Here is a 57,671-nt window from a genome sequence, read left to right as displayed (position 1 = left end):
GAGATTCGTCTCTGGCTTGTCGAATTCATTGCCGAACGCGTTGTAATGGAATTGCAGCACGTCCGGACGCGTAACCGGAGCGACGCGCATGAGATCCTTGTAGCTGTAGCCGGATTGGCCAATGACGCGTACCTTGCCCTCCTGCTGCAGCTGGCGCATCATGTCCGCCGCTTCTTCTAAATAAAGGTCATCCGGACCGAAGTTTGTATTATGGAAGTAGTGCAGATCCAAGTAATCCGTGCCCAGATTCATCAGCGACTGCTCCAGCTGGTGACGGATATGGATCGGCTGCATCGCATTCGGCGATGTGCCCCGGAACCAGCCGACCTTGGAGGCGATCACGACTTGATCGCGCGGAACTTCCTTCAGAAACCTGCCGATTACCCGCTCCGAGTGGCCGTCGCCATATACGTCTGCCGTATCCAGATGGTTAATCCCCAGTTCAAAAGCACGCCGCAGACCGGCGATCGATTCCTCGTCATTATTGCCGGACCAGCCGACCGGATTGCCATCCCGCCAGGACGGACCGCCGATTGCCCAACAGCCCAAGCTTATTTCGCTAACCTTCAATCCAGAACGGCCAAGTACGCGATACTCCATCCCTATCACCCTTTCGAATCTATCTAGATCGAATCATACGTGAAAGCGCTAGCTTTGAGAAGTACGCACTTTGACTGTAGCTGGTAAACTTGAGGTTAGTGAGGCGATTGCTCAGATGGCGATTCCACGATTCCGACAAATCGTTATTGCCAGCAGGCCTGCCTTTCGAGATAATAGCTTCTAGTAATATTTGTAATTTAATAGAGAGGGGTACACATCATGAAGTGGTTCATCTGCATTTGTCTCTTGCTAATGCTCGCAGCCCCGGCTTCCGCAGCCGCAGCTGATAAACAGCAGCAAGGACTCACGCTCACGATCGACGGAACAGCCATTAGCGCAAGTCCCATTATCCAAAATAACAACGTCTATCTTCCGCTTCGGGCCGCAATGGAGCACTTTGGAGCAACGGTGAGCTTCTCCGGCCAGCACATCGTTATTCACCGTTCCGGCATCGAGCTTAGCATGGAGCTGGGCCAATCGGTTGTTACCATAAACGGAGAGCGTGTGACGGTTACTACTCCTCCGATACTCGTTAAAGGGATCACTTTCGTACCGATTCGATTCATCGCCAATGCTTTTGGCTACGATGTGCTGTATCAGCCCTCAGCCCATCAAGTGCTGCTTCGTACACCAGGTGAACAAGCTGTCTTATACGGGTATGCGGTAGATTTGGACGGTGCCGCGGTTAAGGACGGGTATGTGAAACTGGTGAATACCGACTCCGGCGAGACGTTGGAAGCAACGCTGCGGAACGCCTTTTACCGCATTAGCGTAGCATTAGGCAGCTATAAATTCGTCAGCTACCTCCCTAGTGCGGGAGACCTGGAACAGAAGGTCGCCCAAGTAGAGCCATTGCAGGTGAAAGCAGGGCAGACCGTATTTACGAAGCTATCTCCTTCGCAGAGCGGATTGAAGGTTACACTCCATGATCCTAATGGAGTGCCGATCGCGAGGGCCAGTGCTACTTTCTACACTTCGCACGGCTCGGTGTCCGTAACTATTCGAGGCGGGATCGGCTATCTTGATTTCTACGAGCAAGGCTCGTATATCTTCAACTACCTGACCATAGAGTCAGGTGTTTACGATAACTATGATATTTATCATCCGTTCACGATTAGCGAGGACGGGACGGTCTCTTCGCTCGATCTTATCGCGCATCGGCCTAACGTGACAGGTCAAGTCGCAAGCGAGTCCAAAGAAATCTACGGCAATTTCAGCGGGTGTTCGATTGGCGAGAATGGCGAGCAGGAGAGCTGCTTTGTAGAGGGCGCCCCAGGCGGAGCTTATTCGTTCTACTTGCCGGATGGACAGTACCAGTGGTCTTCCTATTATGACTCCACCACTCGGCAGCAATTTATCATTGACCGGAATTTCACGATCAGCAGCGACCAATTGCAGACTGATTTGACTTGGACGAAGCCTGTAGTCAATATTCATGGCACGGCGAGCAGCAATGAAGGCGGTCCTCTCACCGGCGGTTACATTAATTTCTACGGAAACAACCAAGAGTACTCGGCTTGGGTCTTAGATGGAAAGTTTGATTGCTACTTGCCCGATGGGACTTACAGTGTGCGTTATGATCAATTTTTCGATACCGGCTTCAGTGTGAAATATTCACAATCCGTTACAGTGATGGACGGGAAGCTGAGCATTGCGCCCGACTTCCAGTTCTATCTCTCGTAGTCGATGCAAAAGAGCCAATCTACCGATGGTAGGTTGGCTCCTTCTTTGCTACAATTTCTATTTCCACCAAGGCTGCGTCTCCGTCTGCACAGGCGCGCCGGTGCGAAGCGACTCGTTCATCATCAGACTGATGTAATGGTCCTGCGACGCTTCCGCCAAGCTGTAGAAGCTCGGTCCGCCAGCCGCATATTCGTCCATCTTCGCGAGGCAGGTTGCAATGGCAATCTCATCGTCACTGAGCCTTCCCGGCACGAACGGATTGCGGTATACCCACTCCTCGCCCGCCAAAATCCCTTTATGGTAATAGCCCTCCAGATTGCCGTCTTCTCCGGCATTCAACCGGCGCAGCTCCAGCTCAACCGGCGTTAGATAGTCTTTCAAATACCGAACTTCCCGGTTGTTGATCTCGCCGAGTTCGCCCCGCACCAATACGCGTGGGGAACGAATCCACGAGAAATACTGATCGCCTGTAAAATCATACATCGCCAGCTTCCCTTCAAAATCGAGCGAAGCGATCATTTGCTCCGATTGTGTCTGCTCATCGCGATCCGGATCGCCATTTCTGCCCGGCCCTTTCACGATTGGCGATGCGAATCGGTACGCCTGAATCCGCACGTTCTCGGACGTGACGCTGAGCAGCTTGCGCAGCAGGCTGATGCCGTGATAGCCGTGCGCGACCGAGACTTGCGCCTGCATCACTGTGCCAAGCTTGCCCGACCCGGCAATGGCGATACGCGCCGCATGGATCGGCTGGAACGCGTATTGCTCCGCCACCTGAATGCGGGCGCTGCCAAGCTTCTCGTTCAGCTGGATCAGCGCGTCCAAGTCCGGTGCCGGAGGCGTCTCCGATAGCACCGGCATTTCATAGCTGACCAGCTCCTCCATCACGCCCGGGTTCGCAGCCCACGGTACGCTCGTCACGACAAAAGCCGGCTTGCCTTCCTCGACCAGCGAGGCGACGCTTCGATAAACCGGCACCTGCCACTCCTCGGTCAGCTTCCTCGCCTTCTCCTCATTCCGCACGACAACGCCGCTTACTTCGAAGCGCTCCGGCAATGCTTTTGCAATACGCAGATAGAAATCCGTCCGCCAGCCGCTCCCTACAATACCAAACCGAATTCGACTCATCGCTTTCCCCTCCTTATACGAGCTTCCTGCCGTCACGTCCGCCGCCGCTGCCGCTGTACGCCACGCCTGGATTCCAATCTGGAAGGTTTCAGCTCCTTTATCTATGAGAAGCCGAAACCTTGCAATTACAATTTAAATATCTTCACAGAGCTGTGCAGCTGATTCGCCAGATGAGCCAGCGATTGCGAGGTGGCCGCCGTCTGTTCCGCGGATGCCGCAGATCACCCCGTCCGATACCAGCCGAATGCTCTTATCGGTATTGGTTTGCATGATGCGAACGATTTGGGATATTTCTTTGGAAGCTTGACTGCTGCGTTCCGCGAGCTTGCGTACTTCTTCGGCAACTACGGCGAAGCCGCGGCCTTGTTCCCCTGCTCTTGCCGCTTCGATCGCAGCATTCAATGCAAGCAAATTCGTCTGCTCGGACAATCCTTCAATGACATCAATAATCTCGCCTATTCGCTGCGAGTCCGACTCCAGCAAGCTCATCTGATAACTAATTTGATCCATGCCCAGAATAGAATCGCTGACGATCTCCCCGCCATGCGTTCGCGAGTTCCACGGACTCCTTGACCAGCGCCGAAGCTTCGCCGGCTTTATTGGCTACCGACTGGATCGAAACGGTAAGCGATTGGAACAGATCGGCCATTCTTTGCGAAGACTCCGCTTGATAGCTGTTTCCTTGCGCAATCTCGTCCGTCGCAAGCGATATTTGCTCGACCGACCCGGCGACATTCTCCGTTGTATGTATGACGTCCCCAATAAGGGAGCGCAAATTATCGATCATTCCGTTGAGGGATTCCGACAGCTGACTGACTTCATCCTGATTACGCGTAGCCAGCTTCTGGACGGTGAAGTCTCCCGCTGCCGCCCTGCGCATGGAAGCTGAGATAAGAAGCAGCGGCTTGAGCACATACGAACCGATCAAATAAGCAATCAGAATTATAAATAAACAAGATACCAGAATAATGACGATTGAATTGCGAATGGCTGCATTTTGCTGCTGCAGCACTTCTTTGGCCGGAGCAGCGATAATCAGGTGCCAGCCGATGTCTCCTACACTCGTATAAGCAGCTTGAGTCGAAGTCCCGTCCGCAAGTGCGTATTCGGCATTGCCTGTCGCACCTTGGTTGATCTGGTTCTTCAGCATATTCGCGGAACGGATATAAGAATCCATATTTTTCCCGATTAGCTTCTTGTCTCGGTGAATGAGAATGGTACCGTCCCGGCCAACCAAGAAGCCGTAGCCGCTCTCCCCGTAATGGATATTCTCAATAAGGCCAATGATTTGGGAGGGATCGAGAACAGCTTGAATTTCACCTGCAATATCCCCATCTGTCTTCAAAATCGGTATATCGATAATGATAATCGGCTTTCCGGTATTCTCCTGCGTGATGATATCGGAAACGGCGGTCTTCTTGGACGCCTTCACTTGTTTAATGTTGTTGAAAGCGGAGCCGTCCATCGTAACTCCGTCTGTTTGCTGGATGAAACCATCCGGGTTTACGAAAGAAAAGAGTTCAATATCGTCGAAGCTTGATTTCAACTCCTTCAATACCGGCAGAATCTGCCCGGCTTGGCTTTGCTGGAATTCAGGATGCGCTTGAATCGTATTGTCAACCAGACTGATCTTCTGATTTATAAATTGCTGAATGGCGTTGCTGTGCGCTTGAACGAGCTGCAATTGATTATGATCCCGTTCCGTCCGAAGGGTCTGCATGGATCGCTCGGTTAAGGGTTATCAATTATAGATTATCTCTATAATTATATGAAATGAGGTCTATCAACGTATAATACATAAAGAGTTATATAACATATACTAAAATCTATCAATTCAACAAAAAAAACAGGCCGAAGTTCGCTTCGCCTGCTTCACTATTTCTTGAATCGCTTTCGCTACGCACTATCCTCAATCGGGAACGAAATCTCGAACAAACTCCCCTTATTCACTTCGCTCTCCACATGGATCGTCCCGTTCATCGCCCGAATGATGCTGAATGCGACCATCGTGCCGAGACCTGTTCCCTTCTCCTTCGTGGAGTAATAAGGCGTGCCGAGCCGGCCAATCTGATCCTCGGTCATGCCGCAGCCCGTATCCTGTATGCGGATGACGACGGCTCCCTTTCTCATAACCACGGTGAGATCGACTTTCCCATTGGACGAGGCTTCGATACAGTTCTTGACGAGATTGATGAGACTTTGGCGGAACTGCTGGCTGTCGCCGAGAATCGGCTGATTGGAGTCAACATCAATCGTAAGCGCCACTTGCTGCATGTTGGCATATGGCGTCAATACACTCACTACCTGCTGCAGCTCCGTGGACAGATCGAGCGGCGTCATTTTGGCAATTTGCGGCTTGGCAAAGGTGAGATAATCGCTAATGATATTAATCGCCGTAGTCAGCTCATGCAGCGCAACATCGGTCAAGTTCGCACGCTTATCCGCCGGAAGCTCCTTCTCCTTGAACAATTGCAATAAACCTTTCACTGTCGTGAGCGGGTTACGAATTTCGTGCGATACACTAGCTGCAATCTGGCTAATGACCCTCATCTTCTCGATCTCTTGCAGCTCCATCCGAATTCGAATGTGATTGCAAAACAGCTCGACGAGATAGACGGTTACCCAGATGGCGGAGAATTCAATAACTTTGAATATCGTAAGACGCAGCGTATCTCTCAGTTCGATATAGTGCAGACTAACCCACGTCACTTGCAGCGAGACTGGAAATAATACAGCAGATCCGATAAGTGCGACAAATAGTTTTTTGCGGTTATTCAATCGGACTTTCTTCATAATGAGGATCAGACTGAGGTAAGTAATAGCAGCCGATAAAACCGAAAAATATGTACCATCATTGATGCCGATCATGCAGCGGTAGGCAGCCAGAATAGCAAGAAGCGCGCCTCCAACCCAAGGACCGCCGTACAATACACCGAGCACTAGCGGAATAAGTCTGAAATCCAGCCGGTATCGTGATTCATAATCATAAGGAAAGGTCATGCACAGGACCAAGGTTATCCCTAAGAATAGAAGTAGTACGAGCTTCTGCATCTTGCCAGCTTTCTCGCCATACTTCGTCCAGAATACGAAATAAAGAATGGATGGAATGCAAATAAACATAAAGTTGCCCATGATGCTCTGCAAAATTTGCGCCAATTGAGTTCTCCACCCTCGCGGAAATGATTACCCAACTATTCGCCCCATCCAGCCATTTCTCCTCTTGTTAACACTTTCCATTTTTGACCTTACCAAGGATGTAAGGACGAGTGCTCTTCACCCGCCGCATATTGACGGTGAATTCGGCAATCGGACCAGCCTCTTGTCATCCGGCATTCCATGACTTTCGTTCGAGCGCGGCTAGCTAAGAAGGCTGCCCGCTCCACTTGATAGAGATCATAGATCGGCTCAGACTCGTTAATCGACTGATAGACTTGAGGCTTCCTCTCATTAGCTAGCTGAACATACGAGAGCTTCTCTACCGCCTTCTTCGAGCGGATATTTTGCTTGCGGACCTTCAAGTAGACCGTCTCGATTCCGTTTTCAAGAAAGAGCTCGCTGAAGAAATCCTCTTTCGCCCGCCCATTATACCCTTGGCCGAAATAAGGTGCACCAATCCAGGTTGCCAGAAAGCCTGTTCGGTCCGTAATGTTATAGAGCTGAATCGTGCCGATGGGCGCAGCCTGCTCGTTCACGATCGTTCTAGAAATACATGTCCCTTGCGATTCTTCTTCCACGATGAGCTGTTTGGTAGTGAAAAGATACTGTTCGTAGGATTGGCTTTTGTGACGGACGAATGGAAAAACCGCTGGATCCACCATCAAATCATACAGTGAACGGCAGTCGTGCAAATCATGCTTCTTTAAGATGTGAACTACCACCCTACTCATCGTTTTCGCTTATTTCAGACCAACCACCCCATTATATAAAAGCTGATTTCGGATTATATGAACGCAATATATGCTTTGTGTAAACGGTCATAGCAAAAAAAGCCCACGTAGTGCGTGGACTTCAATCTCGTGCATTATTGAGCGCTGAGCGTTAATCGTTGATCGTTAATGTCCCTGACTCTCTACGATTTGCAGCAGGGACTGAATTTCTCCGGCAAGCTTCGCCGGTGCAAGCTTGTCCGCTGTCGCGTCTGCCCGGATTTGCTCGATCGTCTGGACCGCCTTCGCGCTTTCCACAGTGTAGACTTTGACCTTCCCGCCCATAAACTCTTGAATCTTGTCCGCAGCCAGCGTCAGGTTATCATGGCTTGACGTATCCGTTCCCGACATTCCGCCGAGGCCATGGCCAGGAGTGGAGCCTTTGCCTGAGATCCCTTCATTCGGGCTAAGCAGCTTCCGCTGCACATCGTCGTACTGCGAAGCATTCGGGGTCCGCTTGTCCGTCGCAAGCACAACCGTATCATCGAAAACAAACACGCGCACGTCGGAGATGCCGACGCCGCTCAGCCGCGATTCCAGATGCGCAGAGAATCCCGTGGAATGCAGTCCTGAGCTGCCGATCATGCTGTACACCGTCGTGCCCATTCCGTTCGTCGTGCTGCCTTGACGGTTCGTCGTCATCGTTTTTACGCCGTGAGCAGACGGGATCACATAAGGATCTCTTGCCGCCGCCTCGTGGAGTTTATGCGCCGCATTTGCACTCTGCTGTTTCACTTCCGTTTTTGCAGTCGCACAGCCGCCTAGAAGAAGCAGCGCGCCTGCTGCTGACACGATCATTAATTTCGATTTCACTGAAAAAACCTCCCTGCGTAAGGCTCGTTGTTGTCGTTAGCATATCCTTGCCCTCGAAATGAATATTCATGCTCGCTTGGAAAATAATAACCGTACGTTCAGGAAAACCATTTTCAGGAGGGACAACTGTTGACTCAAACCGATCAAGATCACCTGTCCGAACAGTCACAAGACCCTATGTCCACTGAGCAATCCGTTTCCGAGGAGTCGATCGACAGCAATTCGCGCCGTAAATTTCTGAAGACGACCGGCTATACGCTAGGCACCTTGGTTGTCGGCGGCGCTCTAGCCTCGCTCATCGGCTGCGGCAATAAAACGAATAACAACGAAAGCAGCAACAACACGAACACTGGAAAGCCGGCGACGAACGCAGGCGGTACCACGGAGGAAGCACGCAACTATAACCGTGCTTTGATGTTCTTCACGCAAGAGCAGTTCCGAATCGTCGAAAGCGCGGCAGAGCGCATCTTTCCGGAGGATGAGAACGGCCCTGGCGCCAAAACGCTTGGCGTTGCGTTCTTCATCGATCATCAGCTGGCCGGCGATTACGGCTTCAATGCGCGCGATTATATGAGCCCGCCTTTCTATTCCGGGGAGAAGGAGCAGGGCTACCAAGGCCGGCTGAAGCGGCGCGAAATCTACGAGATCGGCCTTCGCGAGATGGACAACTACAGCAACAGCAAGTACCAGAAGAGCTTCCCTTCCCTTGCGCCGGAAGAAATGGATGCTGTGCTTAAGGACTTCGAGTCCGACACGGCGAAGCTGACCACAATTTCAGCAAGCGGCTTCTTCAAAACGCTTCGCTCCAATACGCTCGAAGGCGCATACAGCGATCCGCTATACGGCGGCAATATCAATATGGGCGGCTGGCGGATGCGCAGCTACCCGGGCAACCAGATGGGCTATGCTGCATCGATCGATAAAGGATTTACGAAGCTTGAGCCAAGCAGCCTGCAGGATCACTTGGCCGCACATTAGCTTAGCAAAGGAAAGGAGTCAGCTATGGCAAAAACATTACCGAAAACAGATGTCGTGATCGCCGGCGTCGGCTGGTCAGGCGGCATTATCGCAGCCGAGCTCACGAAGGCCGGGCTTAACGTCGTTGGCCTTGAGCGCGGGAAGGAACGGAAAACCGAGGATTATTTCATGGTTCATGATGAACTGCGCTATGCGCTCCGTTATGAGCTGTTCCAAGACTTATCGAAGGAAACGATCACGTTCCGCAGCAATGAGAAGGTCCGCGCCCTGCCGATGCGCTCTTACGGCTCATTCTTGATTGGCACTGGGCTTGGCGGCTCTGGCGTCCACTGGAACGGGCATACGTACCGCTTCTTGCCGTATGATTTTCAAATTCGCAGCAAAACGATTGAACGATATGGCAAAAACAAGCTTCCAGCCGGCATGTCCATTCAGGACTGGGGCATTACGTATGATGAGATGGAGCCGTATTACGACAAGTTCGAGAAGACGGCTGGCATCTCCGGATCTCCGAACCCGCTCGGCGGCAAAAGAACCAATCCGTATCCGACGCCTCCGATGAAGCAATCTCCTTCGCTGCAGAAGTTCACGGATGTGACGACGAAGCTCAAGCTCCATCCTTATCCTCTGCCATCCGCCAACTTGTCGGAAAATTATACGAATCCGGATGGCATCGCCCGCGTCGCCTGTCAATATTGCGGCTACTGCGAGCGCTTCGGCTGCGAGTATGGCGCGAAGGCCGATCCCGTCGTCACGGTCATCCCTGTCGCGAACAAAACCGGCAAGTTCGAGATTCGCAGCCATTCCGATGTGAGACGGGTCATACATAAGAACGGCAAAGCGACCGGCGTCATGTATATCGACGTAACGACAGGCGAAGAAATTATTCAGCCTGCCGATATTGTCGTCGTTGCGAGCTATGTGTTCAACAATACGCGGCTGCTCCTTCTCTCCGGGCTCGGCAAGGCGTACGACCCTTCCACCGGCAGAGGCGCCATTGGTAAAAACTATGCGTATCAAGTTGTCAAAGGCGGCGCGGCGGGCTTCTTCGAGAAGGAGCAGTTTAATACCTACGCTGGTGCTGGCGCGCTTGGCGTTTCGCTCGATGACTATAATGGCGACAACTTTGACCATAGCGGCCTGAACTTTATCCACGGCGGCGTTATTACGCTGGCTCAAGCGGGAGCAAGGCCGATTCAGAACAACCCCGTTCCTTCGGGCACTGCGACGTGGGGCAAGGAGTTTAAGGCGAATTCCATCAAATATGCGAACCAGACGCTCAGCATCGGCACGCAAGGCTCTTCGATGTCTTACCAGCATCATTACTTGGACCTTGATCCGACCTACAAGGATGCGTTCGGCGACCCGCTGATCCGGATTACGTTCGACTTCGAGGAACAGGACCGGGAGCTGGCGAAATTTCTAGCGCTCAAATGCTCGGATATTATGAAGGAAATGGGCGCAGACAAAATCGACTACCTGAAGGAGCTAGGCCCGTACGAGATCATGACGTACCAGTCGACTCACAATACAGGCGGTGTCATTATGGGGGCCGATGCCGGAAGCTCGGCGGTCAACAACTACTGCCAAATGTGGGACGCGGAGAATGTATTCGTCGTCGGCGCAAGCTCCTTCCCTCAGAACGCCGGCTACAACCCGACCAACACCGTCGGCGCGCTCGCTTACCGGACGGCTGAAGGGATATTGAACTACCGGAAGAAAGGCGGCTTGCTTGTTTGAGTGAGTTTTCACTTGGGCGAAAAAGGGCTCTATCCTTTATTGGATAGGGCCCTTAATTGCTTCTACAGTATAAGCCTAATCTCACCTAGCACTATCACCAGAAACACCTACTTACACCAAATCTACTCTTGTTCCAGTTGCTCCCCCAACCTAGTTACATTTCCCTTCAACTTCCCGCTTACCTTCACCCTTTCCCTACTCTCCTCCCCCACTTTCCTGCAAACCCTCAACTTACCCGCTCGGAAACCCTTTCCTAAACCGCAATCTGTGATCCTACTTCACCCGTTCCCAAGATAGCTCCCGCTCCACCAACTACTTTTCAATTTCCAGTACTTATGATATCTTTGAATCAAATTCATACGGTTGTGAAGCACACACCGCTCTTTTCGGACACGACGTGTTCCGGATGGGGCGGTTTTTATTTAGTTAGCGAGGGGAGTAGTGTGAATGAACTTTCAGATGGCATATCAGCAATGGTTCGGAGAGCAACTTAGCAGCGCTCAAGGGGATAGGCGACATCGGCTCACGGAGGGGCATGGTCATGCAGAGAAAATGTTTTTACAGCAGGTGTGGTATCCCGCTTTTCGAAGCTTCGACCAGCTTCAAGCAGAGTATGAGGCAGCAGACTTCAAGGACGGTTCGCGCTTCCTGGACTTCGCATGACGGTTGGCAAATCCTCCGCTTCGCCTACGACGACGTCAGCGATCGGCCGCGGATGTGCGAACAAATGCTGCAGCAATTCATGGGCTGCTGGCTCGGCGGCAGCCGGTCGTCGAACGGCAGCATCGACGATATCATCGAAGCCGAGATTCTCCGCCATGCATTACGACTAGACCGCCCGCTTCGCCCTCGTGATGTGATGGAGCTGCTGCAGCTCTCAAAAAAAGTTACTTATCAGGTACTTCATCGGATGACCATTAAGAAAAAGTTGCTCCCTGCTGGGGAAGGCGTTCATAAAATCCGCGGGTACAACGTTAACCGGTGAACTACTTATCGAGATTAGCTCTCGCCTCACTGAAACTTGATGGTTGCTTAGATCCCGGCGCTGAGAGATCCTTTTCGGCTCTCTCGGCATGCTTTTGGCGTGTATTCGACGCCGAGAGAGCCTTTCGGGAACTCTTGGCTCCCGAATCAGCATTGTTACTTTAATTCAGGCGCTGAGAGATCCTTTTCGGCTCTCTCAGCATGCTTTCGGCGCGTTTTCGACGCCGAGAGAGCCTTTCGGGAACTCTCGGCTCCCGAAACAGCATTGCTACTTTAATTCAGGCGCTGAGAGATCCTTTTCGGCTCTCTCGGCATGCTTTTGGCGTGTATTCGACGCCGAGAGAGCCTTTCGGGAACTCTCGGCTCCCGAAACAGCATTGTTACTTTAATTCAGGCGCTGAGAGATCCTTTTCGGCTCTCTCGGCATGCTTTCGGCGCGTTTTCGACGCCGAGAGAGCCTTTCGGGAACTCTCGGCTCCCGAAACAGCATTGTTACTTTAATTCAGGCGCTGAGAGATCCTTTTCGGCTCTCTCGGCATGCTTTTGGCGTGTATTCGACGCCGAGAGAGCCTTTCGGGAACTCTCGGCTCCCGAAACAGCATTGTTACTTTAATTTATCTCCTCCGAGATAGGCTTTCCCCGCTTTCAGACACCATTCGGGGTTGTATTGTGCACAGAAAAAAAAGCAGCAACCCTAAGGCTGCTGCTCCACCTATCCACTCAACCTCACACCTTGTCTACTCAACCACCGCCGCCTATCCTACAGCAGCTTCTGACCATCCTTACTCTCCAGCTCAATCGGAGCCGGATTCGGTGCCGGAGCCGGCGCTTGCATCGTCTGCGTATCTTCCTCCACAATTCCGCGGGTCGAGCTGCGGAATTCGCGCAGTGTGTCGCCGAAGGCGCGGCCCAGCATCGGCAGCTTGGCCGGTCCGAACACAATGAGCGCGATGAGCAAAATAATGATTAACCCTGAAACACCGATGTTGTTGAACATATGCATTCTCCTTTTGCAATCGTGATTTTATGCGGGACCTGGGTCTGGGCTTCGGTATGGATATCCCGACGCGGCTTGCCGCCGTGCGAAACGGTTCGACAGAAACGCGCTAATCTCGAACAGCAAGAGCAGCGGCACTGTCACGGACAGATGCGAGACAAAATCCGGCGGCGAAATGCAGGCGCCGACTACAGCCAAGCCGACGTATGCGTATTTGCGCGATGTCTTCAGCCGCTCCGGTGTCAGCAAGCCAAGCCTTGTCAGGAACAGCATGACCAGCGGCATCTCGAACGCGACGCCCAGCGGGAAGACGACGCTGAACAGAAAGACAAAGTACTTGTCAATGCCGTATGTTTCCGTCGCCCCGATCGTGTGATTCATCTGCATCATGAAGCGGAGCATCATCGGGAACACGAGGAAGTAGCTGAACGATACGCCTCCGAGGAACAAGAAGAACGAGAACGGCACGTAAGCAAGCGTTCCTTTTGCCTCCTTGGATGTGAGGCCTGGTCTTACGAACGCCCAGGTCTGATAGAGAAGCACCGGCAGCGAGAACAGAATCGCCAGCAAGAAAGCGCACCGTAAGTAGATGAACAAGCCGTCCGTGAACGAGAACACGTTCCACTCTACCGATGCAGCTGCCGAGCTCGATTTAATGTACTTCAAAATGCGGGGCGACAAATAAAGGCCGCCGCACATGGACACTAGGAAGCAGGCAGATACAATAAGCAATCTTCGCCTCAGCTCCGTCAAGTGCCTCACGACATCTTCGTTGATGTCCAGCTGCGCTCACCTCGATTCCGGCTGCACGCCTGTTATATTTTTCAAGTCACATGGTTAGATTGTCCATCTCGTGTGAGGTTATTCGTTCGATTGGCTCGGACTATGCCCGCATATGGCGTGAGGATTGGGGGAAACGTATGAAAATAAGACCAAGAATGAGGTGGATATACGAAGATGAAAGTGAAATCCAAATGGTTGATGGTATCTGCTGCGGGACTTACGCTGGCACTATCGATAAGCGCTTGCGGCGGTAATAACAACAATTCGAGCAATACTGGTACTACGAACGGCGGGAATACATCCACGAATACGCCGAGTACGAACACAGGAACCAATAATAATCCAGCGGCGGGTACAGTCGATGCGTCTGCTGCAGAAACCGTGTACAAAGCGAATTGCGTCAGCTGCCATGCGACTGACTTATCCGGCGGCGTTGGACCGAATTTGCAGAAAATCGGCGGCACGAAATCACTAGATGAAATTTCAACACAAATCCAAAACGGCGGCGGAGGCATGCCAGCATTCAAAGGCCAGCTCACCGATGCCGAAATCTCCAATCTTTCTGGCTGGCTGAAGTCGAAGACTTAATTTTATTGGCACCACTGTTACATCAAAGAAATGCCCCGCAAAGTCGACGAAACGTTGACCTTACGGGGCTTTTTCACGTTAATCCGACGTCATCCGCGCCCGATACTCCCGAGGCGAAGCTTCCGTATACTGCTTAAACTGCTTATTGAATGCGCTGAGCGAGCCGAAGCCGCTGCTTTCCGCGATATCGATTATCGGACTCGAAGTCGTTCTGAGCAAATCCATCGCATGCTGCACCCGCAGCCGATTCAGGAATTCATTCGGCGAAAGCCCTGTCAGCGCTCGAAATTCATGAAAAAACTTCGTCTTCCCCGAATGGCTCCGATCCAGCAGCACCGTCCCGTCAACAGGCTCCGTATAATGCTGCAGCAAATAGCCGATGGCATCCATAATATCTAAACGAATTGCCGGTCGTTGTTGATCAACGCCGCTCGGTGCGTAGCTTGCCGCAAAGTCAGATACCTGCAGCAAAATATCAATTAAATGCATGTACTGCCGCGTCATCCAGTTGCTCGCCTGCTGTTCCTGTGCCAGAGCCGCTTCCTCGGCAGCTTTGCAGATGGCCCCCGCATATGGAGAATCCCCCGGAATATAAGGCGGAACCTCTTCATTCGTGTAAAAGGGAAGCAGCAGCCGGTTCCAATCCGGCATCCCCTTAAGCGCAGAAGGCATGAACAAGACAAGGATGCTCTCATACGGCGGCTCATTCGGCTCGGCGAAGCTCCAGTGCGGCTCGAACGGCCTGCATAAGAATACGTCTCCCGGCTTGCCTTTATACGTGCGGTCACCGAAACGATACTCGAGATGATGCTTAAGCAGCACGCCGATCTCCAGGCAGTCATGCACATGAAGGACATGCTCCTCCGCAGACCCCCAGACTCGGCAAAATGCATACGATCTCGTTAATTTCAGCTCATCGACAATCATCTTCTCACCACCTGAACACGTTCATTATACCAAGTTCGAAATAAGCGGACAAAATGACAAGTATTCCCCCTGTTCCGGCGAGAATCAAGAGGTTCGCTGTGCTAGGATGTGGGTGAATATAAGGAGGCGTTTATCCCGATGAGAATCTATTTAATTGGCGCCGGCGTCATTTCCCGGACACATGCTGAAACAGCTGCGAAACTCGGCGAAGAGATCGAGCTTCGCGTGGCTGATCCTAATCCAGCCGCAATGGCTGAATTTCTGGAGCAATTCCCTGGCGTTCCGTCTTATACAAATGCAAGCGACATGTTGAACGCAGAGCCTCCGCAAGACGATGATATTGTCATTGTGGGGACGCCGCCTTTTGCACATTTGGAACCAACTCTGCTCGGTTTGCAATCCGGCCGTCACGTGCTTTGCGAGAAGCCGCTTGCGATGAATAACGAAGAAGCGGAGCTTATGCTCGAGGCTGCCCGTAAAGCCGGCAAGCTCCTCGGCTGCTGCAGCGTACGCTTCAAAGGCATGCACCACAACGAAACCGTAAAACAAATCATTCGTTCCGGCCAGCTTGGCGACATCTATCATGTGACGTGGGTCAACAAGTGGGCGCGCAGCCGGTCCGGCATCGAATATCAAGCGAACAGCCGATGGTTCCTGGACAGCGCAAGAAGCGGCGGCGGCGTCATGATGGACTGGGGTCCTTACGATATCGCGATGATGCATGACATGCTGCAGCCCGAAACGGTTGAGGTAGCAGGCGCTTGGCTCGGCAAGCCAGAGACGGCGGTCGATCCGGCGGACACGAAGTTTGACGTGGAAACTCATGTCGGTGCAATGATGACCTTCCGTGGCGGAATTAGTGGCCCGAGACCGGTTTCCGTTCATTACGAGCGGGCATCGTGTACGCACGGAGACGAATACGTCAAAGTCGAAATCGAAGGCACGCGCGGCTCGGTCAAGTGGACACCTTTTGACTCGAGGCAGCCAGTTTATATTCGTTTTGACCGTGATGGACAAGTGGTCGAGGAAGAAGTGCCGCTCCCTCCTCGCAGTCCGTACACGATCATGGACCATCCGCTCGTCCATTTCCATCGGAAGGTTCGCGGTCTCTCGTCGCTTGCGAATGTCGGCGACCGCGCAGTTGACCATTTCCGCCATCTGCAATCCGTCTACGGGAGTGCGAGCACAGGTCAGAGCCAGCTCACGAGCATCCATCCTGCCGATGAGGAGGGGCAGGCATGAGCCATCCGATCAAAGGATTTTCCACTGCGCTGTACGGTTGGATGGAACGCTTCAAACGCGAAGGCATCGAGTACGACTGGCATAAGCTGTACCGCGCATGCGCCGAAGCCGGAGCGGAAGCTGTGGAGACGGACGCTGCGCCAGAGAAGCTAGCCATCGCCCGGTCATATGGACTGCAGGTTTCCGCTTCCTACATCGGGATACAGCTTCACCATGATTTTGCCAAGCTTGATGTCGACCGGAGCGTGCTCCCTTGGGCGGAGAGACTTGCCGCTGCGGGCGGCGACGTGTTATTGCTTAACGCTGACCGCACGCAAGGCTCGCACGAAGGCGGCGCGGACAAAACGGAGGACGACTTCAAGCGCCAAGGTGAAAATATGACTCGAATCGCGGAGTTGATCCGATCCAGGTTCGGTCTGCGTACAGCGATGCACAACCATGCGGCCGACAGTTGGCATGCCGACGGCGACCTGCGTTCTGTGCTCGAATATGCCGATGCCTCGCTTGGCCTCTGCGTAGATACCGGCTGGGCGATCGCTGCCGGACAAGACCCGATCGCCTGGGTACGCGACTTCCCGGAGCGGATCTATGCGTACCACTTCCGGAATGGGCACGGCTCCACGCCAACGGAGGATTTGCTCGAAGGTGATGTGAATTTCCCAGCTCTCCTCGCAGCTATCCATGCTTCCGGTTACTCCGGATGGCTGGGTCTCGAGCTGTGGCACCCAGACAGCATGACTCCGGAACGCTCGATGAGTGAGGACTTTCGGCGCTCGATCGAGTACGTTCGTAGTTTGTTGTAGATCAAGGCGGATTTCTCGACAGCGATGCTCTCGTAATAACAAAGAGGATGATCCCAAGTTGGATCATCCTTTTTTTACTTTTATCGGTGGTGTGAAATGCCCTCGTAATATTCCGATATCGGACCCAGGAGCGCCATGAAGCTCTCCTTATAAAATCGCTTGTACGCCGCATGTCGAACCGGATCAGGTACATATTTTCTCCTAGCACACCGGCCGACACATTGTATCGCTTCTTCATACGAACCATAGATGCCGGAGCCTACGGCTGCGGACAGGGCTGCGCCTAGCAGCGTTGCTTCACCTGTTTCCGGTACAGTCAATTCCACGCCAGACACATCAGCCTTGATTTGCAGCCATATGTTGTTCTTCGCGCCTCCGCCAACGACATTCATCCGCTCGATCACGCATCCGGTGATCGATTCCGCCCGCTCGCGCATGAGCTCCAGCTGACAGGCATTCCCCTCGAGCACCGCTTTGAGCAGCTCGCCTTTGCCATGCTTCGCCGTCAAGCCGATGAATGCGGCTTTGGCCAGCGGGTTCGAGAACGGCGCGCCGCTGCCGGTGAGATACGGGAAGTAGACGATCCCCGTAGGTCCTGCCGCTGCCTGTTCCAGCAACTGCAGCATATCGGCGTAGCTTAAGCAATCATCGCCGATCATATTGCGCAGCCATTCGACGGAACCGCCCGACGACGAGTGGCCTCCCATCCAGAACATTCTGCCTGGAAGAGCGTGCCGCCCGAACGATAGTCCAGACTCGTAGTCTGCCTGCCGCAGATCCCGTTCCGGGAAGGCGCCGACCAGCGTCTCTGCGGTGCCCATCGAATTATATACATCGTCCCCACCGGAGGAGCAGGCAAGCGAAGCTGCGACATGATCATGTCCGGCCAGACAGACAACGCTGTCTCTGCTGAGCCCTAACCCCGCCGCTGCCTCTGGCAATACCGTGCCAATAGCGCCGCCTGGGGGCACAACGCGGGGGAACAGCTCTGGCTCAAGGCCAAAATGGCGAATAAGAGGAACAGCCCACTCTCGGCGGTCGATTCGATAGGCGAACGTCCGGGCCGCGAGCGTCTCATCTTCAGCCGCGCTGCCAGTCAGTCGATAAGCGATATACGCCGATACCGACAGCCACTTGAGCTCGCCTCCGTCGAACGCTTCCGGCGCATGCTCCTTCAGCCAGAGCAGCTTCGGCAATCCATGCTTGAACGAGGGATGCAAGCCGGTCCGATTGAATTGCTCCTTCGCATCAATCTCCCGCAGAATCCGTTCTGCCTGCGGAATCGAGCATGCTTCGAACCACGGAATAATCGGCGTGCGCGGCTTCCCGCTCTGCAGATCCAACAGCAGCCCGCTCTCTGCCATGCTCGTAATGCCGATGGCCCGCACAGCTGCGGACTCAGCATCCCCGGCGCCAGCTGCGGTCACTTCGCGGATCATCCCTGCAGCTGCAGCCCACAGCTCCTCAGGATCATACACGACAATCCCGGCAGGACCAGTTGTCTTCGTATTCGGCCGCTCCGCTTGAGCGACGGGAGTGCCGTCCGCCCGGAACAGGCCAGCTTTCAAATTCGTCGTGCCAATATCGATGGCGAGCAGCATATCTTCCCTTCCCCGTTTATAGGATTTCACGCAAAATCGTTTCGCTGTCCGTCTCCACATCAAGCCGGAGATCGATGGAACGCGGCTGCGGCAGCGTTCGCGAGTCGGCAAGCCATGCTGTCCACTGTGCCGGGTCCAAGCCATAAGTCATTCCGCTCAAGCGGCGAAGCAGCAGCAACGCCTGCCGGGCAAGCAGCGAGCGCACATCGGACAAATAACCGATCAACACCTCGTAGCCTTCCGGACTGCCGCATGCAGCAAGCGCACGGGCTGCCGCCAATTCGAGCATCGCACGCCGTTCCCGGAAATAATCCGGCTGGTAGCTGTGCAGACACTGTTGATCGCGCAGCAGCGGAATCCGGCGAATCGCCTCCATGACCGGCACTGCCGCCGGATCACCTAGACGCTCCGCGCCTTGGCAGACCGCATCGATGTAATAGTAAAGCCCCTGCCACGTATCTTTAAAATCATCCTCTTCCGGATGCAGCAGCTCCGTGATACGGTTCCACACAGCGATGCTCCGCTTGTCCTTGGTCTGGGCAAGCGAGTACAGTAAGAAAGCCGCGTCCGGCATTGCGCCATGATCCGGCGGCAGCTGAACGTACATAATGTCAGCTGTTCTCACCGGCAGCTTCTCGCCAGAAAGATGCTCCATAATCAGATCGACAAGCACCGGTACTGCTTCGTCCGAGCCGATCATCGCCAGCGCTTGCGCCAAGTGGATGCGCCGCAGCCCTTCTGCCTGTTCAAGCGCGCGAACCAGAAACGGAACGATGCGTGGTCCAACGGAGCAGATCTCGACAAACGGAATCGGAGCCGCGTAGATTTCATTCATCCGCATGTTCGAATACTCGTATAGCGGCTGCTCTGCTTCAATCGATGCAACGAGCCGTTCAAGATCGGCATCGCTGTACGCTCGCGGCTTCAGCTTCCGCTCGGCGGTTCCGATCGGGATCAGCCCTTCATCGGCAAGCCTCTGCTGCAGCGACGCAATATCGATCGACCGCAGCACCGAACCGGTACGAACCGCCTGCACTGCAGCCAGCGCTGCAGCGGCGCCGAGATTTTCAAGATCCGCCTGCATCCGAATGGCTGGCAGCGCATCATGGGTAGCGGATACAGCCTTACCCGCAACGAGAATTCCGTCCAGCCCCTCAGGCAGCAGCATGCGGTATGGAATCTCGATTTCAAGATTCGGCGGAATGAGGCCGATGTTGACCCAATCCGCCCCGCTGACGCCTTTCACATCGTGATTGCTGAAATGCACATTGATCGTGTCCGGCCACTTGCGGTGCAGCAGCTGATCGGACAGCTTCATGACGACGTCGCCTTTGACATGCCGGCTTTCGCGGGTGGCGATATAAGTACCATGATCGTGACATTCCGATCCACGCCGGCGCCCAGCGAGAATCGCCCTCGTATAATCAAGCACGTTCGAAATATCTACCATGCTCGTAAAATTGTTCTGGATTTTGTCCGGCGCCGTATATTGGGCCAGCGAGTACCACATAACGGTGTGGTCTCTTTCCGACCCGTATACATAATCCGCACCTGCAAAAGCTGCAAGGTCACCGTCTCCCGTTGCATCGATAACGGCTCCTGCAGTCAGGGCGACCGGTCCCCATCGCGTGGCGACGACTGCACCTTTCACCTGTTTGCCCTGCATCAGCACGCCGAACGTGATTGCGTTCAAGAACAGCTGCACGCCGCTGCGGGATGCTTCTTCGAGAAGCGCATGCATCTTCGCCTCGATGTTCCACTTGTGGCCTTTATAGCGAAGCTCGCTCTGCTGCGCCAGAACGGCGTCCTGGATACGCGCGGCAAAGCCCGCCTTGCGGCCGAACCAGTAGCTGTCCACGCCGCCGAATGTCCCCGTCCCGCCTAAACCGGGATTGAGATCAATCAGTGCGGTGCGGACGCCTTCGCCGGCTGCCGTGAAGGAAGCGCAAGCGCCGCTCGAGCCGCCTCCAGCGACGAGTACGTCAACGGCGCCGAATATCGGCACATCTGCAGCGGCAGCTTCAACAGCAGGGAAGCCGGTCATCTCTCCGGCAAGCGTTGGGATGCGCACAGTCACAGCACCTTCGGGACGTTGTCCTAACTCCAGCTGACCTTCTTGCTGCCCGCGATCTACGGCACTTCTGCCATCGCCCGCAGAAGCTGCATCTTTTGCCTCTTCTGCCTCAGCCAGCTCACCTACCAGCATACGTCCTAACTGCTCACCAGCTGCAGCCGCGCCGATCGGGTCAAGCAGCTCCGCGCAGCCGTGTTTATAAACGGCGCGATACAGTGACCATACGCCATTCGTTCCCGTCTTGGCAGCATCAAGCCAATCCCCTGAGAACGCGCTGCCGCCATCAAGCGGAAACGGTCCGTACAGCTCATGCGATGATGTACTTAGCACAGCCTTGCGGAAAGCAAACTCCTGCTGCATCAAATGAACAGCCAGTCGCATTCCCGCCTTGCGTGCCTCTACCTCGCGCTCTCGGTTAACTTCAAGCGTATTCGCGCTTGTCAGCTTCAGCGCGAACTCAAGAAGCCAGTGCCCCGCGCCGCGATAGCCTTGGCGCAGCCGAACGCTGCCGCCTTCCAGTCCAATGTCTGCTGGAACCGGAAGCATAGCCTGCCCCGCAAATAGATCACCGTCAACGCCGACAAACTCCAGCGTCCGATAATACAACGCTTCTTCGCCAGGCGCATAACTGGCGACATCCTCACCGCTCAGCAAAGCTGCGAGCGCCGTTTCAGTCGTATCCATCAGCAGCGGACTCTTGATCAGCTGCCGGCCTGATTTGTTCGCAATTACGACCCCGACCGTTCTTCCGTCCCGCTTCTCGATGCCAACAGGAAGAGAGGCGTACAGCAGCTGTACGCCTCCTTCCTGTAGTACATCCTCAAGCGTCCGTTTTAGCCGGTCGGGATAAAGAGCAGCACTGCTCTCTCCTTCTGCCTGTTGACCTTCTACCTGCTGCCCGTCGAGCACCTTCCCTATAATCGCGGGAAGCTTCCCTTTCACGGGCACCGTAATCCAAGGCCGCAGCGAAGCAGTCACGCTTCCGCCCAGATACGTGCGCGGCTCAACGAGCCACACACGTCTGCCCGCGTTAGCAAGCTCAAGCGCGCATGCGATGCCTGCGAGCGAGCCGCCGATGACGACAGCATCGGCCTCACCAAGCACCGATACTGCCGCGCGGTCAATAGTCAGCTTCTTCATCCGTACCGCTCCTCCCCTATAAAGTCGGCTGCCAACTTGAGCTATTTGAATCCATTCTTAAGCCGTTACGATTTCGATTCGGACCGCACGTCTCGCCATTCCGCCGTCGATTTCATAAACGTTGTCATTCACGCGTTTGACTTCTGCCTCTACACCATCAACAGTTGCACGGACAGGCTGCTGTTTCGCGGCAAAGGCAAAACGTCCGCCTTCACGCAACGTCACGACCGTCGACCCGCCAGCAGAAACACTGCTCACAATCGATGCAGGCGAGATATATTTATCCGCCAGACCGATCGGCGCAACGCCGCCAGTTACAGGCACGATTACATAGAGATCATAGCCGCCTTCTTCAAGAACGAAGGCTTCGCGCTGCTCCGCACCCATGAACGAGCATGCGCCCGTGAAGTGCTCGTATACCGCGAACTCTTCGCCTGCAAGCCCCGGAACATCAGACGGACCAATCGAACCGGAAACAGCTCCGCTTCCCGTATGAATATGGAACGCAGCAACGATACCTGCGCCGCCAGCCGTATTCCACAGCTTCATTGGTACTTGCTGCTCAGCTGGATCGACAAGCAGGCAATCCGGTGTCGGGTTTGCTGTATCATCGCAGCGAATGATCGTGCCGTCCGAATAAATGAGCGGCCACACATTGTCTGCATTCGTATTGCCTGGAGCGTCACTGATATAGATCGGACCGCCGCTGATCGAACGCAGCACAGCGTTCTGCTTATCATCGTGGTTGCTCGTCCAGTACATATCCCAGTCGCCCCAATAGAACACGCCATGGTAGTAGGAGTTATAGCCGTTCTGCAGTGCATGCTCCGGGAAGCCGCGTTTCTCTTGAGGGACGAAGTCGTCACTGTTACGGGAAACCGACGATACCGGACGATGCCATACATTTTCGCCCGCCATCCCCATGCAGTTGATAATGGTCTTGTTGAAATGCAACGCAACGGATGCTTCCAGCGCTTCATGAGCCGCAGCAGCCGCTTCGCCGATCGACTTGCGTTCCTTCAAGTAGTTCAGCACCGCTGCTTGGCTGTCCACTTTGACAAAATCAACGCCTTGACGGCGCAAGTAGCCATGCCATGCATTCCAGAAGCCGAAGCCGCGGCCCGCTTCCGGATAAGGGATCAAGTTGCCGCGCGGCACTTGATACAGCGACCCACGGTTCTGCTTCGCAATCTCGCTCTCCTCATGAATGCCGCCCCAATAGCCGGCAATCGTATGCCATACGCCGACATGCTTAATGCCGTATTGCTCCTTGAGCGCGGATACGGCCCGCTTCAGACCGCCTGGGAACTTATTAGGCTCTGCGTCGAATTGGACTAGCTTGCCGTCCTTTGTTTCCGACCAGCCGTCATCGATCATGACCCAGCCAACTGGCAAGCCGAGCGACTGCAGCTCCTCAGCCTTCGTTAGCAGGCCAGCCTCGTCGACCTTATGGTAGAACGCATCCCAGCTGCACCAGCCGAGCGTGTCGAGCATCTCCGGATACTTCTTGCTGCTGCGCGCAAGTGTCGGATAATCAAGCTCTTTCAGCGCCGCATCAACATTCAGCTTCACGAGCTTGTATGGATCTTGTCCAGCCGACAGCACGAAAGCGAGCGTCTGGAAGCGCGTATGTCCGCTCTCATAAGACGATAGACGAAGCGCGAAGCCGCCTTCCGTACCCGCAGCGTCAGTCCGATATACGGCACCGACGACCGGAAGCAGGTTGTAGAAGCCGCTTTCTGTTTTCCAAACGATCGACTGTGTCCGTTCTGGAAGCTGAGCCGTATTCGTATTGAAATAGGGACGTGTCCACCAATCCTTGTGCTGGTAGTTCGCCATCAGCCCTTCAATCGTTTCCTGCGGACGCACCATCACGATCACGCCATGCTCCGCTGCAAAAGTACGCTGCTTGCTGAACCCATTATCGTTCACCGTTTCCGCCTCGACAGCCGCAAGCACGACTCCGTTCTCATCCGTCGTTACGCGCACTGCTGCCCGAACCGTCTCCGCTTCATTCGCGAAACGATAAACGACTGCCGAACGCTGCCCATCCGTTTCTTGCTCCACGCCAGTCGGCGCAAGCGCCTCCGGCTCCTTTTGCCCATCCAGCTTTACTGCTACCTGCAGCGGGCCGAAGACCGCTTGCTCATCGAACTTCATCATTGCTCCCCAGCTCCTATTGCCTAATCTTGTATATATAATCAATTCCTGACCTTTGATCGACCTTTGATCCTATTCCAGCGCATGCAGCGCAACCGACAAGCTAGCCGCATCGCCGACAGACTCGCCGAGCCCAGACGGCACGATTTCACAAGCTGTGAGTGACAGCGAAAGCGCCTCTTGGCGAAGCTCCTCCATGACGATCGGGCGAAGCAGCTGCTCCTGTCTGGCATAGATACTGCCGATGACAATGCGCTCGGGATTCAGCACATCGACGAGCAGCGACAGCCCTCTTCCCAATTTGCGGCCGACGATCTGAACCACTTCAAGCGCCAGCGCATCGCCTGCATTTGCCGCATCGAACACGCTTTTAGCCGAAATCGCATCTAGCTCGGATGCATCGCTGCAAATCGCAGTTGTGCCGCCCTCTTGCTGATGCTTCTCCGCCATTGCACGCCCAAGCCTTGCAATCCCGCCGCCGCTGCAGAACCCTTCGAACGAGCCTGCTTTGCCATAGCCGACCGGGCCTTCATGCTCAAGCCGCATGTGGCCAACTTCACCCGCCATATCGGAAATGCCTGCATACAATCTGCCATCCAAAATAAGTCCAGCGCCCATGCCCGTTCCAAACGTTAGAAACACCATGTTCGAGACGCCGCGTCCAGCACCCCAGCGCCATTCGGCCAGCGCGCAAGCATTGGCGTCATTTTGCAGCGCCACAGGAACGCTGAAGCGCTCGCGAAGCGGCGATACAACATCAATGCCATCCCAGCCGGGCAAGTTCGGCGGCGAAAGCACGAGTCCTTTGCGGCTGTCGAGCGGTCCGCCGCAGCTGATGCCGATCGCTTGCAGCGGGCCTGCGCCTTCTTGTCCAGCCTGAGCCACAAGCTCGTCCATCGCTGCGATGAATTGGCGAATGGTCTCCTCCGGCGTCGCCGGAGTCGGGAAGCTGCGCTTCCCGATGATATTGATTTGACCTTCGGTGGCATTTCCGAGAACGGCAGCGCACTTCGTGCCGCCGATATCAAACCCTCCAAGGAGCATGCTCATGCAAAAAAAGCCTCCTCGAGCATCATGCACAGCACATGATAGATCGGAAGATGCCTCTCCTGAATGTCCGGCGTGCTGTCATACGGCACGCGAACCGTAATGTCGCACAGCTCCTTCAGGCGGCCGCCGCCCTTGCCAGTGAACGCGATCGTCGTCAGTCCGAGCGACTTCGCGACTTGAACCGCGCGCACGACATTCGCGGAATTGCCGGACGTGCTGAATACAACCAGCATATCCTCTTGTCTTCCGTAGCCATAGACCTGCTGCGCAAAAACCATATCCGCTGCAACATCGTTAATAAACGCCGTCGCCAGCGCGGTATGGCTGACGAGGGAAATCGCCGGCAGCGCACCTTGCAGATGGTCGGCGATATAGCCCCCTTCCTCATCGCCATGAATGAGCATTTTCTCGCGCTCCGCTGCCGGAAGCTTACGCTTCGACATGAAGCCCTTCATGAGCTCGCCAACGACATGCTCGCAGTCCGCAGCACTGCCGCCGTTACCTGCGAGCAGCATTTTGCCACCTTTATCGAAAGAAGCCTTCATTGCATCAAATGCAGCCTGAATCTGCTCTCTGCACGGCTCCAGATCCGGATATTTATGAAAAAGACCGCTAAATACTGCGCTCATGCTATCACTCTCCCCTTACATCTAAAGTTTCTAAAGTTCCTTGAGATGTTCAATCGCTTTGACGAAGAACGGCTCGCTGCCGAAGCTGCCGGACTTAAGCACCAGCAAATACGGTGTCCCGCCAATTGCTAGACAGGACGGCAAGCCAGGTTCAATCTCTCGCAGCAGCCGAAGACCGCCTACGCCGAGTGCTTCGCAAACAGCTGCCGATGTCTCGCCGCCGGCAATGAGCAGCTTGCGCTGACCGGTCCCTTCCACGATTCTTGCAATGACCGAGGACAGCGCCTCGGATACGAGGCGCGATACATCGGTATTGCCGCTGCCTAGAGCTGCTGCTCTCCGCTTCGTTTCCGCAACTTTCTCCGGTTCGTTGGAGGCATGCACGAGGCAGTCGCGTCCCGCGGTGAGCACCGAGCACGCCTGCTCAATAAGCGAGGCAACATGCGATTCCTTCTCCTCGGCTTCGAGCAGCAGCAGCGAATCCAGTTCGAACGCTTCAATACCGCTTTCTTTAGCAAAAGCAATCTGTGCCGCTGTCTGCGGCATCAAGCTGCCCGCGGCGCAAAGCACACCGGATCGGCCACCGTCGCCATGAGTCTCAGCGTTACTTGCGACCACGCCGGCCTCGGATTTCGAAGCAAGCAGTACCGCCGACTCCTCCGACAGTGCAGAGCTGCCGCACAAAATCGGCTCATCCTGCACCGCTTCAGCAATGATCCGAAGCGAATCCTGATCGCGAACATCGACGATCAAGTAGGAGCAGATCGAACGCTGCCGTTCGATCTCCGCACGCACTGCAGCTGCTCCACGTTCGACGATCTCGATCGGCAGCAAGCCGACACTGCGCTCCGTCTGCTTTTGCAGAATAGAAACCAAGTTCGATTCCGTCATCGGATGAACAGGATCGCGCCGGAACTCCGACTCCTCCAGCAGCTGACCGCGTACATAATGTACGCCGCCGAGCGTCGTACGGCCGTTCTTCGGAAAGCCAAGCACGACGACAGCGAAGGAAGCACCCAGCTCATCCAGCATCGCATCAAACTCCGAACCGATGTTGCCTCGGAAGACAGAGCAGGTTTTGTTGATGAACTTCACGCAGCCCGCCTCGCGAAGCGTCTCAGTGGCTAGTTTTACTTTGCGGTACGCCTCTTCAGGCTGGTCTAGCCGGGAGTTCGTATCGATAATAAGCACATCGGGACGATCAGCCGCGACTGCTTCGGGATTCCACGCATCCAGCGTATAGACATCCGTCCGCAAGCCGGCTTTGGCATACATAATGCCGATGTCGTTCGCGCCCGTAATATCATCCGCAACGATACCGTTCATAGCTCCCACTTCCTTCTCGGCCGGTAACCGGAGCGCTCCAGGAAATCACGCTCAGTAGATGTATTCAATTTGTTCAGCGTAATGCCTGCACTTCTCGCTTGAACGATCATTCGGCAAGCCATTTCTAACGTTTGCATCGACATGCGCGCTTCTTTGATATTCACGTCATAGACCAGTACGCCGTGATTCTCTAGAAGAAGCACATTCGCGAGCTTCGCCTTCTCTCGCACCGCCTCGCCTAAGTCCGGCGTTCCGGGATGATAATAGCCCACTCGTTCAATGCGTTCCAAGTAATACATCGTTTCAACGAACAGCCCCGAAGGAATTTCCTCGGACGCGCATGCAAACATCGTACTGTAAAATGGCGATGCATGAAGCACCGCGCCAATCTCCGGCCGCGATGCGTATACCGCCGCATGCATCGGCACTTCCTTCGAAGGCTTCTTGCCATTAGCGCCCGCCACCGCCGCTTGTCCTCCGGAAACAAGGGAGCACTCGGCGAAGTCATCTTCGCCAAGCTCTCCCAAGAAAGTTCCGGTCGCCGTGATCAGGAAGCGGCCTTCTTCCTTCAGCCGCGCACTGATATTGCCTGCATTTCCCCACGCAAGGCCGTTGTCCATCATATACTTGCCAGCCGCGCGGAGCTCGGAAACCGTCTCCTCCAGCTTCGTCATCTACTCCAGCTCCCATTCGAGCATGCTTGTCTCTGTTACAGGAAGGTCGGCATTCGCCGGCACGCGGAACGTCTTGATATCCGACGGCTTGAAGTCCGCGCGGATAACGCGGTTCCACTTCGGCAGACGAATCTCAGCCGATGTCGCGCATTTATTCGTTTCGTAGACGCGGACGATCAGATCGTCGTTATCTTCGGCTTTCTTGACTGCGCTCACGATGATGTTGTCCTTGTCGACGGAAACATACGAATCGGATTGCGGCAGCTTGCCTTCATGGAATGTCTCGATAACCGCCACCGGCTTGCAGTTCAGCTCCGATGCACGGCGCACTGTGCCTGCTTGTTCCCAAGTTCCTTCATGCGGCAGCAGCGAATAATTGAACTGCTGAATGCCTTGGTCGATGAACGAGTACTCGCCTTGCGGATCCGGCTCATATGGCACGTGGTGCGCATAGATCGGGCTGCGCAGCACGGTCAGCGCGATTTCCTTCGTATGCATGCTGTAGCTGTACTTCGCATCGTTCATGACGCTGAGACCGTACATCTCGTTTGTTTCTTGCACCATACCCGAGTAGTCCACCCAGTTCTGGCCCGGTTCTTCCTCGCCATTATGCTCGCGCTCGATCGAGCCGTAAGGAATTTCGTACGTTTGCTTGCTGAAGATGACGTTAACCGGGAAGAAGAGCTTCAGCATCTTGAACTTCTCGCGCCAGTCCACAGTCACATGTACGTCGATTTGCTTGCTATCTGGATACATCGCAAAATCCTGTACCAGCTTCGAGCTGCCGTATTCACTTACAACGCGAATGACCGATTTAACCGGGCCATGCTCGATGCGGTGAACCTTCGTCGCTGCGAACGTTTCCGATGGTCCGTTGAAATGAAGCACATCGTGACTCCATGTATCGGATTTGTCCTCGATTACCACTGGACGCGCGCCGTTCTTCAGCACTTCAAAGTTCAGCTTCTTATCTTTCAGGCTCTTAATGAAGCCTGTTGTTTTATCAAATTCAAGGCGGATGAGGCTGTTCTCCATCACGAGATCGCTCGCCATGATCGGCTCGCCGACCGGCTTGATCGAAGCGGACTCCTTAACAAGCTTGTACATCCGATAGCCGAGCGGCGGCAAATCCGCCATGAAGCTGAGGCGGTAACGGCCGCGTGCCGATGCGTGCGACTTCACCGTCTGGAACGGCACTGGATTGCCGGCTTCGTCGAGCAGCACGCTCGTGTCTTTCATGCCGCCGATTTCCAGCTCCACATTGACTTTGCTCTGCCAAGCATGCGGGTTGAACACGACGATCGGATGCATGGATTCATCCTGTTCGATGCCGATGTTCCACGACAGCGATTGAACCGCGTAGTTGAGCGAACGATCTGCGATTGCCATCGCTTCGCCGAACAGGTAGCGCGCGTCTTCATAAGCCGATTCCAGGCTTGTCCCTGCGAGAATGTCATGGAACTGGTTGAACAGTACGTTCTTCCATGCACGGCCGAGCTCCGCCGGATACGGCTGACCCGTAATCCACGCTGCGAGCGCAGAGAATTTCTCCGCCGCGATCAGACGGTTCTCCGCTTGGCGGTTCCATTGCTTGATGCCGGAATGCGCCGCATAGCAGCCGCTTGCATGGTGCTGAAGATCGTCATGGACGACCGGGAACTGGATGCCGGATTTGACCATATCGTCGAAATAACGGTCAGGCGTGGAGAACTCCAGCTGCGGCAGATCCGTCTCGCTGTTCATTCTGCGGATACTCGAGATGTTCTCCTTCGTTGGTCCGCCGCCGTGGTTGCCGACGCCGTAGAACATCATCAGCTCGTTCAGCGGTTCCTTGAACTCGCCGAGGGTGCGGCGCACGTGGTTCTCCAGGTCTTTGCCCCAGGACAAATATTCGAACATAATGCGGAATGTCAGCACTTTGGAGCCGTCATCGGACTGCCACCAGAACGTCCGGCCTGGCAGGCCCTTCTCGTTCGGCATCGGGCGCATCATGACATAGTAATCCATGCCGCTCTTCTTGAGGATTTGCGGCAGCATGCCGTTATGTCCGAAGCTGTCTACGTTGTAGCCGACTTTTGCCGTTACGCCGAATTTTTCTTTGAAATAGTGCTGGCCATACAGACCTTGGCGAACGAACGATTCGCCGCTCGGAATGTTGCAGTCCGGCTGAATCCACCAGCCGCCGACGATGTTCCAGCGGCCTTCAGCCACGCGCGCCTGAATTTCCTTGAACATGCCAGGATCGTTATTCTCGACCCATTCGTACATCGCTGCCGAGCTGGATGTGAAGATGAAATCTTCGGATTCCTTCATCCGGTCGAGTGCGGAACGGAATGTCGCTTTCGCTTCTTGGAATCCTTCCTGCCATTGCCACAGCCACACCGGGTCCAGATGGGCATTACCGATCATATACAGCTTCTTATCTTTCATAGATGTATGTTCAGCTCCTAATATCGTTGTTGTTGAGGTTGGTTGTTTCCTAACTCGTTACGAATAACTGGATATTTCCAGTTATTCCATATAATCGACTGACCATTCTAGCCAGTGACTCGGATGAAGCTGAGTCATGAAGTGCCTACAGTACGAAACGCGACGCTTCGCCTGCGCTGCATACGAAGCTTTCCATTTTATCGATTACAGTGCGAGTGACGGCTGCGCGTCCGAGCGCAAGTCGCTCTGGCGAGAGCGCCTGGCATTCCGCGTTGCTCATCCGTTCTTCGCGGCCAAGAGCAGCCAGCAGCGCCAGTTCAAGGTCTGTCGCGATGTTCACTTTGCTTACGCCGCCTTCAGGCAGGCGGAACGCTTGCTGCATCATCTCGGACGGTACGCCCGAACCGCCGTGCAGAACGAGATGAACGGGAGTCAGCGCGCGAATTGCGGACAGACGCGCGTAATCGATCTTCGGTTGTTTTACATTATAGACGCCATGTGCCGTTCCGCAGGAGACCGCGAGTGCATCGACGCCAGTCAAGCGAACGAATTCCGCCGCTTCCTGCGGATCTGTGTAAAGCTCTTCATCTTTGTCTGTCTCAACAAAGTCCGTTGTTCCGATCATGCCAAGCTCCGCCTCTACGGATACGCCCTTCGCATGCGCATATTCAACAACTTCTTTGCTATCTTTCACGTTATCGTCAAAAGGCTTCTCCGATGCATCGATCATGACGGATGTGAAGCCCGCATCGATCGCTTCAGCAATTGTAGGAAGCTCCTTCGTATGGTCAAGGTGAAGAACAACCGGAACGGTAATGTTCAGCGCGCCGATTTGGTGATAGAACTCATCGCCGAATTCCGCTGGCGTAATGCCGTAGCGGATCAGCTCTTTATGCGAAATTTGCACGATCAGCGGCGATTTCGCCTGCACGCCGGCTTGAAGCACAGCTGCGATCATCGGCGTGTAACGCGGCGAGAACGAACCGATAGCGAAACGGCCAGCCTCTGCCACCTCGAGCGCTTTCTTAAGCGTAATCACATTTTGGAATTTTTGTTTCTGCAACATGTAAATCTTCTCCTCTCAGCTATCCGTAATCTCTATTTTTATTTGAAAACCCAGCTCTAACGGTTGCCTGAGCGGCTATTTCTTGAAAAAAAGCAGCTTTTGAAATTGGAACCGTTGTGCCAGCGGCTATTTACTTCGAATTGGCCGATTATTGGCTTAAAATAGCCAAATTGGCTCGCTGACAACCGTTAGAAAAATAAATTGGACATTTGGAGCAATTTAGGCGCTGTGACAACCGTTAGAAGTGGGGAACGGCTAAACGTTCACGTTCGTAATCTTTTCTCTCACACGATTCATTCCAAGCTCCGGGCTTGTCAGGAACAGCTTCCGCTCATCCGGCGAGAAACGCTCCACGACACGCGCCATGGATGCCTGTGCCAATACAACAACATCGGTTGATGCCGCCAGCTTGCGAAGCGTCTCCGCCAGCTCGTTGTCGTGGCCGTCTTTATCGCCTGCCAGCAGCAGCTGATACGCGGTTGATGCCACAACCGGAACGAGCTCAACTTCCCTGCCCGCCTGCTCCGCCTTCTCGCGCAGCTGGCGCTGCGTCGGCTCTAGCGTTGTCGCGAGCGTTGCCGCGACGCCGATCGTGGATGCCGTGCTTACGGCATATTCCGCGACCGCTTCGTCGATCCGAACGATCGGAACGGCAATGTCCGGCTGCACCTGCGCGCATAATTCGCCGATTGAGGAACAGGCGTTCAATATGCAATCAGCGCCGAGTCCCTCCGCAATCTTCGCGTACTCGCTCCAGCGACCACGCACTTCTTCGACGCGAGCGCCATTCTTCGCCAGCTGCGGCAGGATGGAATCGTCGACGAGGTTGACGATTTCAAGGCCGGGCATCAGCGAAAGCGCGAGATTCTTCAGCGACTCGACCGTCAAAGGCGTCGTATGGATGATCGCTAGCTTATACTTGGACCAATCCGTATTCCGGCTTTCTTCCATGCTCCATCATCCTCTCTTCATTGCGGCCATCGCCGCGTGTATATCGGGGAACGCTCCGGCTGCCGCTGCCGCATAGATAGCAGCGCCGAAACACGCTTCCTCCTTCGCCTCCGCAAGATGCAGCGGCAACTTCAACCGCTCACGCAGCAGCCGCTGCATGACGGCGTTTCTGCGAATGCCATTGCCTGCCCCTGCCGCCTTGTTCAAGGAGGCGCGCAGGTTCTCTGGCAGCAGATGGACGAAGCCCATCAGCTCGTCCACGATGCCTGTAAGTACGCCCGCAGCTAGATAGCCGGGTGTGAAATTATCCGCGCTGAGCCCGGCAATATGCCCGCGCTCGAACGGATCTTGGCGTGTGCCGTAAAACTGCGTCCCGACCCGGAGCTGACCGAGTCCAGCATTCAGCGGGGAATTAAGCACTTCTTCAGCCAGCGCATTCATCCGTTCATACAGATGCTGATCCTTAGCTTCAGTCCCCCCGCCGAACGCGAGGCACACGGACTTGAAAAATTGCTCCAGCAGCGCGTACGACTTGCCGCCGCTGAGCGGCGCGCCTACAAGCAGGAAGCCTCCTCCCGGAAACGGCCGTGTCTCTAACCCCGGGATCTCCTCGAGCTCCTCCGTATAAGCAGACATCTGTGAGCCCGTCCCAATATTAAGGAGCATCGTCCCGATGAGGTCCGGCACCGAGCCGATAAAGCTCGCCTGATTGTCGCCAATGGCGCATGCTACCTGCTTGCCGTCCGGTGTTATACCGGCAATACCGGTACCGGCGCACACAGGCGGAAGGATTGCCGCATTCATTCCCGAGCGGGCAACCGCATCTGCATCGAAATCAGCCAGCTTGTTCGAGAACAAGCCGAAGCTTGCCGCATTGGATGCGTCGATGAGCGGAATCGCCGTTCCCGTAAGCTGCATGGCAACATAGTCGCCAATCGAGCACAGCGCAGCTGCATCCGCGGGTACTTCATCGTTCAAGACGTTGTAGTAGTGCGTCGTCAACCCGAAGCCGCTGCTCATCGGATGCCTAGTTAGCTTACTTAAATGATCCGCATAAGTATCAGCCGAATCCGGCTTCATTAAATCCCCGCGCCCGTCCTGCCACGTGAACAGCGGACTCACACTGCGACCGCTTCGGTCCACATATAGCATGCCATGCATTTGGCAAGAAACACCGATCGCAGATACGTCGCTCCACGCCGGCCCGCACCCTGAGATTAGCTCTCTCACAATCTCGACGATTCGCTCCGGATTCTGCGCCCTTTCCCAGCTGCGTTCGCTTGGAAGCTGCGCATCATTGGCTTTTATTGCGACAAGCTCTGTCTTGCCCGATTCGGATGAAACGATAACGATGCCGATCGATGTCGTGCCAATATCAATGCCAGCAAGTTTCATAACGGGAGCCTCCAATTAGGATCATGTCAGGGCTATATACGGTCTAACTTATAACCGCAACTTACAGCCGCAAGTCGCTCGCATAGGCCTGCGCCTCTTGAGCGGCGAATAAAATAAGTCCGATACACCAGGAATGCGACAACGTCAGCATCATGCCCTTCGGCTGGAAGCAGTTCGTATTGTAGAACCGTTCGGTCACCATTCCTTTATAAGCGTTGAAGTCCCCGTCTTCTCTAGCAATAAACTGCAGGAAGCAGGCGATATGATCTCTCGTACGGTCTAGATAATATGGATCCTGCGTATACGTCCACAACCGCAGCATTTCCGGCACGCAGAACAAGCCGTAGTTATGCAGATGTTGATTCGAAGTCGACGCCTGATCGGCGCCGCGCGAACGGAAATCATACTGCGCAAGCAGCGTATGACGCGGGAATTCCAAGTTGTATGTCCAGCGGAAGGTCATCATCCAATCCGCCGCGCTTGAAGCGAGCTTCAGCCATTTCGGATCGCGGTCGAATTCATAGAGATGAACATAAGATGCAACCGCGTTATAAGCATCCTCGGAAGTTGGCGTCAAATGTACGTCTTCCGGAGCGCCGTAAATGTATTCATTCAGAATGAACGTTTCATAGTAGCTTCCAGCTTTTACCGCTGCACCTGAATATCTTTCTTCACCGAACACCGCAGCTCCTTCAAGCAATGCGGCAATCCATAGCATGCCGCCTGCGCCGTCCCATTCCTCGACGAATCCGCTCTGACAGTTGTAATACGAACCGAAGTTACCGTCCTCACGTTGATGGCTTGCTGCATAGTCCAGGTTGGATCGAACAGCAGCTTCCCAGTCCGGATGCGAAATGCCGCGTTCACGTTCGAATGCGACCGCCCGCGTCATGAACAACGTCGCTTCCGCGATGGTTCGTGCTTGCAGCCAGTCGGACTTCGGATTCCATCCGGCCGTCCAGCCTTTGCCGGCTACCCATGATGCCCAGAAGATCCCGCTCGGCGAGAGACCGCCCGCAATCTTGTCCAGCACCGCAGCGCCGGCTTCGCTATAGTCCGCATTGTCATTCTTTCTGCCGTACGCCAGCAGCGCGTAAGCATAAGGAGCGCCGCTTACCCAGCCGACATGCATATGGGGACGGTCACCCATCCCTTTGACGTTATTATTAAATTCACGGTCGAATGCAGCCGTCTCGTTCAGGATGCCTTCGTTCTTGTCATAGTGCCAAGTGTATAGACCATGGGCCGTTAGCTCAGCCGCTTTCTCAAGCCCCATCCAAGGATTGGGCTGGTGTTCTGCCTCATGCACTTTGTACATGCGACGGACGAATGGATCGTAGGCATGCGGGTCGGCGCTTGCCGCGTACACATTCAGCTTCAGCGTCACTTGCTGTCCGATTTCAAACTTGGCTGTTACTATATCCGCCGGTTTCGGGATTGCATCGCCTACGAATGTAACAGGCTCCTCGCGGTACGGGAATTGCAGCCAAATGGACGTGCCCGCTTCATTTCCTCTGAAACCGAGACCCGTTAAGCCGATCTCCGACATTTCATCCGTGCACAACGCTCCGCATGCTTCGTCGTTCCATGCGAACACAACCGGCAGCGCCGCGCGGTCCGACCGGAACGACCAGTAATCGGATACCATTTCATCATGGTTGCCGCCTCTGTAATCGTAACGCGGATACTTGCGCAGGTTCTTCTCAAACCGGTTCTCCTTGTAAAATGCACCGGGGATCATCCAGTCTGGCCGCCCAGGACCGATAAGCTCGCACCCGAATGTCAGTCCGTATGATCCCGGCGCAGTCCCTTTATATACCGCCTTGAGTGTTACGTCGTACACGCCTTCGGCGTCAGCAGCTGGCGTGAATACCGCATCCGCCTCGAACAGCTCGGACGCTCCGCTCAGGCGAAGCGTTCCGTCTTCCATCCGGACAGCTTCCTTAATCGGAAGCTCTCCAATCTCCGTACCTTCGGCATTCCATATGCCAAGAAGGCGGCTGAATTGCATATAAGACGTACCGCCTTCCTTGCCTGGTTCATAAATTCGAAGCGTAAATCCACCGCCGCTTTGCTCCGTTGTCCATCCCATTTATAAACACCTCGAATCATTACAATTTTTTAAGGTCCAGCTGGTAGATATCGATAAGGTTGTCCCGGAAAATCTTGTCCGCGAACCGCATCGCATCCGATTCCTTCATCGCGCCTTCCGCGATCTTCTCGGAGAGCGTGTCCGCGATGATGCCGCGCGCAAGCTTCAAGTGCGCATACGTGCCTTCAATATAATTGTAATCGCCGCCGAACCCTTGAATTTTCGACTGCGGCACCATTTCGATCATTTGATGCAGAATCTGCTTGGCTGCCGTCGGCGAAATAATGTACATCCATGTAAAGTCTGCATAGACGTTCGGGTAATTTTTCGCGATGCTTAAGTACGTTTCATGGTAGGGAAAGCTGCAGTGCAGCAGCACGAATTTCGCATCCTGGTACTCAGCGAGCAGCGGAAGCAGCAGCGTCGCATTGGAATTTGGAATTAGATTACCATTGCTTGATACGCTCGTTTCATGATGTCCGGTATGAATTTGAATCGGCAGATCATAAGCGATGGAACGCTGAATCACGTAATGGATCAGGTAATCCTGCAGGTCTTCCGTTTGCGCTTGGGAATATCCGTCCTCGAGCGTACGAGTAAGCAGCTTGTTGAACACCGATTCCGCTTCCTGATACGTCGGCTTCGTGCATCCCAATGAGCGCCAATAGGCGTGGCCCAGCTTCGTTGCTACCATGCCTTCCGATTTGAATCTATGCAATAAGGCATCCACCGCTTCCAAGTAGCCGGCGAACGTATGAACGTTCACGCCAGCCGCGCGTTCGACATCGTGGATATCCTTCCGATTTCGTAATTTAAAGGTAAAGTCCATAAACATAATAGGTCTGAAGAGGTCATATTCCAGCTTCGTCGTTTGGATAAGCGTGAAGGCAAGGTCGATTCCCGATTTCTCGTACAGCACGTGGTTATACCAGTCCGGATTATGCGTTGCCGCCTTAACTTTCTCGTTGACATCAAGAACGCCAGCTACCGACCAATCATTGAAGCCATATAAGTCCTGCATAGCTGTGCGGAACATGCGCGCATACGTCGTGTTGCTTGTACGCTCCCAATACTTCAGGAAGATCGCCGCGCGTTCTTCTTCAGAGCCGTTTCTACGGTCAAGAGCACCGCGCTTCATGCCCGATGTCACCAAATCGGAATCCAAGTAATGCATTAGCGAGAAAAAGTCATGGTTCTCTCTCTTTCGAATTTGCGGGGTCGCCAGATGTTCATGCCCGTCGATGATTCGGAGTTGATTTATATATTCATGAATGCTGCTCATCGGCCCGTTTCTCCTTCCAAAAATGGCGACTGCCTCCCATGCGAGAAGCAGTCGCGCCTCTATCTGTCTGTTTTGTCGATTAGTCTACCGAAACTTCAGGGAACGTGTTCTTAACTTCTTTCTTGAATGCCGCTACAACATCGTCGTAGCTGGAGTTGTTCGCAATTCCGTCGCCGGCTGCTTTTCTCCACTTGCTCAGGATATCTTCGCCGTACTTGTCCGGTTGAATTGCTGGCATTGCTTTAACGGATTCGTAGTAAGGCTTCAGGATGTTCTGCTCGCCGAAGAACGGAGATTTGTACGTATCCAGGTTTGCCTCGTATACTGCGCCGTTACCAGGCATGTTTCCTGTTTTCTCCAGGTTGTGCTGCTGCCATTCTGTGCCAGCGATGTACTTGATGAATTCATAAGCCAGATCCTGGTTAGGGGACTTGCTGTAGATACCGCGGTACGTACCGCCTACATAGAAGCCTTCAGGCGTTTTTGCAACACCGAACTTGCCGTTTGCTTTGTTGTCTTTGTTATCGATCATGAAGCCTGCCCATGCCGGCATCGAAGTCAGAACGACGCTGCCATCGTTAAGCGCGTTGCCCCAGCCTGCGGACATGAACGGAAGCTTGGCGTCAACGTTGTTTGCACGGATTTTGAGCTGATTTTCATAAACAGTTTGCCATTTCGGATCGATCGTCAGCTTGCCGTCTTTCACCCAAGGCTGTGTGTTGTACGCTTCGATGTCGAACAGGTCGCCGGCGTTTTGGATCAGATGCTCTTTGCCGCCGCTGTCTGCTGCCACTTTCTTGCCAAGCTCGATGATTTTGTCCCACGAGCTAACCATATCGCTGATTTTGTCCGGGTCATCCGTGCCGAGATATTTCTTCGCAATATCTTTCTGGTACCAGAAGCCGCCTGGCGAAGAGTGATCAGAGATTGCTTTCAGCTTGCCGTCAGTCGAACGGCCAAGTGCTTGTACATAAGGAATGTAGTCCTTCACCAGATCGTCCCCGCCCTTAGCAGACAGGTCAGTCAGGAACTGGGAGTCGATGAATTTGCCGATGTAGCCTCGCTCGAGGTCAAAGATATCAGGAACGTCTTTGCCGGATTGCAATGCTGTCAGCAGCTTTGTTTGATATTGATCGCCTGGGAACATTTTCACGTCAACTGTAACGCCAGGGTTTTTGGCATGGAATTGCTCAGCCATATCTTTTACTTGGTCGAAGAACGTCCAAATGACGAGCTTGCCGGACAATGCTTGTGTACCGCCATTGTTCGTGCCAGTGTTCGTTGTTGCGTTATTTCCTCCAGCGTTTGTATCGCCGGTGTTCGTCGTGTTGTTATTGTTGCTAGTGCCGCAGCCTGCGAGCAAGCCAGCAGCCAGGACAACCGAGGTAGCTGTCGTCAACCATTTTTTTGTTGTTGTTTTCATTTCTGTTCTCCCCTTTGGTCATTGTAGAACCTGCAATATTTGCGTCGAATGAAACTTGCATAAACAACTACATCACCGTCATCGATCGTCTTGCCCGTGAGAACGCATCACCTCTTTCAATAGAGTCTGAAGTGGCTGTTAACCTTTGACTGCACCTGCAGCAACGCCATCGATTATCCGTTTCGACATGAAAGAGAAGAAGACGAGAACCGGTACAACCGAGATAACAATACCGACATATTGCGCGCCAAAATCGGACGTGAATTGCGACTTCAAGCTCGCGATCATAACAGGCAGCGTCTGCAGGTTATTGTCGAAGAGCACGATCATCGGCGTCAGGAAGTCGTTCCATTTGCCAATGAAGGCGAAGATGCCTAAGGTCGCCAGAGCCGGTGCCATAATCGGCAATACGATCCGGTTGAAGATCTGCAGCTCGCCGTAGCCATCCATCCGGCCCGATTCAATGATTTCCGTCGGAACCGAGGAATCCGCGAATTGACGCATCAGGAAGATCCCGAAGGCATTGTGGATCGATGGCAGGATAAGCGGCCAATACGTGTTAAGCATGTTCAACGAGTTAACGAGTTTGAAGAAGCCGATGATACCGAGCTGCCCCGGAATCATCATCGTACCAAGGACGACCAGGAATAAGACGCCACGGTACTTAAAGTCGTATTTCGAGAAACCGTAACCGGCTAGCGCCGCGAAATAGACGTTAATCAATGTCGAGATCACTGTAATGAACAGCGTATTGCCGAAGCCTCTCCAGATGTTGACCGTATCTTTAAGGCGGTTGTAGTTATCAACGAATTGGTCGCCTGGCAGAAGCAGCAGCTTCCGAGCAATATCCGAATTGGTATGCGTCGAAGTGATGATCATGCTATAGAACGGAATCAAGCAAGTAGCCGCTACGATAATTAGAAACAGATATAGAATCCCTCTTGTAAGAACTTTAGCCATGTGCTTCGCCTCCTTAATCCTTCAGCTTCGAGGCTCTTGCGGTAATTGCCGTGAAGAACATGACGACGATGAAGATGCCGTAAGCGACCGCTGCGCCGTAACTGTAATCGAAGTTTTTGAATGCTGTCTCGTACAAGTACATGACCATCGTCCGCGATGTGTTTCCTGGACCATCGCCCAGCATGAGCGGAGCATCGAATAGCTGCAGACCGCCGATAACCGATGTAATGAATACGAACAAGAACACGGGTCTGAGGAGCGGAAGCGTAATGTGAAGTGCCGTCTGCTTCTTCGTTGCGCCATCGATCGAAGCCGCTTCGTACACTTCATTCGAAATCGACTGCAAGCCAGCGATAAAGACGATCATATTAAAACCGAAGTACTGCCAACAGATAACGGCGGATGCAATGAGCCGTGACCACCAAGGGCTGTTGAACCAGTTCACCGGATCATGGACGATGCCGAGATACATCAGAATTTTGTTAATGCTGCCTGTTTGCCAGTCGAACATGAGACTGAAGATAACACCGAGCGTGACCGGCGTAATGATTTGCGGGAAGAAGTATACAGCCCTGAAAAAGTGCTTGCCGCGAATGAATTTCTCATTCAGAATGAGCGCCAGCAGCAGAGCAAGAATGAGCTGCGGCGTATTCGAGAGTACCCAGATGAGCAGCGTGTTCCAGATGGATTGGTAGAAGAAGCTGTCATGCAGCAGCCGGGTATAGTTCGCGAATCCGACATACACGGGAGCATTGAAGCCGTCCCACTTCATAAAACTTAAGTACAAGGTATACAAGATCGGTGCCAAACCGAATACGGCAAACCCGATAAAAAACGGAGCGATGAAAAAATAACCGTAATACGATTTGTTAATTTTCGATCCCATTCTCCCTCACCTCTCTCTATATTTTTCCACACGAATCCCGAATGATCAGATTAGGCTTGAGCAGATAATGCGTATTCTCCGCTGCGTCATCAGCACCCTCGATCTTCTGAAACAAGCCTTGCGCCGCTTTCTGGCCGATCTGATGAAACGGCTGGCTGACGGTTGTCAGGGACGGGTACACCCATTCCGAAATGGTGATGTTGTCATAGCCGACAACGGACATGTTCTTCGGCACGTTCATGCCGCTCTCTTGAACCGCACGAAGCGCTCCAATCGCCGTCTCGTCGTTCGATGCGATAACAGCCGTGAAGCCCGACTGCCGCTGAAGAAGCTGCTTCATCGCTTGGTAACCGCCTTGATTGCTCCAATCCGACTCGACTACCCAGTCGGCATTGTAGTTCAGCCCGAGCGCTTCCATCGACTTTAAGTACCCTTTGAATCTGTGTTTGTTTGCTGCAGCGTGAACAGGTCCGGAAATGTATGCGATGTCACGGTGGCCGAGACTGTGCAAGTAGGTCACGAGCTCGGAAACGCCAGCAGCGTTATCTACGTCGACGGCGAAGATATCTTCCATATCGCCATGGTCGCCGATGAGCACGATTGGATATTGGGATTCGCGAATGCGTTCCAAATCTTCTTTCGCCCGCTTCTGGAAGCTTACAAGTATGACTCCGTCCACCTGACCTTCGTAGAGCAAGTTCAAGAATGAAATCTCATCCTCGTAGTTGGAAGTCCAGCTTAGAAAGATACAGTTGTACCCTTTCATATTCGCAACGCTTTCAATTCCGCGGATAATGCCGGAATAGAATATATTGGAGATATTGTCGACGACGACGGCGATGATATTCGTCCGGTCGAGGACAAGCCTGCGCGCATTGGCATTACGGTGAAAGTTGAGCTCCTTGATCGCTTTCTCGAGCGCTTCCTCCGTCGCTTTCTTAACCTGCTGTCCATTCAAATATCGGGATACGGTGCTCTTTGAAGTTCCTGCCAATCTAGCTACATCATGAATCGTCGGACCCACAAACCATCACTCACTTTTCCTGTTATCGTTTCCCCATGTTTCCTTTTCAATAAATTTTGGGAACGTTCCCATTTTACCAAAAACTTCACATGTACGATACAGCTAACTCTGAGAACGTTCCCAATATTGCTGATAAATTGCAATTTCGAATTCTCCATTGAAGCGGTCATGCTGCGATGATGCTCGCAATGTAGCATTTTGCAACAACTTTGGGAACGTTCCCAAAAATGCGTAAATACTTTTCACTTCTTCTCTTCCTATCGAACCTACATCGTTGTTCAATAAAAATCGTCGTTTTGGGAACGTTCCTAAAAGCTGACAAAAAAATAAATTCCGTTTAGCTTTCAGTTACACTACTGCTCGTTCACCCTATCTAACAAATCAAATTGTTATTTTTGGGAACGTTCCTATTTTGAATTCGACAACTTTTATGGGTTAATAGTAGCGCTTTCATATTGTGCTGTCAACCCCCTCTGATAAGATTGCCGCAGCCTTCCCATTCTCCTCCTCATGGAGCTGCAGATTTCCGGAAAAGCATCGTAATATTAAGCCTTTTCAACGAGTTTGAATCATAATATTGTATTCTAACTTCTTCCATTTAAATGATTTCTTTGACAAATAATAAGACCTTATCCGCAGCAGAATAAGGCCCTTCTCGTTCAGCATAACTATATGCTTTCCCGATACGTCTTCGGATTAATTCCCGTGATCTTCTTGAAGATTCGGCTGAAATGCTCATGATTCGAATAGCCGACCTTCTCCGAAACCTCGGCAATTTTGTAGCCCGATTTCAACAATTTCTTCGCTTCCTCTATTCGAAGCTGCGTCAAATAGTGCATGAAGCTGCAGCCGACTTCCTTGGAGAACTGCTTGCTAATATAGGTTTCGCTTACACCGACGACCTCGCTGACCGCGCTTTGGCTGATATCATCCCGATAATGCTCTTCCAGAAATTTCTTTACTTTCGTCACGAGTATACTATATACGGGCTTGGAAGATTCCTTAAGGCCTTGTTGCAGAGTGCGATGAACGTTCAGCAGAAGTGCTTGCAGCCAGCCCATGGTCTGATCAAGCGTTTCCAGCTGCTTCATAGACTCAACCGGATCCTGCACATACCCTTGAATTTGGGACCACCGAATTCCCCTGGCATACAACATGCCGCCCGTTTGCCAGATGATGTCCACGAACCACGCCATGATTTGTTCCGGATCTGCGACGCGCGTGGTGCTCAAAAGCTGCTTGATTCTCGCCAGAATATCCAGTAAATTGGTTTCGCCAACTTGTTGCATCGCCTCCGAAAGCGCCTTTCGAAGCGACTCTAGCTGATCAAACAGCGCTTTATTGCGAATTTCCAATTTGCTTGCTTGCTCCATTGTCCTGTCATATTCAAGGAAAGTCCCGTATCCTTCATAATAAAGCTTCATTATTGCACAGCTTGCCTGCCGATAGAGCTTATACCACGACTGCTTCTTGCCGATGCCTAACCCGCTTCCACTCATCGCAGCCGATACATTCGCATACTCTTTAAGCCTAGTCTTGACGGTCGCGAAGAAGGAATGTATCTTCCCGCTAATGCTTAGTGAACTCCGGTCATCAGAGAAGGAGCACAGCAGCACATACTCGTTATTGCCTTTATAATAAATTTCGCTCGTTATGGACATCGAAGCCAGAATGGTCCGCATTGTTTGCTTGATCAGTCCGGACCGATCGGGAAGCTCCGCATTCCCTGACGTTCGCAGCACAAGCACCATCTGATGAAATCCGCTTTTTAGCAGATCATCTGCCGACAAGTGACCGAAAGCCAGCCGTTCTTGCTCTTCGTCGCCGGACAGAAGCATTTGGATAATGGCATCCCGTTCTTTTCCTGGAATTGCATTCGCCTCTGAATGATCAGCCGGAATGGATATTGTCATATCCTTGCTAGCACGGCTCATCGTTTCAACAACCTTCGTAAAGACCGGCGTTATATGCTCTTCATCCATGTTCGTTTTCACCACATAGTCGACAGCGCCAAGCAGGAACGCTTCGCGAACATAGCTGTAATTGTTATAGGCGCTAAGCACGACCGTTGCCAATTGACGGGACCGTCCACTGCCGGCTACCGTCCTGAGCAGTTCGATGCCATTCATTCGAGGCATCTCGATGTCCATCAGCATGATGTCAATGTCCGGCATCTGTTCAAGAAGCAGCAGCGCATCCTCGCCGTTCCCGGCTTCACAAACAATGCGTATTCCAAGTTTGTCCCAATCTACCATTTGGTGCAGCGCCAGCCGAACTAACGGCTCGTCGTCCACAATCATCATTTTGAACATCAAGGGATCCTCCGTATTCCAACATTATGCCGCTATCCCTTTACTGCGCCGTCCATCAATCCTTTGAAAATATAGCGTTGAAACACGATATAAAAGATGATGCTCGGCAATAGGACCAGCATAATGCCTGCGCAAAGTTCTGACAAGTCGGAGCTCCGTTCACTGACGAAGCTCATGAGCGAGGTCGGCAATGTCGCCAGCTCCTTGCTTGGCATGTACAGGTTCTGCACGTAAATATCATTCATGATGGTAACGCTCTTTAATATACCCAGCGTCGCAGTCGCCGGAAGAAGCAGCGGGAAAATGATCGACCGAAATATACGAAAATACGATGCGCCGTCCAGCATGGCACTCTCATCCAGCTGCTGCGATATTTTCTCCAGAAACTGCATGTACACGTAGATTTGCATAATATCTGTGCCAATATAAATCATCGTCGGAGCGCCAAGCGAATTGTATAAATGCAAGCCATGGATGAGCTGGAACCTAGCGATTTCGGTCGTGTAGGACGGAATGATCATCGCAAGCAGGAAGAGCGCAATGACGACTTTCTTCAGTTTAAAATCGAACCGGTTGAGAATATACGCGGTCATCGTGCCTAGCAGGACGTTTCCGAGCAGGCTGCCCGCGACGAGCAGCACGGTATTCTTAAGTCCGCGCAGCATCCCGCCGTCATGATAGGCGTTGACATAATTATCGAAGTTCAGCCAATTCGAAGGCAGCGAGAATGGCGAAGTCGCTCCAAGCTCCTGGTTCGTCTTGAACGATCCGAAAACGACGAGCAGAATGGGAATAAACACAATGACCGTCATCAATATAAAATTGCCGTAGTAAGCAGTGCCGCTCAGGACGCTGTTTCTCTTCAATGAAGCCTGCGACATTATTTCTCACTCCTGTCTTTAATGATCCAATTCTGCAAGCTCGAGAAAACGATAATTAATAGAAGCAAACTAACGGCCATCGATGATGCAAGACCGTAATTATTAAACGTGAAGGCCGTTTGAAGAGAGAACAGCCCGAAGGTGCTGCTTGCCGTTCCCGGGCCGCCGCCCGTCATCACGTATGGAATATCATACTGAAGCAGCGCGCCGGAAACATTCAGGAAGAGAATGATTTCGATTACGCGCCTGATTCCGGGCATCGTCACATAGCGCAGCTGCTTCCAGAACCCTGCGCCGTCTAATTGCGCTGCCTCGTATAGATCCGCAGGGACCGACTGCAAGCCTGCCAGGAACAAGATGACATGAACGCCGCAGAACCGCCATAGAGAAACGGCAACGAGCGAGTAATTGACAATGTGAAGATCGCTTAGCCAGCCATGAACCAAAGCGTCCATGCCAAGCGCATGCAGCAGACCATTGAGCGGCCCGTTGATCGGGTTGTAGAAATAACTGAACATGTAACCTACCGCAACCCCGTTAATGATGTACGGCATCAGTACTGTGAAACGGAAGAACGAGCTTCCTCTCAAGGTGCGATTCAGCAAAACCGCGGTCATCAGCTCCATCGGAATGGCGATGGTGTGGATGAGAAAATACAGCCCATTGTTGCGAATGGCTTTCCAAGCATCCGGGAAATCAAAGAACAATTTCTTGTAATTGTCGAAGCCAACCCAGGACATGGTCTTGCTGTAGCCGTTCCAATCGGTAAAGCTGTAATGAAACAGCTGGATCGTCGGATAGATTAAGAAAAGCAGCATTAATGTGACCGGGATAAATAGAAAAGAAAAGATGATGATTCGTTGTTGGAGCAGGTTGTTCACAATCTCATTCCCCCTGTTGGTTTAGCTGTATCTACTCCTATCTTAAGTGAAATGAAAGAGCTTACAAATGATGCATCTTGGGCAAAACTTGATCTTTTATGAAGTAACAATAGGGCAGATCAGAGCGAAACGCTCCGATCTGCCCTATTAGAAAGCCAACGCTTTAGATCAATCCAACAGCTTTACATGCGCGCAGTAATATGGCTGCTGCCTGAGCGCGATTGGAAGAGGCATTCGGCGATAAGGTAATCGCGCCTGTTGCCGTATCTTTAATGCCCAGCATGACTTGGTTTGCTACGCTCCAAGCAAATGCCGCTCTGGAAGCCGCGTTTACGGACGCAGCATCCGAGAATGAAGACAATACGGAATTATCCGCTTCAGTGACGGCAGCCTTATTCACATAGGCCGCGAATGCCGCTGTCGCTTGAACGATCTCTGCTCTCGTGATCGGTTGATTCGGCAGCAGCTTCGAACCGGATACAAAGTTCAGAAGCCCGATCTTATAAGCAATTGCCAGCTGATTGTATGGCCATACGCCAGGCTTCGCCGCTACATCGGAGTAAGGAAGCTTAATTCCGCTTACATCGGTTGCAGCCAGACCCAGAGCGTTAACCAGCATGGTCACATATTCGGCACGCGAGATTCGAGCGGCAGGGGCATAGATGCCGTTGCCTCTGCCTGCAACCAACAATCTCGCCGCAGCCTCTTCAATGGAGTCCTTCGCCCACTTCGCTTTATCCAAATCTTTAAAGACAGTACCTTTGCTAGTGATGATCGTGTATATGCTGTGCGTCGCCGTATGCACTTCTGCATATAACTGACCATCGATTACAACTTGCTTGACCGTTCTTGTACTTGTTCCGATTAGGTTTCCTTGCGCGCTCTTCTCCATGACCAAGGCCGACAACGGCTGACCCTTGAAGCTGTTGTCGATCTTAATGAAGAATGAACGGAGCCCATCGAAATCCTCAACCTTGTATGCTTTGCCGTTCGGTGCTGAAAGCACGAGGTTGACCTCGAAAGGAGAGGAGACGGCATCATGATTGACAGGCATGCCGCTGCCGTTCAGAACGGTTTCACTGTCTAATTTGTGGACAGAAAGCGTAAGCTTCAAGTCACTGAGCGTTGTTTGGTTCGCAGCAATAAAGTCGTTCAGTCCGCTAATATGGGTCAGCACGTCAAGAGAAAGCGGATATTGGAAGTCCTTGTTCACCAGCAGCACCTGCGCGTCTTGATTCAAGGCTGCGGCAGCGAGCAATTCCTTCGCGCTAAATGCAGCAGCAATATCGCCGTTGGCATTCTTGGAGAAGTCGACGATAATCTGGTTCGTGTTCTTATCCACCGTTACCTCTGACTCAGGAGCGCCATCCCCCGTAACATGCAGCTGAATTTCTTCATTCGTTGTACCCGAAGCACCGGAGCCGCCGCCTGTATTGCCTCCTGTATTCCCTCCTGAATTACCTCCCGTATTGCCGCTAGAGCCTTGCGTCGATAGATCGTCCACGTACAAATCATCGACAACCATAACGACATCAATGGCCGACAGGTTCGGCTGAGCCGTTGCCTTCACGGACTCAATCGCTAAGTAATAGTCGCTGTAGTCGCCTGTGTTGAATTCAAGCTCGACCTCGGCCGTTCCCGTAGAACGAATCGTCGGAAGCGTGAAATCAGGAATATTGGAAATACCGGCTCCCGTCTGCTCCGACAAGAGCGCGCTCACCGTAGGTCCGCCCGATCTTGATTTGGCTGACAGCTGATATAGTCCGCCCTTATTCACTTGATACTTTAATCCGACCTTGTACGATTTATGAGGCAGAAGCTTAAGCGTTGACGGCACGGTGCCAAGGATCTCGGAAACTAAAGGCGTAGCCGGATTATTGATGTAGTCCTGCTCGTTGGATTTCAGCGAGAAATTGCCGTCGAATGCGTATGTCATCGGCTGCGTAATATTCGGGTCGGCAGCTTTCTTCGCATCGCTTGCCTTCTCGGCCAGATGGGTCTGATTGCCGCTCCATGCCGCTTGGAACATGAACGGTCCATAGCCTTCTGACACGTTCTCGAAATCCTCATAGAAGTAATGAGAGCCGAAGTTCGTTACTCCAGGGTTCTCCCACAGCTTAACGTCGTCAAACCATACGTTCGAAGTCGAGTCCTCGGCAGCATCTGCTTTCAATACGATATCGGCTTTACCCAATGCGTCTGCCGTAAAATCGACTTTCAATCTCTGATAGTACGTATTCTTAAACTTGCTCGGCTCCTCCAAATTCATAATTTGGGAACTGTCGATCGTGTTCATCACAGCAGGGCCGCCGTAGTTCTGGACGCTGATCGATACATTGCGCTCTGATGTGCTCGGCGCAGTATCATCATCGTCTTGATTTGGACCGTTATTGATATCCACCCAGACAGAGGCTGTATACGTCTTGCCTGGTTTTAGCCCCGTTACGGTTTGTGAGACTGTCGCATCCTCTCCGCCTGTAATCTTGAGGAAGCTATTCTTCAAGTAGTCGTGCTCCACGGATACGTTCGATGCGGAAGCGTTCGATGCGGACGTCTTGTTCCATGATGCGAATGCGCCGCTGTCGAAGCCCGGATCCTTAAGCGGACCGCCAACCCCAAAGTCGCCTGCTTGCTGAACATCTGCTTGCTGCTCGGCTGTCTTCGATTTGTAGACCACATAGGGAACGCCAATCGTTGTATCGTCAATGGTCACCTGGTCGCCCATCACGTTCAGCGTACGATCCCATACGCGTCCGGTGTCGGTAAGCTTGTACATCTCTACTGTCGCAAGTCCGCTCCAGCTATCCGGCAAATCCCAAGTCGTAGAACCGCCTTTCGGGTTCCAGTAGTAAATCTTGCTTTCGTTCTGCGGGTCCCAAGGCAAGAAGAGCTGGCTCTTCTGGTTGATGACATCCAGCTGCCCTGTACCTGTATCGCCCTGGTCCTTATGATCCAGAACATCGTATTTGGCAATCGTTTTGCCGTTCTTCGTCAGGGATGCCGTCCCGACGAGATAGTTCTCGTCACTCGGACTTGCATGATACTCATCCATCTGCGCAACGACGCCGCCGCCGAATACGATTTTGCTGTCGATGCCGGCACTATCGCGCTGTATATCTTCAATCGGGAAATGCTGCATGTACTTCGTTAGCAGGTTGTTGTTATAGAACAAATCAATGCCGTTCTGGATATCCGTTCTGCCCTGCCAGGTTCCAACTCCCGCTTGAAGCATGCCTCGCAGCAATACGCTGGTGTATGGGCTTGGCGCTTGGAATGTATCTTGATACTGATTCTTGATGAACCGAATTATCAAGCTGCCTGGCGTCTGGCTCGGGTAGTAAGGGTCCGTACCCCAGTGGGTCCAGATGACATTCTGCTCCATTGGTCCGGAGAATTCTGTCCCGAACCAGAAGCCCAGCTTGTTCTGAATCAGGTCAGCGAATTGATTCGCGTGCCAGCCTGCACCGCTGTAAACATCATCGTAAACCATCGCAAGGTTAGGAACTTCCTGCTTCAGCTGTGTATATCTTCGCTCCAGCTCCCCGCTCGTTATGTCTTTCGAACGATCGGTCGGGTACGTAGGGTCGACCCAATCATAGTTGGAGCTATTGCTCGACCAATTCTCGGGCTTCGCGTAGTAGGCATCCGGGTCCTGAGCATCAATATTGGTATGAACGCCGACCTTCACATTGTATTTCAGCCCTTCGTCGACCAGCGCATTGAAGTCTTTCAGACCGCCTTCGCGAATGCCGAAATGCCCTGCGACATCCGGGTGGCTGTCGTCATGCCCTTCCGCCTCGTACCCCTTCTCGAGGATCAGCTGTCCAAAGCCGTCGTAAAGGTTATACAGTTTCTTCGCGTTATCGAGCGTCCGCAAATACGGATTCTGGGTTAAGCTGTTGAAATTCATCGCGATATAGGACACATAGTTGTTGATTTCATCTGCGCCTGGGTGAAGATCCTGCGACCAAACATCCCGGAAGGCAATGGCAGCATCTTTCCAGTCTGCTGTGCCGTCGTTGTTGGCGTCAGGCGAAATCATGATTTTGGAAGAGAAATCGAAGAGCGGCGGGAAGAGCGCATCATCGTCGATGTCCCCTCTGACTGTCCAAGCTCCGTTCCACATGGAGAGCTGTTTGTTCTCTTCGTCGCCTTCTGTCTCAATGTTCATCATCACTTTAGAGGCTGTCTCCACAACATCATTCATGATGGTTGCTGCCAGCTTGCCGTCGCTGACGAAACCGTACGTTCTCAATCGGCTGCCTGGCGTTTGGCTCTGCAGATTTGTTCCGAAGGCAGCATCGTTCGTGTAGAATTCGTCATTCATCACATTCCATGCTCCGGTAACCCATGCCGCAGCGCCTTGCGCATCCGGATTGGCGCTGGATACGGAGACGAGCTTCTGGTTCGGGAAGGCGACGCTTCTTGTTTTGTAGCCTTCGGGCTCGCTGTTAATATGGGTCTTCATATCGACTATGCTGCCGTTAACCGTAAATGTGACGTCCATATTCACGTTCCCGACCGCTGCTTCCGTGTTATCGTCCACGACCGGAACATCCAAATTGTAAACAATCGTATTCTCCGCCGTCTTCGCGGCGCTGTTTACCGTTGCAATGCTGTCATTGCCGTTGATATTGACTGCGTATAAGAAATCGCTTTGCGCTTGCAGCTCGTCCGATACTTCACTGCCAAGCCACGTGTAGCTCCGAACAGCCGGGAAACGGTTATCCATGCTTACGCTCAGTTTGTCCGATGAGATTGTAATCGGCTCTACAGCTGTAGGTGTCGGCGGAGTCGGCGCTACATAAATTTGTTGCGAAAGCTGGCTGATGATCACCTTCTTCGGGTAGTTCCAGCTCTTGATCCCTACTCTGCCAGCCCCTACCGGGAAATCCGCGCTGCCGCTGAAAGCCAGTACATCGTTCAACCACACTTTAACGGATTGACCGATATACTTGATCTTCAACGTATAATCTGTGTCCGCGACAATATCAGGCCCGGAGCTCGTAAAATCACCGTAATGAGCGGCATCGGTCTGCCAGCCCCAATGTCCTGAATTATCATAATAAATAGAGGCGAACGGCTTGCTTGGCGAGAAATATCTGAATATAAAGCCTAAACGGCCGGCCTTGCCATCTGTTCTGAACTTCACGGTATATGTTCCGTCTTGCATGGGGAGAGAGCTCTGGTCATAAACATCCGCAAAAAAGTTATTGATGACAAGTTTATTGTCAGCAATTGCTGGAGCCGGAGTAAGCGGCGTGCCATCTGTCTTGTTCCACACGCCTGTAACGCCATCGTCATAATTACGAAGATACGTCGTTTCTTGTGGCGGGATGTAGACGTCACCATCTTGATAGCTCACGGACAAATCATCGAAGTAAGCCGTTCCTGTGCTAGCTGATCCAGCTTCGAAGCCGCTCCGTCCACCTAACAAAGAGAATCCCGTCTCCGTGCCTGAGTAAAGTTCGCTTCCGTCAACCGTCAGCGTGTAGAGATCACCCGCGTAGTCGATGGAAACATCATGGACGGTTCCCAAAGCAAGAGGCTGAGCATCGCTCGTTAAGTCAGCGCTTACATCATTGCCGTCAGCTTTGCCGACGAGCTTCCATGAGCCGTCGCTATCGTTTTGCACAGCGCTCCAGTTGTTCGCGTCTTTGTACCTGAACATGAGGCCTGCGTACGAATAGTCGCCATCCAATTGGAATTTCGCGCTATAGGAGCCGTTGCTCACAAGCGGAGAGGCCGTATCGACAACTTGGCTTGTTCCGCTCGTCGTGGTAAGCTTCGCGATCTTCCCCGACAATCCCGGTACAGCGGTTTGGAAGGAATACGTCGGGACGGCCGCGTTCGCAGATGCCATATTGAGGCCAGGTGTCGCGTCGCTGTTAAAGTCTCGCGTATAAACAACTTGACCGCTGTCGTTGTCTGTCACCTTTACATCGTCAATATGAATCGTTTTCGCGCTGTAATAGGATCGGAATCCGATTTTACCCGCTTCAGTCGGCAGCGCATCGTCTGACGTTTGCGAGTAAATCAGATCGCCATCCAAATACACTTCGTACGTGTCCTCATTAAAGGCAACCTTCAGCGCATAGGTTCTTCCCGCTTCAAGCTTGGCTGTTGGATTGGAGTAGTCGCCGTACACCTCGCCGCCGCCGTTAAATCCATCCCATATCCAGCCATTCTGATCCCGCGCAATAAGCGAATAATGCGATAAGTCCTTGTATCTGGTAATGATGCCGAATTGCTCCGCGATGCCTCCATCGATATTGATATTCGCTTCGAACGTACCGTTCGCCACATCAGGCATCTCGCCAAAATAAAAAATTTCGTTGCCGCCGTCCGGGTTCCGAGCACCAAGAAGCTGGCCGTTCATCCCGGCGTACGAAGCCGTGCTGCCAATCGAGGTATCGGATGGGACGCCGTCTACATCCATGAGGCTCGCATCGGAGCCGTCTTCCATGTTATTCGTATAGCTGCTGGCAGGAGAAGCAGGTTCTTGATCAGGCGATGCCATTGCAGTGTCGCTGCCCAGCTGAAAAGCGCCGCTAACCGGAAAAGACGAGCTAACGAGCAATAGCGCAAGCATGAAGCTGATCTTTCTCTTCGATGATTTCGACATAATACCCTCCCTGATAAATAAAGTGCGGTCATCCGATGAATGACCGCCTTTATGTTTTACTGGTTTGGTTTTACTTGTTTGGTTTTTACTTGTTCGTCTTACTGGTTCGAATCGACTGCTTTGCCCCACTTATCGTTCAATTCTTTCTCGAGATCACCGATAGACTTGCCTGCAAAAATACTTTGTGCAATCTTGTGCGTATCGTATTGCGCAGCGCTGCTTACTTTCGCAAAGCCGGCATCCGTTGCATTGTAGATGAACGGAGTGAACGGATATTGCTGCGTCCATTTGTTGAAGAACGGGTTGTCTACCGTTACGCCGTCGATCGTCGAGGACTGCTGCATCGTGTTAATGTACGATTGGTACACGTCCTTGCTGAACATCCACTCCAGGAACGCTTTCGCTTCTTCGGTGTTCTTGGAATCCTTGTTAATGCCTACGTTCATATCAGACAGCGTCATCGAGGTGAGCGGCTGGCTCTCGTCGGCGCGGAATGGCAGCGGGAATGCGCCGAGATCCTCGTCCGATTTCACTTTGTCCATATAGCTCGGATAGTACCATTGGCCAAGTGCGATCATCGCAGCTTTGCCAGCTTCGAATTGCTGCGTCGATTGATCGAACGAGATCGAAAGCGCATCAGGTCCGGCATATTTCTTGTCCGAGATTTCCTTGAGCAGGTTCGCGACTTGATCGAACGTGCTGCCCGCACCGAACGGCGCTTTGTTCTTCGCCAGATTAGCCATGTAATCTTCGTCGCCCGACATCAGATGCGGACCGAATTCCATGAACGGGTAGAATGTCCAGTCGTCCTTGCCGCCAATGGAAAGCGGCGTATATTGGCCATCTGCTTTAAGCTTGGCCATGACATCCAGAAATTGCGGCAGCGTCTTCGGCACTTCAAGGTTCAACGCTTTGAAGATGCTTGGGTGATAGTAGACAAATTCCGAGAAAGATACCAGCGGGAGCCCAAGCACTTTGCCGTCGATCTTCGTTGCGAATTTATTCGTTGCCGTGGCTTGCAGATCATCCAGCGGCAGCATCGTTTCCTTGTAAACCTGGAAAGCAGCCGGCTTCAGGTAGAAGAGATCCGGCATATCGTTTGCTGCCAAGCGGACTTTCAAGTATTGCCCGCTGTTATCCGGCACCTTCTCCACTTCGATCGTGACATTCGGCTTCTGAGCGGAATATTCTTTCGCCTTTTCCGTCCAGAAATCGATGTCCGCCTTCGCGTCCCAGATGGCAAGCTTCAGCTTGACCGGATCGGCCGATGCCGCTGTTTCCGTATTGTTCGTCGTTGTCGCCGTGTTGTTCTCCGCGGCGCCTTGGTTCGCATTCTCGGCGGAATCCTTGCCGCAGCCCGACAATATACCGGTCGTAATCAATCCAATCGCAAGCATCGAACTTAACCATTTCTTTTTGCTCATTGCGTCTGACCCTCCATTAAAAAATTGTAGTTAGGATTTTCTTTGTCTGTCTGCTCTTATCTTAATGGAACTGAAAAGGCTTACAAATGATCGTTTTTGTACAAAATTGATCTTTTATGAATCAAGTTTTTGCTCCTGAGCGGACTCGAAGCTGTGATAAATAGCCGGAATCGCGAGCATGACCTTAATGCCGGATGGCTGGTTCGGTTCCAGCTTCACGCCGTATTCGCTGCCGTAATGGAGCTGAATTCTGCGATGCACGTTTGCGACTCCCATGCCGCTGAATGCCCCGCTCCGGTCCTCGGAGAGAATCTGTTCCAGCCGCTCCGCCGTCATTCCGATCCCGTTATCCGAGATTTGAATCCGAAGCACGCCCTCCAGGATCTCAATTTCGATTTCGATTTGGCCGATTCGGCTTGGGTCGGACAGGCCGTGCAGGATGCAATTCTCCAATATCGGTTGAAGCAGCAGCTTCAGGATATAGAGCGAATTCGCTTCTTCTTGTACCTTCCACTCCACTTCAAGCGCATTCCCGTACCGCGTCTGCATGATGTACAGGTAATGCTTCAAGTTCTCGATTTCTTCGCCTAACAGCGTCTCGCTTCCGCCGCGATTAAAGGACGATGAGACCAATCTCATGAGCGCTTGCGTCATATTCCGGATGTTGTCCACCTTGCTGATGACCGCCATGAGCTTGATCGAGTTAAGCGTATTGATCAAGAAATGCGGATTGATCTGCGACTGAAGCGCCGCAAATTCCGCCACGCGTTTCTCCCGCTCCTGATCCTCTTTCTGCTTAATGAGCAGCAGAATCTGCTCCATCATATGATTGAAGGTACGTCCCAAAATGACCGTTTCCGCAAAGCCGGAGGCTTCGATCTTCGTGTTCAGCTTCCCGTCCATGACACGCGACATCTTCACGACCAGCAATTGAAGCGGTCTGGTCACGCCATGAATGAGCAGCAGCGATATCGCCGAAATCATAATCATGACCGCAAGCGTGCCCCAAACGACGTACCTTGAGATTTGATCGTACTTCGTGGTCAACTGGTCATACGGGATCTGATAAATCACTTTCCATCCCGCATTCTCAACCGTCGAGTAGGCGACGAGCGATTGGTTGCCGCTAGACGTGTGATCGAAGTGACCTTCCTTGGATAAGGAGATTTTGTGCAGCAGCTGCGGCCCCACTCGACCGATATTGTTCACGTTGTAGCTGGTGGCAATAACTTGCCCGTCTTGGTCTGCTATGCGAAACGAGAAAGCCCCGCGATAAATGTCCTGCCACAATATTTTCTCGAACGCATCATTGCTGAACACGACATAGATCATCTCGATGTTATGCATCATCTGCATGTAGCTAGGCGATATGGCCGCTGCGATTCGAATTTCCCCTGTATCGCCATAGAGCACAGCCTGCTGCTGGCCGATGAAATGAACGCGATCCTTGTCGGAGAGCGCCGACTTGTACCACGCCGCATCTCGCACGGACTGCTCGTTATTCTTCAAATCCTTCAAGTAGGAGAAAGCGCCTTGATTCTTGTAGAAGAAGGTAATGGATTGCAAATGTCCCGAGGTCGATGCGCCGTAATTATCGAGCATCTTCACGAGTTCATTCTTATAATCGAACCTTGAGCCGTTATCGCCCTTCTCCACCAATGTCGCTTTATTTAGCACGTCGCGATCCATTCCGATTAGCGCTGTAAAGTTGATCGTTTTATTGATTTCTTGCTCTTCGGAATAAGTGACAGCCCGTAACGTCTGCATCGTTCGGTCTGTCGTTTGCGAGATGAGGTCATGTTTGTAGACCTTCAATATCGTCCCGCTGATCAGAATAATCGGCACTGAAATCATGAAGATGAGGACAAATTTGAGTACGGTGGATAACTTCCATGGATACACTCTGGTTCGCATATTGGACCTGCCTCGCCTTGGGGTAAATTTTATGAATCATTATAGCATGGCGATTGTAGGAGTAAATATTTTGATTGAAGTACTCATTTTTTTGATTTAGAATACCAATTAAATTGTTATTCCAAAGATAGGATGGGATGCTCACATGGCAAAGTTCACGGTAGAAGGTCGTAATTTCTTAGTAAATGATCGTCCGTTCCAAATGATTTCCGGCGCTATTCACTACTTCCGCGTCGTCCCTGAATACTGGAGAGATCGCCTGCTCAAGCTGAAGGCGTGCGGCTTCAATACCGTAGAAACGTATATCGCTTGGAACATCCATGAGCCGAAGAAAGGCCAATTCTGCTTTACCGGTGCAGCGGATATCGTCCGGTTCATCGAGATCGCGGCTGAACTGGATTTGCATGTTATCGTGCGTCCAAGCCCGTATATTTGCGCGGAATGGGAGTTCGGCGGACTTCCTTCCTGGCTGCTGGCCGAGGACGGCATGAAGCTGCGCTGCAACTATAAGCCGTATCTTGACCATGTTGATGCCTACTACGACGTGCTTATTCCATTGCTGCTCCCGCTTCTGGATACGAATGGCGGACCTATTATCGCCATGCAGGTAGAGAATGAATACGGCAGCTATGGCAATGACAAGAATTACTTGGAATACTTGCGTCAAGGCTTGCTTCGCCGCGGCGTTGATGTGCTTCTCTTCACTTCCGACGGGCCGGAGGATCATATGCTGCAAGGCGGCACGATTCCGGGCGCACTCGCAACGGCAAATTTCGGCTCCCGGCCGGAAGAATCGTTCGAGAAGCTTGGCGAGTACGAGCCGAACAATCCGCTAGTGTGCATGGAATATTGGAACGGCTGGTTCGACCATTGGGGCGAGGAGCATCATGTTCGGGGTTATGACGATGTGGCCGATGTTCTAGATCGGATCTTGAAGTCTGGCGCTTCCGTCAACTTCTATATGTTCCAAGGCGGCACGAACTTCGGATTCTATAACGGCGCCAACTTCTTTGATAAATACGAACCGACGGTAACGAGCTACGATTACAACGCGCTCCTAAGCGAATCAGGTGATATTACGGACAAGTACCTGGCCATCCGTGACGTAATTTCGAAGTATTCGGATGTGCCAAAGGCTCTGCTTCCGACACCGATTCCGAAACACAATTACGGTACCGTTCAACTAACTGAGCAAGCTCGTCTGTTCGACTCCCTTGAACTTCTCTCCGTTCCGGTACAGAGCGTCTATCCAGAGACGATGGAGAAGCTAGGTCAGGATTACGGTTTTATTCTTTACACGACGCGCATCAGCGGACCAAGACCTCGCAGCAAAGTTACTGTGCAGGAAGTTCGCGACCGGGCGTTAGTATTCATGGATAATGTGTATCAAGGTGTCATTGAACGCAATAATCATTCGTTATCGCTTACAGCTGAGGAGCATGACGTTGCAGTCGAAATTCCGCGCGAGGGCGCTTCGCTAAGCATCTTGGTCGAGAATCTCGGTCGCGTGAACTATGGCTGGATGATGAAGGATCCCAAAGGAATTACGGAAGGCGTTAGACATGAGCGGCAGTTCCTCTACGATTGGACGATCCATCCGCTGCCGCTCGATGATTTGACTTCGCTTGTTTTCGAACCGATTGATTTCGGCGGCGACCCGGTACCGGAACCGACGTTCTATAAGGGGACTTTCGAGGTGGATGAGCTAGCCGACACGTTCTTGAACATGGAGGGTTGGACCAAAGGCGTCGCTTTCGTGAACGGCTTTAATCTCGGACGCTACTGGGAAATTGGTCCGCAAAAAACGCTGTATGTTCCAGCGCCTCTGCTCCGTGAAGGCGCGAATGAACTTATTATTTTCGAGCTGCATGGCATGAATGAACCTCAGGTAACGTTGCAGGAAGTCCCCGATCTTGGGTAGTCCTCTGGATCATTCAAAATCGAGTAGGCCCATGCGCAATTGCATGGGCCTCTCACAGATCCGGACGTGCGGGTCATCGCATCCGGCTCCTCCATGATTATCCCCGTTGGGGATGAAGGTCTTTTTGGATCGAGGACAAACTACTTAGACCGATTTCTTCAAACCACTTGTTTGGCATCGCATACTGCGCATACGTCGAGTAGGAGCTGCGCCAAGCGGTCATTCGTAACCCCGGCAGTTCTCTATCCCATCCTCGTTTGCGCATCTCTCGATGAAGTTTCCTTATCTTCCTCCAGCTTCGCAGCTGTACCGACCGGAGTCTTCTTCTTATCCAACCATCGAGATCTCGGAATCGTTT

40 protein-coding genes and 1 pseudogene (1 of these 41 running past the window's edge) are annotated in these 57,671 nt (G+C 52.8%); 8 read left to right on the top strand and 33 right to left on the bottom strand.

All coding sequences use genetic code 11. The features are described from left to right. On the bottom strand, positions 1–600 hold the 5' portion of the coding sequence (locus A8990_RS03645; RefSeq protein WP_116187671.1) for an aldo/keto reductase. The gene continues 372 nt to the left of window position 1, outside the view; the window shows 600 of its 972 coding nt (coding positions 1–600); it begins with the start codon at positions 598–600; the stop codon falls past the left edge of the window. Positions 601–819: 219 nt separating this feature from the next. Here A8990_RS03645 and A8990_RS03640 point away from each other — a divergent pair, with 219 nt between their 5' ends. Next, positions 820–2,283, top strand: a complete 1,464-nt coding sequence (locus A8990_RS03640) for a stalk domain-containing protein (protein ID WP_116187670.1) — start codon at positions 820–822, stop codon at positions 2,281–2,283. A gap of 57 nt (positions 2,284–2,340) precedes the next feature. On the opposite strand, the gene A8990_RS03635 is transcribed toward A8990_RS03640, so the two are convergent. The 6 genes and pseudogenes from A8990_RS03635 to A8990_RS03610 form a co-directional block, all read right to left on the bottom strand. Next, entirely contained in the window at positions 2,341–3,411 is a 1,071-nt protein-coding gene (locus A8990_RS03635) for a Gfo/Idh/MocA family protein (RefSeq protein ID WP_116187669.1), read from the bottom strand. Positions 3,412–3,543: 132 nt separating this feature from the next. Continuing rightward, positions 3,544–3,921, bottom strand: a complete 378-nt coding sequence (locus tag A8990_RS32430; protein ID WP_116187668.1) for a methyl-accepting chemotaxis protein — start codon at positions 3,919–3,921, stop codon at positions 3,544–3,546. After that, positions 3,908–5,131, bottom strand: coding sequence for a methyl-accepting chemotaxis protein (locus tag A8990_RS03625; protein WP_116187667.1), 1,224 nt, complete (start codon positions 5,129–5,131; stop codon positions 3,908–3,910). Before A8990_RS03625 ends, A8990_RS32430 begins: the two co-directional genes overlap by 14 nt. Positions 5,132–5,307: 176 nt before the next feature. Beyond that, entirely contained in the window at positions 5,308–6,567 is a 1,260-nt protein-coding gene (locus tag A8990_RS03620) for an ATP-binding protein (protein ID WP_116187666.1), read from the bottom strand. Positions 6,568–6,758: 191 nt separating this feature from the next. Further along, a pseudogene (locus A8990_RS03615) lies at positions 6,759–7,277 on the bottom strand (GNAT family N-acetyltransferase); the annotation flags it as partial. Between the two features lie 186 nt (positions 7,278–7,463). Beyond that, positions 7,464–8,150 carry a hypothetical protein gene (locus A8990_RS03610; RefSeq protein ID WP_116187665.1) on the bottom strand — a complete coding sequence of 229 codons (687 nt, stop codon included), beginning with the start codon at positions 8,148–8,150 and terminating at the stop codon, positions 7,464–7,466. A 177-nt stretch (positions 8,151–8,327) separates the two neighbouring features. Here A8990_RS03610 and A8990_RS03605 point away from each other — a divergent pair, with 177 nt between their 5' ends. The 3 genes from A8990_RS03605 (at position 8,328) to A8990_RS31220 (ending at position 11,853) form a co-directional block, all read left to right on the top strand. Continuing rightward, on the top strand, positions 8,328–9,128 hold the full coding sequence (locus A8990_RS03605) for a gluconate 2-dehydrogenase subunit 3 family protein (RefSeq protein ID WP_116187830.1): 801 nt from the start codon (positions 8,328–8,330) through the stop codon (positions 9,126–9,128). A 24-nt stretch (positions 9,129–9,152) separates the two neighbouring features. After that, complete coding sequence (locus A8990_RS03600; RefSeq protein ID WP_116187664.1) at positions 9,153–10,868, top strand: GMC family oxidoreductase; 1,716 nt, start codon at positions 9,153–9,155, stop codon at positions 10,866–10,868. Positions 10,869–11,409: 541 nt separating this feature from the next. Next, a complete protein-coding gene (locus A8990_RS31220) occupies positions 11,410–11,853 on the top strand; it encodes a hypothetical protein (protein WP_147306762.1) in 444 nt (147 codons plus the stop codon). Positions 11,854–12,612: 759 nt separating this feature from the next. On the opposite strand, the gene tatA is transcribed toward A8990_RS31220, so the two are convergent. Together tatA and tatC are read right to left on the bottom strand one after the other, a co-directional pair. After that, positions 12,613–12,849 carry a twin-arginine translocase TatA/TatE family subunit gene (tatA, locus tag A8990_RS03585; protein WP_116187661.1) on the bottom strand — a complete coding sequence of 79 codons (237 nt, stop codon included), beginning with the start codon at positions 12,847–12,849 and terminating at the stop codon, positions 12,613–12,615. Positions 12,850–12,876: 27 nt separating this feature from the next. Next, positions 12,877–13,632, bottom strand: coding sequence for a twin-arginine translocase subunit TatC (gene tatC / locus A8990_RS03580; RefSeq protein WP_116187660.1), 756 nt, complete (start codon positions 13,630–13,632; stop codon positions 12,877–12,879). Between the two features lie 174 nt (positions 13,633–13,806). Here tatC and A8990_RS03575 point away from each other — a divergent pair, with 174 nt between their 5' ends. Continuing rightward, positions 13,807–14,220 carry a c-type cytochrome gene (locus A8990_RS03575; protein ID WP_116187659.1) on the top strand — a complete coding sequence of 138 codons (414 nt, stop codon included), beginning with the start codon at positions 13,807–13,809 and terminating at the stop codon, positions 14,218–14,220. A gap of 78 nt (positions 14,221–14,298) precedes the next feature. Here the strand turns inward: A8990_RS03575 and A8990_RS03570 are convergent, their stop codons facing one another. Continuing rightward, positions 14,299–15,147 (bottom strand): helix-turn-helix transcriptional regulator, encoded by an 849-nt coding sequence (locus A8990_RS03570; protein WP_116187658.1) that lies wholly within the window; start codon positions 15,145–15,147, stop codon positions 14,299–14,301. Positions 15,148–15,285: 138 nt separating this feature from the next. Here A8990_RS03570 and A8990_RS03565 point away from each other — a divergent pair, with 138 nt between their 5' ends. Together A8990_RS03565 and A8990_RS03560 are read left to right on the top strand one after the other, a co-directional pair. Next, a complete protein-coding gene (locus A8990_RS03565) occupies positions 15,286–16,389 on the top strand; it encodes a Gfo/Idh/MocA family protein (RefSeq protein ID WP_116187657.1) in 1,104 nt (367 codons plus the stop codon). Beyond that, positions 16,386–17,192 (top strand): sugar phosphate isomerase/epimerase family protein, encoded by an 807-nt coding sequence (locus A8990_RS03560; RefSeq protein WP_116187656.1) that lies wholly within the window; start codon positions 16,386–16,388, stop codon positions 17,190–17,192. Before A8990_RS03565 ends, A8990_RS03560 begins: the two co-directional genes overlap by 4 nt. A gap of 80 nt (positions 17,193–17,272) precedes the next feature. On the opposite strand, the gene A8990_RS03555 is transcribed toward A8990_RS03560, so the two are convergent. From A8990_RS03555 to A8990_RS03445, 23 genes are all read right to left on the bottom strand, one after another. Next, positions 17,273–18,793 (bottom strand): FGGY-family carbohydrate kinase, encoded by a 1,521-nt coding sequence (locus A8990_RS03555; protein ID WP_116187655.1) that lies wholly within the window; start codon positions 18,791–18,793, stop codon positions 17,273–17,275. A 16-nt stretch (positions 18,794–18,809) separates the two neighbouring features. Next, positions 18,810–22,007 (bottom strand): FAD-dependent oxidoreductase, encoded by a 3,198-nt coding sequence (locus A8990_RS03550; RefSeq protein ID WP_116187654.1) that lies wholly within the window; start codon positions 22,005–22,007, stop codon positions 18,810–18,812. 57 nt (positions 22,008–22,064) lie between these two features. Further along, on the bottom strand, positions 22,065–24,170 hold the full coding sequence (locus tag A8990_RS03545) for a Sip1-related alpha-galactosidase (RefSeq protein ID WP_116187653.1): 2,106 nt from the start codon (positions 24,168–24,170) through the stop codon (positions 22,065–22,067). A 69-nt stretch (positions 24,171–24,239) separates the two neighbouring features. Continuing rightward, positions 24,240–25,217 carry an ROK family protein gene (locus tag A8990_RS03540; RefSeq protein WP_245995827.1) on the bottom strand — a complete coding sequence of 326 codons (978 nt, stop codon included), beginning with the start codon at positions 25,215–25,217 and terminating at the stop codon, positions 24,240–24,242. Next, positions 25,214–25,846 carry a D-sedoheptulose-7-phosphate isomerase gene (locus A8990_RS03535; RefSeq protein WP_116187652.1) on the bottom strand — a complete coding sequence of 211 codons (633 nt, stop codon included), beginning with the start codon at positions 25,844–25,846 and terminating at the stop codon, positions 25,214–25,216. Before A8990_RS03535 ends, A8990_RS03540 begins: the two co-directional genes overlap by 4 nt. Positions 25,847–25,876: 30 nt before the next feature. Beyond that, positions 25,877–27,172 (bottom strand): four-carbon acid sugar kinase family protein, encoded by a 1,296-nt coding sequence (locus A8990_RS03530; protein WP_116187651.1) that lies wholly within the window; start codon positions 27,170–27,172, stop codon positions 25,877–25,879. After that, a complete protein-coding gene (locus A8990_RS03525) occupies positions 27,169–27,846 on the bottom strand; it encodes a class II aldolase/adducin family protein (protein WP_116187650.1) in 678 nt (225 codons plus the stop codon). The genes A8990_RS03530 and A8990_RS03525 overlap by 4 nt, the downstream gene beginning before the upstream one ends. Further along, on the bottom strand, positions 27,847–30,276 hold the full coding sequence (locus A8990_RS03520; protein ID WP_116187649.1) for an alpha-mannosidase: 2,430 nt from the start codon (positions 30,274–30,276) through the stop codon (positions 27,847–27,849). It abuts the gene before it with no gap. A gap of 145 nt (positions 30,277–30,421) precedes the next feature. Beyond that, complete coding sequence (locus tag A8990_RS03515; RefSeq protein WP_116187648.1) at positions 30,422–31,342, bottom strand: class II fructose-bisphosphate aldolase; 921 nt, start codon at positions 31,340–31,342, stop codon at positions 30,422–30,424. 255 nt (positions 31,343–31,597) lie between these two features. After that, complete coding sequence (locus A8990_RS03510; protein WP_116187647.1) at positions 31,598–32,293, bottom strand: aspartate/glutamate racemase family protein; 696 nt, start codon at positions 32,291–32,293, stop codon at positions 31,598–31,600. A gap of 6 nt (positions 32,294–32,299) precedes the next feature. After that, the gene (locus tag A8990_RS03505; RefSeq protein ID WP_116187646.1) at positions 32,300–33,688 is read right to left on the bottom strand and encodes a sedoheptulokinase; all 1,389 of its coding nucleotides are present in this window, start codon (positions 33,686–33,688) and stop codon (positions 32,300–32,302) included. Between the two features lie 61 nt (positions 33,689–33,749). Beyond that, entirely contained in the window at positions 33,750–35,780 is a 2,031-nt protein-coding gene (locus tag A8990_RS03500; RefSeq protein ID WP_116187645.1) for a YyaL domain-containing protein, read from the bottom strand. A 19-nt stretch (positions 35,781–35,799) separates the two neighbouring features. Beyond that, the gene (locus A8990_RS03495; RefSeq protein ID WP_116187644.1) at positions 35,800–37,062 is read right to left on the bottom strand and encodes an amidohydrolase family protein; all 1,263 of its coding nucleotides are present in this window, start codon (positions 37,060–37,062) and stop codon (positions 35,800–35,802) included. Between the two features lie 79 nt (positions 37,063–37,141). Then, positions 37,142–38,485, bottom strand: coding sequence for an ABC transporter substrate-binding protein (locus A8990_RS03490; protein ID WP_116187643.1), 1,344 nt, complete (start codon positions 38,483–38,485; stop codon positions 37,142–37,144). Between the two features lie 138 nt (positions 38,486–38,623). Continuing rightward, positions 38,624–39,445, bottom strand: a complete 822-nt coding sequence (locus tag A8990_RS03485) for a carbohydrate ABC transporter permease (RefSeq protein WP_116187642.1) — start codon at positions 39,443–39,445, stop codon at positions 38,624–38,626. Positions 39,446–39,458: 13 nt separating this feature from the next. Further along, positions 39,459–40,331, bottom strand: a complete 873-nt coding sequence (locus A8990_RS03480) for a carbohydrate ABC transporter permease (protein WP_116187641.1) — start codon at positions 40,329–40,331, stop codon at positions 39,459–39,461. Positions 40,332–40,347: 16 nt separating this feature from the next. After that, the gene (locus A8990_RS03475) at positions 40,348–41,355 is read right to left on the bottom strand and encodes a LacI family DNA-binding transcriptional regulator (protein ID WP_116187640.1); all 1,008 of its coding nucleotides are present in this window, start codon (positions 41,353–41,355) and stop codon (positions 40,348–40,350) included. 668 nt (positions 41,356–42,023) lie between these two features. Continuing rightward, positions 42,024–43,667 carry a response regulator transcription factor gene (locus tag A8990_RS03470; protein ID WP_116187639.1) on the bottom strand — a complete coding sequence of 548 codons (1,644 nt, stop codon included), beginning with the start codon at positions 43,665–43,667 and terminating at the stop codon, positions 42,024–42,026. A 32-nt stretch (positions 43,668–43,699) separates the two neighbouring features. Then, positions 43,700–44,548, bottom strand: coding sequence for a carbohydrate ABC transporter permease (locus tag A8990_RS03465; protein ID WP_116187638.1), 849 nt, complete (start codon positions 44,546–44,548; stop codon positions 43,700–43,702). Next, positions 44,548–45,429 carry a carbohydrate ABC transporter permease gene (locus tag A8990_RS03460; protein ID WP_116187637.1) on the bottom strand — a complete coding sequence of 294 codons (882 nt, stop codon included), beginning with the start codon at positions 45,427–45,429 and terminating at the stop codon, positions 44,548–44,550. Before A8990_RS03460 ends, A8990_RS03465 begins: the two co-directional genes overlap by 1 nt. A 163-nt stretch (positions 45,430–45,592) precedes the next feature. Next, a complete protein-coding gene (locus A8990_RS03455; protein WP_116187636.1) occupies positions 45,593–52,054 on the bottom strand; it encodes an endo-alpha-N-acetylgalactosaminidase family protein in 6,462 nt (2,153 codons plus the stop codon). A 98-nt stretch (positions 52,055–52,152) separates the two neighbouring features. Continuing rightward, the gene (locus A8990_RS03450) at positions 52,153–53,478 is read right to left on the bottom strand and encodes an ABC transporter substrate-binding protein (protein ID WP_116187635.1); all 1,326 of its coding nucleotides are present in this window, start codon (positions 53,476–53,478) and stop codon (positions 52,153–52,155) included. Positions 53,479–53,592: 114 nt separating this feature from the next. Next, positions 53,593–55,392, bottom strand: a complete 1,800-nt coding sequence (locus tag A8990_RS03445) for a cache domain-containing sensor histidine kinase (RefSeq protein WP_116187634.1) — start codon at positions 55,390–55,392, stop codon at positions 53,593–53,595. A gap of 145 nt (positions 55,393–55,537) precedes the next feature. On the opposite strand from A8990_RS03445, the gene A8990_RS03440 reads away from it, so the two are divergent. Further along, positions 55,538–57,313, top strand: a complete 1,776-nt coding sequence (locus A8990_RS03440) for a glycoside hydrolase family 35 protein (protein WP_116187633.1) — start codon at positions 55,538–55,540, stop codon at positions 57,311–57,313. Positions 57,314–57,671 lie beyond the last annotated feature (358 nt).

Origin of the sequence: Paenibacillus taihuensis, from assembly GCF_003386535.1 — a bacterium.
GTDB classification, from domain to species: Bacteria; Bacillota; Bacilli; order Paenibacillales; family Paenibacillaceae; genus Paenibacillus_Z; species Paenibacillus_Z taihuensis.
This window is presented reverse-complemented; position numbering and strand designations above follow the sequence as displayed.

Excerpts from the sequence above, each read along its gene's own strand:
- A8990_RS03640 (WP_116187670.1), top strand. The coding sequence starts at position 820 with ATGAAGTGGTTCATCTGCATTTGTCTCTTGCTAATGCTCGCAGCCCCG.
- A8990_RS03635 (WP_116187669.1), bottom strand. The coding sequence starts at position 3,411 with ATGAGTCGAATTCGGTTTGGTATTGTAGGGAGCGGCTGGCGGACGGAT.
- A8990_RS32430 (WP_116187668.1), bottom strand. The coding sequence starts at position 3,921 with ATGGATCAAATTAGTTATCAGATGAGCTTGCTGGAGTCGGACTCGCAG.
- A8990_RS03625 (WP_116187667.1), bottom strand. The coding sequence starts at position 5,131 with ATGCAGACCCTTCGGACGGAACGGGATCATAATCAATTGCAGCTCGTT.
- A8990_RS03605 (WP_116187830.1), top strand. The coding sequence starts at position 8,328 with ATGTCCACTGAGCAATCCGTTTCCGAGGAGTCGATCGACAGCAATTCG.
- A8990_RS03600 (WP_116187664.1), top strand. The coding sequence starts at position 9,153 with ATGGCAAAAACATTACCGAAAACAGATGTCGTGATCGCCGGCGTCGGC.
- A8990_RS31220 (WP_147306762.1), top strand. The coding sequence starts at position 11,410 with ATGCAGAGAAAATGTTTTTACAGCAGGTGTGGTATCCCGCTTTTCGAA.
- tatA (WP_116187661.1), bottom strand. The coding sequence starts at position 12,849 with ATGTTCAACAACATCGGTGTTTCAGGGTTAATCATTATTTTGCTCATC.
- A8990_RS03575 (WP_116187659.1), top strand. The coding sequence starts at position 13,807 with ATGAAAGTGAAATCCAAATGGTTGATGGTATCTGCTGCGGGACTTACG.
- A8990_RS03570 (WP_116187658.1), bottom strand. The coding sequence starts at position 15,147 with ATGATTGTCGATGAGCTGAAATTAACGAGATCGTATGCATTTTGCCGA.
- A8990_RS03565 (WP_116187657.1), top strand. The coding sequence starts at position 15,286 with ATGAGAATCTATTTAATTGGCGCCGGCGTCATTTCCCGGACACATGCT.
- A8990_RS03560 (WP_116187656.1), top strand. The coding sequence starts at position 16,386 with ATGAGCCATCCGATCAAAGGATTTTCCACTGCGCTGTACGGTTGGATG.
- A8990_RS03555 (WP_116187655.1), bottom strand. The coding sequence starts at position 18,793 with ATGCTGCTCGCCATCGATATTGGCACGACGAATTTGAAAGCTGGCCTG.
- A8990_RS03550 (WP_116187654.1), bottom strand. The coding sequence starts at position 22,007 with ATGAAGAAGCTGACTATTGACCGCGCGGCAGTATCGGTGCTTGGTGAG.
- A8990_RS03545 (WP_116187653.1), bottom strand. The coding sequence starts at position 24,170 with ATGATGAAGTTCGATGAGCAAGCGGTCTTCGGCCCGCTGCAGGTAGCA.
- A8990_RS03540 (WP_245995827.1), bottom strand. The coding sequence starts at position 25,217 with ATGAGCATGCTCCTTGGAGGGTTTGATATCGGCGGCACGAAGTGCGCT.
- A8990_RS03535 (WP_116187652.1), bottom strand. The coding sequence starts at position 25,846 with ATGAGCGCAGTATTTAGCGGTCTTTTTCATAAATATCCGGATCTGGAG.
- A8990_RS03530 (WP_116187651.1), bottom strand. The coding sequence starts at position 27,172 with ATGAACGGTATCGTTGCGGATGATATTACGGGCGCGAACGACATCGGC.
- A8990_RS03525 (WP_116187650.1), bottom strand. The coding sequence starts at position 27,846 with ATGACGAAGCTGGAGGAGACGGTTTCCGAGCTCCGCGCGGCTGGCAAG.
- A8990_RS03520 (WP_116187649.1), bottom strand. The coding sequence starts at position 30,276 with ATGAAAGATAAGAAGCTGTATATGATCGGTAATGCCCATCTGGACCCG.
- A8990_RS03515 (WP_116187648.1), bottom strand. The coding sequence starts at position 31,342 with ATGTTGCAGAAACAAAAATTCCAAAATGTGATTACGCTTAAGAAAGCG.
- A8990_RS03510 (WP_116187647.1), bottom strand. The coding sequence starts at position 32,293 with ATGGAAGAAAGCCGGAATACGGATTGGTCCAAGTATAAGCTAGCGATC.
- A8990_RS03505 (WP_116187646.1), bottom strand. The coding sequence starts at position 33,688 with ATGAAACTTGCTGGCATTGATATTGGCACGACATCGATCGGCATCGTT.
- A8990_RS03500 (WP_116187645.1), bottom strand. The coding sequence starts at position 35,780 with ATGGGATGGACAACGGAGCAAAGCGGCGGTGGATTTACGCTTCGAATT.
- A8990_RS03495 (WP_116187644.1), bottom strand. The coding sequence starts at position 37,062 with ATGAGCAGCATTCATGAATATATAAATCAACTCCGAATCATCGACGGG.
- A8990_RS03490 (WP_116187643.1), bottom strand. The coding sequence starts at position 38,485 with ATGAAAACAACAACAAAAAAATGGTTGACGACAGCTACCTCGGTTGTC.
- A8990_RS03485 (WP_116187642.1), bottom strand. The coding sequence starts at position 39,445 with ATGGCTAAAGTTCTTACAAGAGGGATTCTATATCTGTTTCTAATTATC.
- A8990_RS03480 (WP_116187641.1), bottom strand. The coding sequence starts at position 40,331 with ATGGGATCGAAAATTAACAAATCGTATTACGGTTATTTTTTCATCGCT.
- A8990_RS03470 (WP_116187639.1), bottom strand. The coding sequence starts at position 43,667 with ATGTTCAAAATGATGATTGTGGACGACGAGCCGTTAGTTCGGCTGGCG.
- A8990_RS03465 (WP_116187638.1), bottom strand. The coding sequence starts at position 44,548 with ATGTCGCAGGCTTCATTGAAGAGAAACAGCGTCCTGAGCGGCACTGCT.
- A8990_RS03455 (WP_116187636.1), bottom strand. The coding sequence starts at position 52,054 with ATGTCGAAATCATCGAAGAGAAAGATCAGCTTCATGCTTGCGCTATTG.
- A8990_RS03450 (WP_116187635.1), bottom strand. The coding sequence starts at position 53,478 with ATGAGCAAAAAGAAATGGTTAAGTTCGATGCTTGCGATTGGATTGATT.
- A8990_RS03445 (WP_116187634.1), bottom strand. The coding sequence starts at position 55,392 with ATGCGAACCAGAGTGTATCCATGGAAGTTATCCACCGTACTCAAATTT.
- A8990_RS03440 (WP_116187633.1), top strand. The coding sequence starts at position 55,538 with ATGGCAAAGTTCACGGTAGAAGGTCGTAATTTCTTAGTAAATGATCGT.